Annotated in this window: 51 protein-coding genes and 3 tRNA genes (2 of these 54 running past the window's edge); 28 read left to right on the top strand and 26 right to left on the bottom strand. The window is 62.9% G+C overall.

Going from position 1 to position 55,994, the window contains the following annotated elements:
• Positions 1-1,410 carry the 5' portion of an aldehyde dehydrogenase family protein gene (locus ACQ3C8_RS10395; protein ID WP_428851517.1) on the bottom strand. The gene continues 21 nt to the left of window position 1, outside the view, so 1,410 of the gene's 1,431 nt are visible here — the first part of the coding sequence; it begins with the start codon at positions 1,408-1,410; its stop codon lies off the left edge, out of view.
• A 190-nt stretch (positions 1,411-1,600) separates the two neighbouring features.
• Between ACQ3C8_RS10395 and ppa the strand changes: the two genes are divergently transcribed.
• On the top strand, positions 1,601-2,128 hold the full coding sequence (ppa, locus tag ACQ3C8_RS10390; protein WP_009523121.1) for an inorganic diphosphatase: 528 nt from the start codon (positions 1,601-1,603) through the stop codon (positions 2,126-2,128).
• A 77-nt stretch (positions 2,129-2,205) separates the two neighbouring features.
• Here ppa and ACQ3C8_RS10385 read toward each other — a convergent pair whose 3' ends face one another.
• Positions 2,206-3,513, bottom strand: a complete 1,308-nt coding sequence (locus tag ACQ3C8_RS10385; RefSeq protein WP_428851516.1) for a GNAT family N-acetyltransferase — start codon at positions 3,511-3,513, stop codon at positions 2,206-2,208.
• Between the two features lie 226 nt (positions 3,514-3,739).
• On the opposite strand from ACQ3C8_RS10385, the gene glnK reads away from it, so the two are divergent.
• Positions 3,740-4,078 carry a P-II family nitrogen regulator gene (gene glnK, locus ACQ3C8_RS10380; protein WP_009523119.1) on the top strand — a complete coding sequence of 113 codons (339 nt, stop codon included), beginning with the start codon at positions 3,740-3,742 and terminating at the stop codon, positions 4,076-4,078.
• 128 nt (positions 4,079-4,206) lie between these two features.
• On the opposite strand, the gene ACQ3C8_RS10375 is transcribed toward glnK, so the two are convergent.
• From ACQ3C8_RS10375 to ACQ3C8_RS10355, 5 genes are all read right to left on the bottom strand, one after another.
• Entirely contained in the window at positions 4,207-5,163 is a 957-nt protein-coding gene (locus ACQ3C8_RS10375) for a 2-hydroxyacid dehydrogenase (protein WP_428851515.1), read from the bottom strand.
• A 75-nt stretch (positions 5,164-5,238) separates the two neighbouring features.
• Positions 5,239-5,700, bottom strand: coding sequence for a type II 3-dehydroquinate dehydratase (locus ACQ3C8_RS10370; protein WP_009523117.1), 462 nt, complete (start codon positions 5,698-5,700; stop codon positions 5,239-5,241).
• Between the two features lie 60 nt (positions 5,701-5,760).
• Positions 5,761-6,378 (bottom strand): glutathione S-transferase, encoded by a 618-nt coding sequence (locus ACQ3C8_RS10365; protein WP_428851514.1) that lies wholly within the window; start codon positions 6,376-6,378, stop codon positions 5,761-5,763.
• 13 nt (positions 6,379-6,391) lie between these two features.
• Positions 6,392-7,390 (bottom strand): NAD(P)H-quinone oxidoreductase, encoded by a 999-nt coding sequence (locus ACQ3C8_RS10360; RefSeq protein WP_428851513.1) that lies wholly within the window; start codon positions 7,388-7,390, stop codon positions 6,392-6,394.
• 14 nt (positions 7,391-7,404) lie between these two features.
• Positions 7,405-8,565, bottom strand: a complete 1,161-nt coding sequence (locus ACQ3C8_RS10355) for an ABC transporter ATP-binding protein (RefSeq protein ID WP_428851512.1) — start codon at positions 8,563-8,565, stop codon at positions 7,405-7,407.
• A gap of 405 nt (positions 8,566-8,970) precedes the next feature.
• Here ACQ3C8_RS10355 and ACQ3C8_RS10350 point away from each other — a divergent pair, with 405 nt between their 5' ends.
• Together ACQ3C8_RS10350 and ACQ3C8_RS10345 are read left to right on the top strand one after the other, a co-directional pair.
• The gene (locus ACQ3C8_RS10350) at positions 8,971-10,224 is read left to right on the top strand and encodes a flavin-containing monooxygenase (protein WP_428851511.1); all 1,254 of its coding nucleotides are present in this window, start codon (positions 8,971-8,973) and stop codon (positions 10,222-10,224) included.
• A gap of 110 nt (positions 10,225-10,334) precedes the next feature.
• Entirely contained in the window at positions 10,335-11,480 is a 1,146-nt protein-coding gene (locus tag ACQ3C8_RS10345) for an alpha-hydroxy acid oxidase (protein WP_428851510.1), read from the top strand.
• 64 nt (positions 11,481-11,544) lie between these two features.
• Here the strand turns inward: ACQ3C8_RS10345 and argE are convergent, their stop codons facing one another.
• The 4 genes from argE to ACQ3C8_RS10325 all read right to left on the bottom strand — a co-directional run bounded on the left by argE (position 11,545) and on the right by ACQ3C8_RS10325 (position 14,970).
• Positions 11,545-12,720, bottom strand: coding sequence for an acetylornithine deacetylase (gene argE / locus ACQ3C8_RS10340; protein WP_009523111.1), 1,176 nt, complete (start codon positions 12,718-12,720; stop codon positions 11,545-11,547).
• A gap of 69 nt (positions 12,721-12,789) precedes the next feature.
• Positions 12,790-13,755, bottom strand: a complete 966-nt coding sequence (locus ACQ3C8_RS10335; protein WP_009523110.1) for a LysR family transcriptional regulator — start codon at positions 13,753-13,755, stop codon at positions 12,790-12,792.
• A gap of 110 nt (positions 13,756-13,865) precedes the next feature.
• Positions 13,866-14,537 (bottom strand): DUF1028 domain-containing protein, encoded by a 672-nt coding sequence (locus ACQ3C8_RS10330; protein ID WP_009523109.1) that lies wholly within the window; start codon positions 14,535-14,537, stop codon positions 13,866-13,868.
• A 19-nt stretch (positions 14,538-14,556) separates the two neighbouring features.
• A complete protein-coding gene (locus ACQ3C8_RS10325; RefSeq protein WP_009523108.1) occupies positions 14,557-14,970 on the bottom strand; it encodes a RidA family protein in 414 nt (137 codons plus the stop codon).
• 477 nt (positions 14,971-15,447) lie between these two features.
• On the opposite strand from ACQ3C8_RS10325, the gene ACQ3C8_RS10320 reads away from it, so the two are divergent.
• The 3 genes from ACQ3C8_RS10320 (at position 15,448) to ACQ3C8_RS10310 (ending at position 18,295) form a co-directional block, all read left to right on the top strand.
• Positions 15,448-16,473, top strand: coding sequence for an ABC transporter substrate-binding protein (locus ACQ3C8_RS10320; protein ID WP_009523106.1), 1,026 nt, complete (start codon positions 15,448-15,450; stop codon positions 16,471-16,473).
• Between the two features lie 144 nt (positions 16,474-16,617).
• Positions 16,618-17,472, top strand: a complete 855-nt coding sequence (locus ACQ3C8_RS10315; protein ID WP_009523105.1) for an ABC transporter permease — start codon at positions 16,618-16,620, stop codon at positions 17,470-17,472.
• Position 17,473: 1 nt separating this feature from the next.
• Complete coding sequence (locus ACQ3C8_RS10310; protein ID WP_009523104.1) at positions 17,474-18,295, top strand: ABC transporter permease; 822 nt, start codon at positions 17,474-17,476, stop codon at positions 18,293-18,295.
• Positions 18,296-18,350: 55 nt separating this feature from the next.
• On the opposite strand, the gene ACQ3C8_RS10305 is transcribed toward ACQ3C8_RS10310, so the two are convergent.
• From ACQ3C8_RS10305 to trxB, 3 genes are read right to left on the bottom strand one after another with little or no spacing between them, the layout of a single operon-like run.
• Positions 18,351-18,968 (bottom strand): trimeric intracellular cation channel family protein, encoded by a 618-nt coding sequence (locus tag ACQ3C8_RS10305; RefSeq protein WP_009523103.1) that lies wholly within the window; start codon positions 18,966-18,968, stop codon positions 18,351-18,353.
• Positions 18,969-18,971: 3 nt separating this feature from the next.
• Positions 18,972-19,637 (bottom strand): Smr/MutS family protein, encoded by a 666-nt coding sequence (locus ACQ3C8_RS10300; RefSeq protein ID WP_009523102.1) that lies wholly within the window; start codon positions 19,635-19,637, stop codon positions 18,972-18,974.
• A 45-nt stretch (positions 19,638-19,682) separates the two neighbouring features.
• Complete coding sequence (trxB, locus tag ACQ3C8_RS10295) at positions 19,683-20,630, bottom strand: thioredoxin-disulfide reductase (protein ID WP_009523101.1); 948 nt, start codon at positions 20,628-20,630, stop codon at positions 19,683-19,685.
• Between the two features lie 164 nt (positions 20,631-20,794).
• On the opposite strand from trxB, the gene ACQ3C8_RS10290 reads away from it, so the two are divergent.
• From ACQ3C8_RS10290 to ACQ3C8_RS10280, 3 genes are all read left to right on the top strand, one after another.
• On the top strand, positions 20,795-23,113 hold the full coding sequence (locus tag ACQ3C8_RS10290; RefSeq protein ID WP_009523100.1) for a DNA translocase FtsK: 2,319 nt from the start codon (positions 20,795-20,797) through the stop codon (positions 23,111-23,113).
• 125 nt (positions 23,114-23,238) lie between these two features.
• A complete protein-coding gene (gene lolA / locus ACQ3C8_RS10285; protein ID WP_428851509.1) occupies positions 23,239-23,868 on the top strand; it encodes an outer membrane lipoprotein chaperone LolA in 630 nt (209 codons plus the stop codon).
• Positions 23,869-24,456: 588 nt separating this feature from the next.
• Entirely contained in the window at positions 24,457-25,329 is an 873-nt protein-coding gene (locus tag ACQ3C8_RS10280; protein ID WP_428851508.1) for a DMT family transporter, read from the top strand.
• Here ACQ3C8_RS10280 and ACQ3C8_RS10275 read toward each other — a convergent pair.
• Positions 25,310-25,993, bottom strand: coding sequence for a class I SAM-dependent methyltransferase (locus ACQ3C8_RS10275; protein WP_428851507.1), 684 nt, complete (start codon positions 25,991-25,993; stop codon positions 25,310-25,312). The genes ACQ3C8_RS10280 and ACQ3C8_RS10275 overlap by 20 nt on opposite strands.
• 287 nt (positions 25,994-26,280) lie before the next feature.
• Here ACQ3C8_RS10275 and ACQ3C8_RS10270 point away from each other — a divergent pair, with 287 nt between their 5' ends.
• From ACQ3C8_RS10270 to ACQ3C8_RS10255, 4 genes are all read left to right on the top strand, one after another.
• A complete protein-coding gene (locus ACQ3C8_RS10270; protein ID WP_428851506.1) occupies positions 26,281-27,606 on the top strand; it encodes a replication-associated recombination protein A in 1,326 nt (441 codons plus the stop codon).
• A gap of 274 nt (positions 27,607-27,880) precedes the next feature.
• Complete coding sequence (locus ACQ3C8_RS10265) at positions 27,881-29,767, top strand: CotH kinase family protein (RefSeq protein ID WP_428851505.1); 1,887 nt, start codon at positions 27,881-27,883, stop codon at positions 29,765-29,767.
• A gap of 374 nt (positions 29,768-30,141) precedes the next feature.
• Positions 30,142-31,446: a serine--tRNA ligase gene (gene serS / locus ACQ3C8_RS10260; RefSeq protein ID WP_428851504.1), complete on the top strand. Its 1,305-nt coding sequence runs from the start codon at positions 30,142-30,144 to the stop codon at positions 31,444-31,446.
• 78 nt (positions 31,447-31,524) lie between these two features.
• Positions 31,525-31,615 (top strand) — tRNA-Ser (locus ACQ3C8_RS10255).
• Between the two features lie 344 nt (positions 31,616-31,959).
• Here the strand turns inward: ACQ3C8_RS10255 and ACQ3C8_RS10250 are convergent.
• A complete protein-coding gene (locus ACQ3C8_RS10250) occupies positions 31,960-32,610 on the bottom strand; it encodes a PQQ-binding-like beta-propeller repeat protein (protein ID WP_428851503.1) in 651 nt (216 codons plus the stop codon).
• A 9-nt stretch (positions 32,611-32,619) separates the two neighbouring features.
• A complete protein-coding gene (locus tag ACQ3C8_RS10245) occupies positions 32,620-33,840 on the bottom strand; it encodes a helix-turn-helix domain-containing protein (protein ID WP_428851502.1) in 1,221 nt (406 codons plus the stop codon).
• Between the two features lie 107 nt (positions 33,841-33,947).
• On the opposite strand from ACQ3C8_RS10245, the gene ACQ3C8_RS10240 reads away from it, so the two are divergent.
• On the top strand, positions 33,948-34,238 hold the full coding sequence (locus ACQ3C8_RS10240) for a hypothetical protein (protein WP_428851501.1): 291 nt from the start codon (positions 33,948-33,950) through the stop codon (positions 34,236-34,238).
• Between the two features lie 2 nt (positions 34,239-34,240).
• Positions 34,241-34,999 carry a DUF899 domain-containing protein gene (locus ACQ3C8_RS10235; RefSeq protein ID WP_428851500.1) on the top strand — a complete coding sequence of 253 codons (759 nt, stop codon included), beginning with the start codon at positions 34,241-34,243 and terminating at the stop codon, positions 34,997-34,999.
• Positions 35,000-35,134: 135 nt separating this feature from the next.
• On the opposite strand, the gene ACQ3C8_RS10230 is transcribed toward ACQ3C8_RS10235, so the two are convergent.
• Positions 35,135-35,581, bottom strand: coding sequence for a hypothetical protein (locus ACQ3C8_RS10230; RefSeq protein ID WP_428851499.1), 447 nt, complete (start codon positions 35,579-35,581; stop codon positions 35,135-35,137).
• 129 nt (positions 35,582-35,710) lie between these two features.
• On the opposite strand from ACQ3C8_RS10230, the gene ACQ3C8_RS10225 reads away from it, so the two are divergent.
• The 11 genes from ACQ3C8_RS10225 (at position 35,711) to ACQ3C8_RS10175 (ending at position 50,265) form a co-directional block, all read left to right on the top strand.
• Positions 35,711-39,589 carry a DUF748 domain-containing protein gene (locus ACQ3C8_RS10225; RefSeq protein WP_428851498.1) on the top strand — a complete coding sequence of 1,293 codons (3,879 nt, stop codon included), beginning with the start codon at positions 35,711-35,713 and terminating at the stop codon, positions 39,587-39,589.
• 491 nt (positions 39,590-40,080) lie between these two features.
• Positions 40,081-41,091, top strand: coding sequence for an ABC transporter substrate-binding protein (locus ACQ3C8_RS10220; protein WP_009523767.1), 1,011 nt, complete (start codon positions 40,081-40,083; stop codon positions 41,089-41,091).
• Entirely contained in the window at positions 41,088-41,888 is an 801-nt protein-coding gene (locus tag ACQ3C8_RS10215) for an ABC transporter ATP-binding protein (protein WP_428851497.1), read from the top strand. The genes ACQ3C8_RS10220 and ACQ3C8_RS10215 overlap by 4 nt, the downstream gene beginning before the upstream one ends.
• Entirely contained in the window at positions 41,885-42,691 is an 807-nt protein-coding gene (locus ACQ3C8_RS10210) for an ABC transporter permease (RefSeq protein WP_428851496.1), read from the top strand. Before ACQ3C8_RS10215 ends, ACQ3C8_RS10210 begins: the two co-directional genes overlap by 4 nt.
• A gap of 1 nt (position 42,692) precedes the next feature.
• Entirely contained in the window at positions 42,693-43,445 is a 753-nt protein-coding gene (locus ACQ3C8_RS10205) for a TetR/AcrR family transcriptional regulator (RefSeq protein ID WP_428851495.1), read from the top strand.
• A 222-nt stretch (positions 43,446-43,667) separates the two neighbouring features.
• A complete protein-coding gene (locus tag ACQ3C8_RS10200; RefSeq protein WP_428851494.1) occupies positions 43,668-44,846 on the top strand; it encodes a thiolase family protein in 1,179 nt (392 codons plus the stop codon).
• Between the two features lie 2 nt (positions 44,847-44,848).
• Complete coding sequence (locus ACQ3C8_RS10195) at positions 44,849-46,318, top strand: hypothetical protein (protein ID WP_428851493.1); 1,470 nt, start codon at positions 44,849-44,851, stop codon at positions 46,316-46,318.
• Positions 46,319-46,332: 14 nt separating this feature from the next.
• Positions 46,333-46,854 (top strand): acetyl-CoA carboxylase biotin carboxyl carrier protein, encoded by a 522-nt coding sequence (locus ACQ3C8_RS10190; RefSeq protein ID WP_428851492.1) that lies wholly within the window; start codon positions 46,333-46,335, stop codon positions 46,852-46,854.
• Between the two features lie 17 nt (positions 46,855-46,871).
• On the top strand, positions 46,872-48,251 hold the full coding sequence (accC, locus tag ACQ3C8_RS10185) for an acetyl-CoA carboxylase biotin carboxylase subunit (RefSeq protein WP_428853062.1): 1,380 nt from the start codon (positions 46,872-46,874) through the stop codon (positions 48,249-48,251).
• Positions 48,248-49,798: an AMP-binding protein gene (locus ACQ3C8_RS10180; protein ID WP_428851491.1), complete on the top strand. Its 1,551-nt coding sequence runs from the start codon at positions 48,248-48,250 to the stop codon at positions 49,796-49,798. The genes accC and ACQ3C8_RS10180 overlap by 4 nt, the downstream gene beginning before the upstream one ends.
• Before the next feature lie 11 nt (positions 49,799-49,809).
• Positions 49,810-50,265 carry a PaaI family thioesterase gene (locus ACQ3C8_RS10175; protein WP_009523758.1) on the top strand — a complete coding sequence of 152 codons (456 nt, stop codon included), beginning with the start codon at positions 49,810-49,812 and terminating at the stop codon, positions 50,263-50,265.
• 104 nt (positions 50,266-50,369) lie between these two features.
• Here ACQ3C8_RS10175 and ACQ3C8_RS10170 read toward each other — a convergent pair.
• From ACQ3C8_RS10170 to ACQ3C8_RS10150, 5 genes are all read right to left on the bottom strand, one after another.
• A tRNA-Lys gene (locus ACQ3C8_RS10170) sits at positions 50,370-50,445 on the bottom strand.
• Positions 50,446-50,507: 62 nt separating this feature from the next.
• Entirely contained in the window at positions 50,508-50,756 is a 249-nt protein-coding gene (locus ACQ3C8_RS10165; RefSeq protein ID WP_428851490.1) for an H-NS family nucleoid-associated regulatory protein, read from the bottom strand.
• Between the two features lie 190 nt (positions 50,757-50,946).
• Positions 50,947-51,708, bottom strand: a complete 762-nt coding sequence (locus ACQ3C8_RS10160) for an EAL domain-containing protein (protein WP_428851489.1) — start codon at positions 51,706-51,708, stop codon at positions 50,947-50,949.
• A gap of 93 nt (positions 51,709-51,801) precedes the next feature.
• On the bottom strand, positions 51,802-53,130 hold the full coding sequence (locus ACQ3C8_RS10155) for a hemolysin family protein (RefSeq protein WP_428851488.1): 1,329 nt from the start codon (positions 53,128-53,130) through the stop codon (positions 51,802-51,804).
• Positions 53,131-53,204: 74 nt separating this feature from the next.
• Positions 53,205-54,452, bottom strand: coding sequence for a nucleoside recognition domain-containing protein (locus tag ACQ3C8_RS10150; protein WP_009523754.1), 1,248 nt, complete (start codon positions 54,450-54,452; stop codon positions 53,205-53,207).
• Between the two features lie 155 nt (positions 54,453-54,607).
• Between ACQ3C8_RS10150 and ACQ3C8_RS10145 the strand changes: the two genes are divergently transcribed.
• Positions 54,608-54,973 (top strand): hypothetical protein, encoded by a 366-nt coding sequence (locus ACQ3C8_RS10145; protein ID WP_428851487.1) that lies wholly within the window; start codon positions 54,608-54,610, stop codon positions 54,971-54,973.
• A gap of 18 nt (positions 54,974-54,991) precedes the next feature.
• Here the strand turns inward: ACQ3C8_RS10145 and arsC are convergent, their stop codons facing one another.
• The 3 genes from arsC to ACQ3C8_RS10130 form a co-directional block, all read right to left on the bottom strand.
• Positions 54,992-55,414, bottom strand: a complete 423-nt coding sequence (arsC, locus tag ACQ3C8_RS10140) for an arsenate reductase (glutaredoxin) (RefSeq protein WP_428851486.1) — start codon at positions 55,412-55,414, stop codon at positions 54,992-54,994.
• A 347-nt stretch (positions 55,415-55,761) separates the two neighbouring features.
• Positions 55,762-55,837: transfer RNA gene (locus ACQ3C8_RS10135), tRNA-Thr, on the bottom strand.
• 113 nt (positions 55,838-55,950) lie between these two features.
• On the bottom strand, positions 55,951-55,994 hold the 3' portion of the coding sequence (locus ACQ3C8_RS10130; RefSeq protein ID WP_009523751.1) for a class 1 fructose-bisphosphatase. It continues 970 nt past the right edge of the window; only the last 44 of its 1,014 coding nucleotides appear in the window; its start codon lies off the right edge, out of view; its stop codon occupies positions 55,951-55,953.

Genomic DNA, 55,994 nt, shown 5'->3' with positions numbered 1-55,994 from the left:
CGTTTTCAGGGTCGTGAATCCGGTCAGCGCTTCCATGCCTTTCTCGCGGCCATAGCCTGACTGGCCCATGCCGCCGAAAGGCAGTTCCACGCCGCCGCCGTAGTGGTTGACGAACACCTGTCCCGCGCGCACAGTGCGCGCGAGCCGCAGTTGTCGTGCGCCGTCGCGCGTCCAGATACCGGCCGCCAGGCCATAGGGCGTGCCATTGGCCAGTTGCAGCGCTTCGGCTTCGGTGTCGAACGGCATGGCCGACAGCACCGGGCCGAAGATCTCCTCCTGTGCGACGCGATGCGCAGGCGGCACGTCGCGCAACAGGATCGGCGCCTGATAGTAACCTGACTCGGGCGCATCGGCCACGATTTCGCCCTGCGCCATCACTGCAATGCCCGCATGCTGGGCATCCGAGAGGAAATCCCAGACGCGCTGCTGCTGCTTGCGGTTGATGAGCGGACCGCAGTCCAGGTCCTGTGCCGCAGGACCAACACGCAGGCTCTCGAACACCATGGCAAGACGGTCGAGCAGGGCACCATAGAGCGGCCGTTCCACCAGCAGGCGGCTGCCCGCGGAGCAGGTCTGGCCCGCGCTGGCGACGATACTGTCGACCACCACCGGCACCAGGGCATCGACATCGGCATCGGCGAAGACGATCTGGGGCGACTTGCCGCCGAGTTCGAGCGTCACCGGCATGAAGTGTTCGGCCGCCATCTGCGCAACCACGCGACCCGTTTCCGGCGAGCCCGTGAATGACAGGTGGCCGACACCTGCATGCCGCGCCAGCGCCGCGCCAGCTTCGTGGCCATAACCGGTGACGATGTTCAGCACGCCTTCCGGCAGTTCTGCCTCGGCACAGAGTTCGGCGACGCGCAACAGCGAGAGGCAGGCATCTTCTGCCGGCTTGACGACGCAGCAATTGCCGGCAGCCAGCGCCGCGGCCACGCTGCGACCGAAAATCTGCAAGGGGTAGTTCCACGGCAGGATATGCCCGGTGACGCCATGCGGCTCGCGTACCGTCATCACCGTGCGGCCCGGCGCGCTGGGCAGCGTGTCGCCGTGCAGCTTGTCGACCGCGCCGGCGTAGAACTCGAAATAGCGGATCAACCCGCGCACATCGCGCCGGGCCTGGGCCACGGGTTTGCCGGTGTCGCGCGATTCGAGCGCGGTCAGTTCGGCCTCGTGGGCCGAGAGTACGTGGGCGATGCGCGTCAGCGCCCGTGCACGGGCCAGCGGCGTGAGCGGCGACCACACTGTATCGAACGCCTTGCGGGCCGCATTGACGGCCACATTGATATCCGTGGTGTTGCCGCGGGCGATTTCCGCAAACGGTTGTCCGTCGGACGGATCGAACATTTTGATGCGCAAGCCGGAGTCGGGCGACAGCCACCGGTTGCCAATGAAGTGCTGGGCCTGCATGAGAGCTTCCTGTAAAACGTCCCGCCATTATCGCCCACAATGATGACCGGCCCGCGCGAAGCCGCTACGAAACGACCGGACTGGTCACCAGCCATGTGCGCCGGACGGCGCCCGATGCAGCGATGTCAGCTTCGCGCAAGCCCGAAAAAGCTATAATTCGCCATCCTCAAAACGGCTTCTGGAGAACTGCATGAGCTTCAACCTCGTATCGGCGGGCAAGGACATCCCCAACGACTTCAACGTCATCATCGAAATTTCCGCGCAAAGCGACCCCGTCAAGTACGAAGCCGACAAGGAAACCGGCATGCTGGTGGTGGACCGTTTCATCGGCACCGGCATGCGCTACCCCGCCAACTACGGCTTCATCCCCAAGACCCTGGCCGGTGACGGCGATCCCGTGGATGCGCTGGTGCTCACGCCGTTCCCGCTGATTCCGGGCTGCGTGGTGCGCTGCCGTGCACTCGGCATGCTGAAGATGACCGACGAGGGCGGCGAGGATGCCAAGCTGATCGTCGTGCCGATTAACAAGCTGAGCCCGGCAACCGCGCACATGACCGGCCTGTCGGACGTGTCCCAGAACCTGCTCGACCAGATCAAGCATTTCTTCGAGAACTACAAGGCGCTCGAAGCGGGCAAGTGGGTGAAGGTGGAAGGCTGGGCCGGCATCGAAGAAGCCCACAAGGAAATCGCCGACGGCGTCAAGAACTACAAAGAGTAATTCCCTGCATGCGCCGTCGCCAGCCGGCTCCCCCGGCTGGCGGGCGCAGGCCCATCCACCGGGGCGTGCCCCCGCGTCTAGCTGCGCCGGAACGGCGAGCGCTCGTTTAACTCATCGACATAGGCTGCAACGCCCGGCCGCTCGCGTGCCAGAAAGCGCTCCACCGCATCGGCAAAGTCCGGATGCGCGAGCCAGTGTGCCGAATGGGTCGTCACGGGCAGGAAACCCCGCGCCATCTTGTGCTCGCCCTGCGCGCCGCCTTCGAAGGTGCGGATGCCGGCGGCAATGCAGAATTCCAGTGGCTGGTAGTAGGCCGTTTCAAAATGCAGGCAGGGATGGTGTTCAAGCGCGCCCCAGTAGCGTCCATACAGCGTGCTGCGCTCTGCCGCATGATCGACCACGAGCAGCGAGGCCGCGATGTCGCGGCCCTCACGTTGCGCCACCACCATGTGCAGATGTTCCGGCATGGTCGCGCCGATCTGCTGGAAGAAAGCGAGGTTGAGATAGGGCGTGGAGTGGTGCTCGCGATAGGTCTGCCGATAGCAGCGCTCGAAGAAGATCCAGTCCGTCTCGTTGATCGTTGCGCCCGGCAGGTGGCGGAACGTGATGCCGGCCTCGCGGACCTTGCGGCGTTCGGCGCGGATGTTCTTGCGTTTCTTCTGCTCGAGCGAGGCAAGGAATGCCTCGAAGTCCGCGTACCCAGGATTGGTCCAGTGAAACTGCACCCCTTGGCGCATCAGCATGCCCGCCTGCGCCATGCGCTCGGCTTCCGCAGCTGGCGGATACAGCAGATGCAGCGATGACATGCCACTGCGCTGCGCGGCATCGAGCAGGGTCTCCAGCAAGCTTGACTGCGCAGCCGGATCGGCTGCGATCAAACGGCTGCCTTCCACGGGCGTAAACGGTACCGCTGCCAGCAGCTTGGGGTAGTACGCCAGCCCATGCTCGGCATAGGCATTGGCCCACGCCCAGTCAAACACATACTCGCCGTACGAGTGCATCTTGGCATACAACGGCACCGCCCCGGCGAGCGCCGAGCACGCGGTGTCGTCGGTATTCGCTGCGCGCCAGAGCGTAAGGAACTGCGGGGTCCAGCCGCTGTCTGGCGCCGCACAGCCGGTGGCGTGCAGGGCGTGCAGGAAAGCGTGCTTCAGGAACGGCGTGGGCTGCATGCTGCGGCCGACGAGATCGTCCCAGGCAGCGGCGTCGATTTCGGCGAGGTCCGTGACGATGCGCAGGCGTTCCGTCGGCGGCGCTTCGGTGTCGTTGCTGGTGGCGTTGTCTGCTGTTTCGCCTGCCGTTTTCCCGGCTGTGTAGTCGCCGGTAGTCGCCGATGCATCGGCGGAAGCGGCGGTGGGATGCGGCGACGGTCGGGACTGCTGCATGTGCGGTTGCGAAGTGGAGCGCAGAGGTCAATGACGAGATGCTTCGATGGTACCGGAAAGCCAGTCGCAGCGCCTGTCACACGCGCGAAATGCGGCGTCGATGCTGGCAATTCCATCGGTTACGGGTAGAATCATGGCGTATCCCTGCCGTGTCGTAAGGCGTGTCTGCGCCATGCGGCGCGCCGCCGGCGACGGACATTTCCCAATCTAGACTCCAGGACGCGTTATGAAGCAAATCACCGCCATCATCAAACCCTTCAAGCTGGACGAAGTGCGCGAGGCGCTCGCCGACGTTGGCGTGACGGGCCTCACCGTGACCGAGGTGAAAGGGTTCGGACGCCAGAAGGGTCATACCGAGCTGTACCGCGGCGCGGAGTATGTGGTCGACTTCCTGCCAAAGATCAAGATTGAAGTCGTGGTTGCGGAAAACCAGTGTGAGTCGGTCATCGACGCGGTGGTGAAGGCCGCGCATACCGGCAAGATCGGTGACGGCAAGATCTTCGTCACGGATATCGAACGCGTCATCCGCATTCGTACTGGCGAACAGGACGAAGCCGCCGTCTGAGGCCTGAGCAACAAGCGCCGCAGTGCAGAACGACTGCGGCGCGCCTTCCTCTCACACGACCGGCCTTGCGCCGGTCGCTGCCTGATATCTCACCTTCCGGCTTGATTTCTGCCTGATTCCAGCGCGACTCAATATCCGCGCGCGGGATCGATGATGTTCTCCGGCGCCTGGCCGGCAGAAACGCGCATGATGTTTTCCGCAATCTGCGTTGCCGCCGAGGATGGAATCGCCACCGAGGCCAGGTGGGGTGTGATCAGCACATTCGGCATGCTCCACAGCGGATCCCCTGCGGGCAAGGGCTCGCGTTCGAACACGTCGAGCGTGGCGCCGCCGAGATGGCCGCTCTGGAGCAGTTCCGTGAGCGCCGCCTGATCGACCAGCGCACCGCGTGCCACATTGATGAGCACCGCGCCGCGCGGCAGCTTCTGAAGCCGCGTGCGGTCGAGGATGCCGGCCGTCTGCGGCGTGAGCGGCAGCATCACGACGAGAATGTCGGCCTGTTCCAGCACGGTGTCGAGCGTGTCCAGTCCGGCATGACATTCCACGCCTTCGATCTGCGCCGGGCTGCGCGACCAGCCGAGTACCCGGAATCCCTGGCGTTGCAGTTCATGGGCCGCTTTCGCACCCAGCTGGCCGAGTCCGAGCACGGCGACGCGCGTCTCTTCCGGTGAGCGGGGATGGCGATAGGTCCATTCTCCGCGTCGCTGTGCCTGTTCGAAATACGGGATGTCGCGGGCATGACGCAGCACGGCGAACAGCACATAGCCGGCCATCATGCGCGACATCTGCGGATCGGTGAGGCGCGTGATAGGAATGCCCGGCGGCAGGTCCTGGCGCTTGACCAATGAATCGACACCCGCACCCAGATTAATGATGAGGCGCAGGTTGGTCATGCCGGCAAAGAAATTCTCAGGCGGCTTCCAGGCGAGCACGTAGTGAATATCGGCCGGGTCGGTGATTTCTCTGGAGTGGATGACCTTCAGGTTCGGCAGCTGGGCCTGCAGCGCGCGCTTCCACGTTTCAAAGTCGTCAAAGGCGCTGTAGAAGGCGAGCGTACCGGAGGGGATGGCTTCAGAAATCGGCATCGTGGCAGAGGCTTTGAAAAAAGAGGGCAGGGATGGCAGGGCAGGCGTGGCATGCTGCCACGCCCCATGCGTCGGTCAGGCTGCTGCCTTGCTCTTGCGTACCAGCTGCGCGATGGCTTCGATGGCCAGTTCGTAGCCGTCGCCGCCGAGGCCGGCGATGACGCCATCGGCCACCTTGGAGATATACGAATGGTGGCGGAACGATTCGCGCTTCCAGATGTTGCTCATATGCGTTTCGATGATCTTGCCGGGGAACGACAACAGGGCATCGAGGATGGGCACCGAGGAGTAGGTCAGGCCGGCAGCATTGATGATGATGCCGTCCGCCACGCCGCGCGCTTCCTGGATCCAGTCCACCAGCTGGCCTTCGTAGTTCGACTGCAGGAAGCGGAACTCGGCGTTGATGGAGGCCGCCTTCTGCTCGCAGCGCGATTGCAGCACGGGAAAGCTGTCGCTGCCATACGTCTTGTTGGCGTCCAGGCCATAGAGATTGGCGTTGGGGCCGTTCAGGAACCAGATGGTGATCTTGTCGCTCATGTCTCAACCTTTGTCGTTCGAGCCTGATTGCTCAGGCTTTTGTTGTTCATGCCTCGTCGTTCAAGTTTCATACGGGCGGGTGGCCTGCATCGCCGGCAGGCGCTGGAAAGCTTCGTTCCATCGGGCCGCATTGGCGTGCCCGGCGCGCCAGTCGAACTCGGGGAAACGGAAGTCGAGATACCCCAGTCCGCAGCCAATGGTGATCTCGCCGATGGTTGGCTGTTCGGTCGACAGCTCCGGTGCGATGGCGTCAATCGATGCGAGGCAGGCACTTACCTTGGTCAGTAGTGCTTCGCGCCACGTCGGCCATTGCACTTCCGTGGGCCGTGCCGTCAGTTCGTAGCGTGCGAGCAGCGCTGCGTCGAGCAGGCCGTCGCCAAGGGCCTGGCGTGTCAGGGCTGTCCAGCGTGCCGGACCTGCCGTGGGGAAGATGGACGTACTACCTGCCCGGCTCGCCAGGTATTCGCAGATCACCCGGCTGTCATACAGCGCCTGGCCATCCGCGAGGATCAGTGTCGGCACCTTGGCGAGCGGATTGTGGGCAGCGATGCGCGGATCGCGCCGCACCGGATGGGCCGCGCTGTCCAGCAGTTCGATCTGTTCCACCTGTCCCGTGAGATGGGCACAGGCCATGACCTTGCGCACGAACGGCGAAGTCGGAGCGAAAAGCAGTTTCATTGGCTGGCCGACCTCAGGGAATCAGGACCAGCTTGCCGAACACCTTGCCGCTTTCCAGCGTCACGTGCGAGGCCACCGCTTCCGCCAGCGGGAAGGTGGCGTGAATGCGCGGCTTGATCCGCCCGCTCTTCAGCAGCGGCAGCACATGACGCGTCACGCTTTGGGCCATGCGCGTCTTTTCGTAGTGCGTTTGCGGACGCATGGTCGATGAGTGCAGGCTGATCTGGCGCTGCATCAGCGTGAGCAGTTCGACGGTGACCGCCGAGCCCTGCATGAACGACAGGCTGACATGGCGGCCGCCAAAGGCCATGGCGTCCAGATTGCGGCGCACATAGTCGCCGCCGACGATGTCGATGACCACGTCCACGCCGCGCCCTTCGGTGTACTCCAGGGCAGCCTTGGAGAAATCGGTGGTCGGCCAGCAGATCGTCGCATCGGCGCCCAGGGCGCGCAGTTCGGCAAAACGGGCTTCGTCGTTGTCCGTCACGATGACGGTCGCGCCGGCCGCGCGCGCCATCTGGATGGCGAGCGTGCCGATGCCGCCGGCGGCGCCGTGGATCAGCACGGTTTCGCCCATGGCGAGGCGGCCCAGTTCGAACAGGTTGTGCCACACGGTGAACAGTCCTTCCGGCAGGGCAGCCGCCTCGGCATCGGAAAGATTGTCGGGGGCGATGAACGACTGGTCGACCGGCGCCGTGCACCATGGTGCATAGCCGCCGCCCGGTACCAGGCTCATCAGGCGCTTGCCCATCAGCTGGGTATCCACGCCAGGTCCGCAGGCGACCACGTCGCCGCACACTTCCAGGCCGAGCACATCGGTGATGCCGGGCGCCGGCTTGGCAATGCCCTGCCGCTGCATGATGTCGGGCCGGTTGACGCCGGCGGCGCGTACACGCAGCAGGACTTCGCCGGCCTTGGGTTCGGGCATCGGACGTTCGGCCAGCGTCAGCACGCTGGCGTCGCCGGGTTCACGGGCGATGATGGCTTGCATGGAACGGGGGAGCGTGGTCATGGTGATGTGTTCTCTCAGGCTGCTTTGGCTTCCCGCTTCTGCGGGCTGAAGATGCTGACGCCTTCGGTGGGCAGGACCAGTCCCGCCACGGAGCCGATCGGCCAGCGCTGCATGGCGCCCAGGCCGGCATTGCGGACCGTGACGACCTGGCGGGCCGCCATCGGAATATCCACATCGATGAAGGTATCGATGTGGTCGCCCTGGTAGACGTGATTGATCACCGTTCCGCTCAGGACCGAGCCGGAATGCAGGTTCTCGAGCGTGATGTGTTCCGGGCGCACGTATACGTCGAGCCGTTCCCCGTTGTGCGAGGCATCAGCCAGGCGTGAGCGCGGGAAGCTGACGAGCCCGGAGCCCAGGCGCAGCTGCACCTCGGTTGCCGTCTGGCCGTGGTAGTGCGCGGGCAGGATGTTGACATCGCCGAGGAACGACGCGACGAACGGGTCCTGCGGGCTCTGGTACAGATCCTCGGGCGCAGCGATCTGGCGGATGACACCGCCCGACATCACGGCGATCCGGTCGGACATGGCCAGCGCCTCGCCCTGGTCGTGCGTCACGAACACGGTGGTCAGGCCCAGGCGGCGCTGGATCTCGCGGATCTCGACCTGCATCGAGCCGCGCAGGTTCTTGTCGAGCGCCGAGAACGGCTCGTCCAGCAGCAGCACTTTGGGCTGGATCACCAGTGCGCGCGCCAGCGCGACACGTTGCTGCTGGCCGCCCGATAGTTCGCGGGGCTTGCGGTGGCCGAGCCCGTCGAGTTTCACCATGCCCATTGCCTGCTTCACGCGCTGGGCGATTTCATCCTTGCCCACACCCCGCATGCGCAGGCCATAGCCGATGTTTTTCTCGACGGTCATGTGCGGGAACAGCGCGTAGTTCTGGAACACAATGCCGATCTGCCGCTTGTGCGGCGGCTCGCTGGTAACCGGCTGGCCGTCGATAAAGATCTCGCCGGTATTGGCTTCCGCAAAGCCGGCGATGAGATTCAGGAGGGTCGTCTTGCCGCAGCCGGACGGGCCCAGCAATGTGAGGAATTCCCCGCGACGGATGTTCAGTGAGAGCTCATGCAGCACCGTGAGATCGTGGTACTTCTTGACCACCCGTTGCAGGCTGACGGCAGTATCGGCCTGGGGGTCGTTGTGCTGGGCGGCAGGTGCGGAGTTGGCGACGTTCATGGTTGTACGCTGAAGAAAAAGTAAGCCGTGCGGCAGGCCGCGGCCAAAGGCGTCGGGCGGCCCGGTACTGGCTGGCAGGATACGGCAAACCGCCGGCATCCTGCCTTTGCGGAAACTGATGTGGTCCCTCGGAAAAAACGAAATGCCGGTCGCGGGGCGCAGCCATGGGTCCTCCCACCGCCTGGAATGCCTTGTTACAGGCGGGTATCAGGGAAAACCGCAGGTCTTGGCCGGCGCTTTACTTTTTCCTAAGCCCTGAGTCTGAAAAACGTGATTCTCAAACGATGCGGGCTTCATCAAACTGGCCGCCATCGATCGGACATTTTGCCATGGCGCCAGCGCGCCTCGCCGTCGATGCTTCCGCGCCGCGCGATTGCCCGGGGCGATTATTTCTAGGAAATTCAAATGTCAGTGGAAAAAATCAACACCGTTGTGGTCGGAGCTGGCCAGGCAGGCATCGCCATGAGCGAGCATCTTGCCCAGATGGGCGTGCCCCATGTCGTGCTGGAGCGTAGCCGGATCGCAGAACGCTGGCGTTCGGAACGTTGGGATTCTCTGGTCGCGAACGGGCCGGCCTGGCATGACCGCTTTCCGGGATTGAAATTCGAGGGCATCTCGCCCGAGGCTTTTCCGCCGAAGGAGCGCATGGCGCAGTACTTCGAAGACTACGCCAAGATGCTGAAGGCGCCGGTGCGTACTGGCGTGGAAGTCAAACTGGTGGAACGCCACCAGGGCCGCCCTGGCTTCAAGGTCACGACGTCCGAAGGCGTGATCGAAGCCGCCAACGTAGTGGCTGCGACCGGTCCGTTCCAGATCCCGGCCTATCCGCACATCGTGCCGGAAACCGAAAAGGTTCACCAGCTGCATTCCTCCGCCTACAAGAACCCGGGCCAACTGCCGGAAGGCGCGGTACTGGTGGTGGGCGCTGGCGCGTCGGGCTCGCAGATCGCCGAAGAACTGCGCCAGGCCGGCAAGACCGTGTATCTGTCGGTGGGCGAGCATTATCGGCCGCCGCGCTCGTACCGTGGCCGTGACTACGTATGGTGGCTGGGTGCACTCGGCCTGTGGGACGAGGTGAAGATCCGCCCGAAGAAGGCGCACGTCGCGTTTGCCGTGAGCGGCTACGAAGGCGGCAAGACCGTGGATTTCCGCCGTCTGGCGCATTCGGGTATCAATCTGGTCGGCCTGACCCAGTCCTACAAGGATGGCGTCATCACGTTCGAACCGGGCCTGCCCGAGAACATCGCCGAGGGCGACCGTGCCTACTTCGACGTGCTGCGCGAAGCGGATGAGTACATCGCCGAAAACGGCCTCGACTTCCCGCCGGAACCCGAGGCCTGGAAACTGCTGCCGGATCCGGAATGCCTGACGAACCCGATCCTCAGCCTGAACCTCGCCGAAGCCGGTATCACCACAATTCTGTGGGCCACGGGCTTCAAGTTCGATTTCAAGTGGCTGAACGTGAAGAACGCCTTCGACGAGAATGGCAATCCCTTCCACAAGCGCGGTATCTCGGCGGAGGGCGGCATTTATTTCCTGGGTCTGCCGAACCTGGTCAACCGTGCTTCGTCGTTCATCTACGGCGTGTGGCACGATGCGAAATACATCGCTGACCACATCGTGCTGCAAAACGGCTACTACACTTATGACCGGTCGTAAGGCCGTGTTTAACGCCGCGTGATGACCCGACAGTCGTAACGGGCCGCACGCACGGGCTGCCGGATCGACATGATCCGGCAGCTTTTTGTTTTTTTCAGGGGGAGCGTTCCATGGCCGAAATGACGTGCATTGAAGACCTGCGCCGCGTGGCGAGAAAGCGCGTGCCGCGCATGTTCTACGACTACGTCGATGGCGGCTCTTGGACCGAATATACCTATCGCGCCAACGAGGCGGATTTCCAGCGCCTCGAATTCCGCCAGCGCGTGGCCGTCGACATCACCGAGCGCAGCACTGCGACCACCATGGTGGGCCAGCCGGTCAGCATGCCGGTGGCGATCGCCCCGACCGGGCTGACCGGCATGCAGTACGCCGACGGCGAAATCCTGGCGGCGCGCGCAGCCAAGAAGCATGGCATTCCGTTCACGCTGTCCACCATGAGCATCTGCCCGATCGAGGCGGTAGCCGAGGCAACCGGACGCCATCCGTTCTGGTTCCAGCTGTACGTGCTGCGCGACAAGAGCTTTGTCGAGAACCTGATCGACCGCGCCAAGGCCGCCAATTGCTCGGCGCTGGTCGTGACCATGGATCTGCAGGTATTCGGCCAGCGCCACAAGGACAAGAAGAACGGCCTGTCCACGCCGCCCAAGCCGACGTTGCGTAATCTCCTGAATCTCGCCACCAAGCCGCGCTGGTGCCTGGGCATGCTCGGCACCAAGCACCGCCATTTCGGCAATATCGTCGGCCATGCCAAGGGGGTCGACAACATCGGCTCGCTGGTGGAGTGGACCCGTGAACAGTTCGATCCGCGCCTGTCGTGGCAGGACGTGGAGTGGATCAAGAAGCACTGGGGCGGCAAGCTGATCGTCAAGGGCATCCAGGATCCGGAGGATGCGCGGCTGGCCGTGGAGAGCGGCGCCGACGCCATCATCGTATCGAACCACGGCGGGCGTCAGCTGGACGGCGCCGCATCCTCCATCTCCACCCTGCCGCGTATCGTGGCAGCGGTCGGCGATCGTGTGGAAGTGCACATGGACGGCGGGATTCGTTCGGGCCAGGACGTGCTGCGCGCCATCGCGCTTGGGGCGCGGGGCACCTATATTGGCCGCGCCATGATGTATGGCCTGGGTGCGTTCGGCGAGCGGGGCGTGACAACCGCACTGGAGATCATCCGCAACGAGCTGGATCTCTCCATGGCATTCTGTGGCAAGACCGACATCCGCGAAGTCAATCGCGGCATCCTGCTGAATCCCTACTGAACTTGCGGGGCAGGCATGGCGGCACGTCGGTGCCATGCACCGGACATGCCGCCCCCGGTTCAGTTCACTTGCAGAGGAAGTCGACGAGGCCGGCCAGCATACGGTCGCAGGCTTCAATCTGCGTCAGTTCCACATACTCGTCCGCCTTGTGCGCGACCTCGATGCTGCCAGGGCCGCAGATCAGTACCGGGGTCTCGTTCCAGCTTTGCTTGAACAGGCCGCCTTCGCTACCGTAATCCACCTTGGTGCATGGCGTACCAGGCGGAAGCAGGGAGACGAGCAGGTCGACGGCGGGCGAATCCTCCCGCGTGTTCAGGCTCGGGTAGCTGTTGGTCATCTGGATTTCCGGCAGGGGGGCCGCGGGGTCCAGGGCCTCGTTCTGCACGCGCGCGGTCAGCCGCTCCAGGATGCGCTGCAGGATCGCCTCGGGCTTGTCTTCCGACACATTGCGGATCTCGAAACTCACCTCGCATTCGCTCGGCACGATATTCAGCGCGCGGCCGCCCTTGATCACGCCCGCATGGACCGTGGTGTAAGGCACACCGTAGCCTTCCTCGCGCGGGCCGCTCTCCGCCAGTTCGCGCTGCACGTCGCGCATCGAGGCCACCAGGTCGCTGGCCATGTGAATGGCATTGAAGAAGCGCGGAGCGAGGCCCGAGTGACCAGCCTGGCCGCAGCATACCGCGCGGTATGCCGCCTTGCCCTTGTGACCCGTGCCGATGCGCATCAGGGTCGGTTCGCCGACGATGCACAAGTATGGTGCGGGCAGCGAACCCTCCAGGCGGCGCAGCAGGTGGCGCACGCCCACGCAACCGATTTCCTCGTCGAAGGACAGTGCCAGCTGCAAGGGGCGCTTCAGGGGGCGCTTGGCGGCTGCCACCATGGCCATGATGGCGCAGGCGACGAATCCTTTCATGTCGGACGTGCCGCGGCCATAGATGCGCCCATCCCGGTGCGTTGCCTCAAAAGGGGGCGAAGTCCACGGCTGGCCTTCGACCGGCACCACATCGGTGTGGCCGGAGAGCAGGACGCCGGGCACGCCTTCTGGCCCCACCGTGGCGAACAGGTTGGAGCGGGTAGGGTCCTCTGGATCGGGAGCCAGCGTCGACGCGATGCCGGCTTCCGCCAGGATTTCCTGGACCTTGTGAATGAGTCCAATGTTCGGTGTCAGGGACACCGAGGCAAAGGAAACGAGGGTTTCCAGTAGTGAGACGCTTGTGGAGGGAGTCTTATTTTCCATGTTTGGCCTTTGGGGAGGGCGGCGCCGGATGCGGTGCTCAATACGGCATCGCACGGTGTGGCTGGCGCTTCAGGGCGCTGGCCCTAATAAATGTGGATCGAAGAAGCTCGGTGCGCTCATGCCCGGGATGTACTGGTCGGAGATGTAGGCACGGCAGCGCTCCATGAACATCCGCGTCAGCTTCGACTGCTTCATCGGCTTGTACGTCGCCAGGCCGAGTAGCATGGGCCTGTGGTTGCCGACCAGGCGGACGCGCACCATGCGCTTGCCGTCGAGCGATTGGTTGGACTTGGGGCGCACGTTGAAAAGCGTGTAGCCGATCCCGTTGGCGACCATTGAGCGGACCGTTTCCGCGGACTGCGAACGCGCCACGATGTTCGGCGTCACGCCGGCCTGTTCGAATAGCGAAGCGAAATAGTCGCGGCTCATCGGCAGGTCGAGCAGGACGTACGGCTGGGGTGCCAGTTCCTCGAAGGAGACGACTTTCTGCTGCGCCAGCGGGTGGACCTCGCTCACTAGCACATAGGGTGGCAGCGTGGCCAGGCTCTCGAACTCGATGTCATCGCTCAGGTGTAGGTCGTACGTGAGCGCCACATCGATCTCGAGCGCATGGAGCTTGTTCATGAGGACTTCCTGGTCGCCCTCGACCATCTGCAGGTCGATTTTCTCGAAGGCGCGGGAAAAGCCGAAGATGATTTCCGGTGCGATCATGGCTGTGAGCGAATGAAAGCTGCCCACCCGCAGGCTACCCTGAACCACATCGCTCGAATCCGAGGCGATTTCGTAGAGTTGCGACGACCGCTCGAGCACATCTTCACAATGCTGCAGGACTTGCATGCCGATGGTGGTCAGGCCGAGGCCCTTGGACGGATGGCGCACGAATAGCTGCACGCCGAGTTCCGCCTCGATGTGGGCAATGGCCGCGGAGATCGAGGGGGACGAGATATGGATCTGGGTCGACGCGGCGGCGATGCTGCCATGTTTCGCCGTCGCGACGAAATATTCCATCTGGCGCAGGGAAATGCGATTGAGCATGTCGGGGTCAAGAAAAGGTCAACGATCCAGTGTACTGGAGAACGTTGGCCCTTTCGAGCGCCGACGGTCCGGCCGGCGCCGCCGCAATACCGTGCGACGCGTCGGTCCGCTCAGAGATTTCCGGGCACACCGAAGCTGGGCGCAGCGCGCGGATCGAGCGCTCGCGTGATGTAGGCCTGCTGTTGCGGGGCGTACACCTGCCAGGTGGCGTAGAGCGCCTGGACCGGGTCGTTTTCCACCCAATCAAGGCGCAGGTCAACGACAGGCCAGTTCTGCGCATCGTAGACCAGCAGGCCGGCCGAATGCACCGGACCTTCCTCGCCACCGGCAGCCTGGCCGGCCAGCATCGCCTGCATCAGTCGTTCCGCCAGCGCGCCTTCGGCTTGCTCGAAGGCTGTCAGCATGGCTTGCGGTACGTCGCGCGTGGCCAGCATGTTGCCAGCACAGGCAGCGTGCGTGCCGGTGGCGCTGGCCAGGGTGCCCAGGCACTGCGCGCCGGTGAAGATCACTGGCGGGTTGTGTGCGTCGATGGCCATGAGCTGGCGGTATTCGACGAAGGGACGTTTCTGCAGCTCGGCGATGGCCTGTTCCGGCGTCAGGCCGCTGGCCATCAGGTCGAGGGCGAGCGGACCCAGATCCGGATCGGTGATGTTCTGGCTGGCGGCTGCGCCGACGCCCTTGCGGCCGCGGATGCAGCGCGAGGCGACCGCCGGCGAGGAGGACGCCACGGCGGCACCAAACTGGCCGGTGGCCGGGCAGCGTGCGATGATGGAAAAGGTCATGGCAGCTCGGTCAGGAATCTCAGTCGGGAATCACAGCGGTGGCATCGATCTCGACCAGCCATTCGGGGCGAGCCAGGGCCGATACCACGATGCCGGTCGATACCGGGAACACGCCCTTCAGCCAGCGACCGACGACGCGATACACGGCCTCGCGGTAGCGCGGGTCGATGATATAGATGGTGATCTTGCAGATGTCCTCGAGTTCACCGCCGGCTTCCTTGAGCAGCATGGCGATGTTGGCCATGGCCTGTTCCGCCTGACCGGCGACATCGCCGATGCATACGCTTTCCGAGGTGTCGAGGTTCTGGCCGATCTGTCCGCGCAGGAAAACCGTGCGGCCCCGTGCGACAACAGCCTGGCACAGATCATTGTCCAGTTTCTGTTCGGGATAGGTATCTTTCGTATTGAAGGTGCGGATGCGGGTATGCTTCATGATCGCTTCAGGTCGATTAAACAGATGGCGGGACGTGTTGGCGGGCGATGTGCCCCGCATGCATGGTCATCTGCACCGCCTGATGGCGCCATTTGTTTTTTCTGGCTGGCGGTTTAGGAATTTCCGAATCCTGCTTTGCCACAGTCGGCGGATCGGGGTTTGCCCTCATATGCCATGCGGCGGGGTGGGGTACTCTGGCATTCGATCCCCGGTGGGTTCCGGCCTGCGGGGCCCTCAGGCAACCCCATCAGGAAATGTGAGGCACCCGTAAGAAAAAGCCGACTTTCCCGCATGGCACGGCTTTCACATCATAGGCTCCGTAATTCAGCGGAATTGCATCGGGTCGTTGCGCGAAATTGCCGTGGTTGTGGCGTGATTCTTGCGTCGCATCAGCGGGCACTGCATGATGCGTTGCATGGCACGTTCCCACGTATTCCAGTTCTGCCAGAATGTTTATCTTTCGATTGGGGGTAGTAAATGACGATTCGCAAGCTTTTGACACTTTGCGCACTCTCCGCCACGCTCACCAGCACGGCGGCATGGGCTCAGGAAGCCTTGGTGGTCAGCACCTGGGGTGGCAGTTTCCGTGACCTGATCGATGAGAGCATCGGCAAGGAATTCACGCGCCAGACCGGCGTACCGGTCCGCTACGTGACGGGCGGCACCATCGACCGCCTGAACAAGGCGAAGCTCGCCTCCAAGCCTGAGAGCGACGTGACCTTCACGACGTCGCACGTCGGCTGGCTCTATGTCAACGGCAATCTCTTCGAGAAGCTGGACACGAGCAAGCTCCCGAACTACAAGCATCTGGTCGAGCGCGCCAAGATCAGCCCGTACCACATCGGTAGCTGGGCCTACGTTTACACAATCGGTTATCGCGCTGACATGGTGCCGCCGAGCATCAAGTTCGACAGCTGGAACGATTTGTGGAATCCGGCGCTCAAGGGCAAGCTGGGTGCACCCGATTTCGATCCGAGCCACCTGGTTGCGGTCTCGGCACTGCTCTCGGGCGGTGATGCCAAGTCTTGGGAAAAAGGTCAGGAAAAGCTGAAATCGCTGAAGCCGAACTTCAAGGCTTTCTACACCAATGACGCCAACTCGCAGCAGCTCATCTCCTCGGGCGAAACGCCGGTGCAGGTGGTCCTGTCCATCAACGCGTATCACATGGTGAGCCAGGGCGTGCCCATCAAGCTGGTGACGCCGAAGGAAGGCGCGGTGCTTGGTATCGATACCATGGCCATCACCAAGGGCTCGACCAAGGCCGACCTCGCGTACAAGTTCATGAACATCGCGTTGTCGCCGGAAGTCCAGTCGAAGATCGTGGCGCTGAAGAAGGCCAGCCCGGTGGTCGACGATGCCAAGGTCTCGGCGGAAGATGCCAAGCTGCCGGGCGTGTTTACCACGAAGGAGCAGTGGGACAAGGCCATCCTCATTGACCACAAGCTGCGCGCCGAGAAGACGGCCGAATGGCGCAAGTGGTTCACCGAAAACATGATGAACTGATGCGGTATAGAGCGTGTCAGGCCTGCTTCCCGTGCTCGCGGGCACGTAACAGGGCCTGACGCGCCGCAGGATATCGAGGGAGGATCGATGTGGCTGTCGCCGCGCCGATCCTCCCTCGCCGATTGAGCCTCTGGAATAAGTCATATGAGAAAGCGCTCCGACCTACGGGCCTGGCTGGTCTCCCCGTCAGTGCTTGTCGCGCTGTGCATCGTGGTGTCGCTGTTTGCGGTGCTGCAGTTCAGCTTCCGGGCATATGTGCCCGGCTCCCTCGATGTGGGCGGCTTCACGTTCGCCAACTTCACCGGCTTGACCAAGCCGATCTATCTCGATGCGTTCGCGAACACGCTGTTGCTGAGCGTGGAGACGACGATCTTCTCGCTGCTGGCCGCCTATCCGCTGGCCTACGCCCTGGTGCGCGTGAAGAACCGCGCACTCAAGTCCTTCATCCTCGTGGTGTCCATCACGCCGCTGTTCCTGGGCGAAATCGTCCGGACGTATTCGTGGATCTCGGTGCTGGGTAGCAATGGCTTCATCAATGGCCTGCTGCGCAAGCTCGGCCTGATCGAATGGCCGCTGGAGCTGATGTTCACCCACCTGGGCGTGCTGATCGCGCTGGTGCACGTGACGATTCCGGTGGTGGTGCTGATGCTTGCCACGGCCATCTCGCACATCGATCGCGATTACGAAAAAGCGGCGCAGAGCCTGGGCGCCGGCCCGGTCCGGACCTTCCTTACGGTGACGCTGCCGCTGTCCATGCCCGGCATCCTGGCCGGCATGACTACGGCATTTGCCTGGACCTTCAGCGCATTTGCCACGCCGCAGATGATTGGCGGCGGCCGCGTGCCGACGGTGTCGACACTGGTGTACCAGCTCGGTTTCGCCTCCATGAATTTCCCGCTGGCCGCCAGCCTGAGCGTCATGGGCTTGCTGCTGACCGCTGCATCGCTCTTTGCCCTGGGACTCTTTACCAAGCGGCTGAAGACCGTGGGAGGACACTGACATGAGAATCAAAAACGCTTTGCCCTTGCCCCTGCGTATCGCCGGCCCTGTGCTGGTGGGGTTGCTGCTGGCCTTCGTGCTGCTGCCGGTCGTGGTGGTGACCATTGCCTCTTTCAACGAAAAGGCAATCATCTCCTTTCCGCCGGAGTCGTATTCGCTGACGTGGTTTGCGCGCGTGTTCAGCTATCCGGACTTTCGGGACGGTTTCCGTGCGAGTCTCATCGTCACCGGCTGGTCGTCGTTCATCGCACTGGTGATCGGTACCTGCCTGTCGATTGCGGTCAAACGCCTCGAGTTCTGGGGCAAGCAGACCCTGCTCGCCATCCTGCATTCGCCGCTGGTGGTGCCGCACTTCACGCTGGGCCTGGGCTTGCTGATCCTGGTATCGCAGGCGTCCATCAACCGCTCCTATGACGTCGTCATCCTGTGTCACGTCATGTTGGTGCTGCCGTTTGTGCTGAAGAGCGTGTACGTGTCGATGGAAAACCTGGATGCGCGGTTTGAGCAGGCCGCGGCCAGCCTGGGCGCATCGCCGCTGAAGGTGCTGTTCACGATCACGATTCCTCTGCTCGCGCCGGGCCTGTTCGGTGGCTGGCTGTTCGCGGCGATCATGTCGTTCAGCGAATTCACCGCTTCGCTGTTCGTGACCACGCAGGCAACGCAGACGCTGCCGGTCGCCATGTACAACTATGTGCGGGAGTTTGCCGATCCGACGCTGGCGGCGCTGTCGGTGGTCTACATCGCCGTGACCGCGACCGTGCTCGCCTTTGCCAATTACTTCCTGGGCCTGGGCAAGATCCTCAATATCGAGGAAGGGCACTGAGCAGTCTCAGGCGCGCTTGATACCGCGCTGGCGGCGCGTCCCCGAGGGTGCGTCGCTAGCGCGGCAGCTGCCACTGCAGGCGCAGCGAGACCAGTCGCACGCCCACCACCGTGGCGGTGGCGCCTAGCAGTTTCCAGGCTGCCGCCACGTCCAGCCACTGCATGCCGATATAGACCCAGCAGCCGATAAAGGCGCAGGTCGCATACAGCTCCGTGCCACGCATGATCATCGGCACTTCGTTGCTGATCACATCGCGCAACACCCCCCCAAATACGCCGGTGACCACGCCCATGATGACGGAGGTCACGACGGGCAGGTCCATCTCCAGCGCCAGCGACGTCCCGAGCACGCTGAACAGCCCCAGGCCGATGGCATCGGCAATGATCAGGACGCGGTGCGAGACGACGCGGTTGACCACGCGCAGCACGTACGTGGCGAACAGGCACATGACGAACAGTACGACGACGTACTCCTCATGCTCGACCCAGTAGAAGGGGCGCCGGTCGAGCAGGATGTCGCGCAGGGTGCCGCCGCCGAAGGCAGTGAGAAAGGCGAGGATGAAGGCGCCGACTGCGTCGAGCCGCTGCTTGCGTGCCTCGGCTAGCCCTGAGATGGCAAAGGCCAGCACGGCGAGGATCTCCATGCTCTGGAGCAGGGTATTGAGCTGGTTCATCGGTCAGGCCGGCATGGGCCGCAGCAGCACAACCAGTGCGCCTGCACCGCCATCGACCGGGCGCGGTTCGGCAAAGGCGATGACTTCTTCCTTCTGCACCAGCCAGGCACGTACCTTTCCTTTGAGCACCGGCTCGCGGCCCGGTGAGCCGAGGCCCTTGCCGTGGATCACGCGCACGCAGCGGATGCCCTGGCGGACCGATTGCCGCAGGAATTCGGCCAGGGCGTCACGCGCTTCGTCCCGGCGCAGGCCGTGCAGGTCGATCTGCCGCTGCACCACCCAGTGCCCGCGGCGCAGTTTGCGCACCACATCGGGGCCGATGCCGGGGCGGCGGAAGGACAGGCTGTCGTCGGTGTCGAGCAGGCTGTCGGCATCGAATTCGTCCGAGAGCGAGGCCTTGAGCACGGCCTGTTCATCCTGTCGGGTCTGGAGCGGGTGTGGCGACGGGCGGGGGCGCTCGATGCCCGTGCGTCGTGTGCTGGCCAGGGGCGTGACCGCTCCCAGACTGCTGCGAAACAGGTTCGCTTCCTCGGCTGCCTGGCGTGCCTCGGCCTCGGCGCGCTGGCGCTCGGCCTGCCGGGCTTCGTCCTGTGCTTTCAGGGTGGCGCGTAAACTGGCAAGGCCCGACAGATCGAGCTTGCCGTTCGATCGGGTCGGGCCTTGTGCCATGTATCGCTCCGGAAACGGTGGAACGATTATACGAAAGACCGGGGCTTACTCCAGGCTTTCGATGTAGCGCTGCGCATCCAGCGCGGCCATGCAGCCCGTGCCGGCGCTGGTGATGGCCTGGCGGTACACGTGGTCCTGCACGTCACCCGCGGCGAACACGCCAGGGATGCTAGTGGCCGTGGCGTTGCCTTCAGTGCCGCTCTTCGTCTTGATGTAGCCGTTGTGCATCTCCAGCTGGCCTTCGAAGATGTCCGTATTCGGCTTGTGGCCAATCGCCACGAAGATGCCGGTGAGCGGGATGTCCTCGGTCTTGCTGCCATCGGTGCTGCGGATGCGGATGCCGGTCACGCCCGAGTCGTCGCCGAGCGCTTCTTCCAGCACGCTGTTCCACTTGACCTCGACATTGCCGTTCTTGACCTTTTCCATCAGGCGGTCGATCAGGATCGGCTCGGCGCGGAACTTGTCGCGACGATGCACGACCGTGACCTTGCGGGCGATGCCGGACAGGTAGAGCGCTTCTTCCACGGCCGTATTGCCGCCGCCGATCACGCACACATCCTGGTTCTTGTAGAAGAAACCGTCGCAGGTGGCGCATGCCGAGACGCCACGGCCCATGAATTTCTCTTCCGACGGCAATCCCAGATACTGGGCCGAGGCGCCGGTCGAGATGATGAGCGCATCGCAGGTGTATTCGCCGCTATCGCCTTCCAGGCGGATCGGCTTTTCCTTGAGATGCGCGGTATGGATATGGTCGAACACGATCTCGGTATTGAACCGCTCCGCATGTTCGAGGAAGCGCTGCATCAGGTCCGGACCCTGCAGGTGCGGCACATCGGCAGGCCAGTTCTCCACATCGGTGGTCGTCATCAGCTGGCCGCCCTGTGCCATGCCGGTGACCAGCACGGGGTTCAGGTTGGCACGGGCCGCATAGATGGCTGCGGTATAGCCGGCGGGGCCGGAGCCGAGAATGAGCACTTTGGCGTGTTTTGTCATTGGTTTTCCAGGCGACTTGCGCACAACATCGTGAAGGTGAAGTGCCCATTATATGTGCGTTGGCGCAACAGCGTAGTTGGACCTCTCAATCGCGCCGATAGGTGTCGAAGGGGGGTGACGGAGTACAATCGACGCATTCCATTGCCTGATATCGACGCTCCCGCATGGCTCGTGCTTCTACTACTACCCGTACCGATCCCGCAGCGCTGCCCTCGCGCATCGGCGGCCTGTTCGGCGAGGTGCGCTGGTTCCTGCTGCTGGCGGTCACGCTGGCCTTCTTCTGCATACTGCTCAGCTACGACAAGGGCGATCCCGGCTGGTCCCATGCCAGCCAGGTGGCCGACATCCACAATCTCGGCGGCCGGGTGGGCGCCTGGGTCGCGGATGTGCTGCTGTTCGTCTTCGGCCTGTCCGCCTACTGGTGGGCGGTGTTTCTGCTGCGCAAGGTGTGGCGCGGCTGGCGCCAGCTGACCACCGAAGTCGTCATCGAACGGGCCGAGGCGCCGCCCGGGCCGGGCGTCACCTGGTTCGGGTTCGTGCTGTTGCTGGGCAGCAGCATGGGGCTCGAGGCCATCCGCATGTACGGCATGTCGATGGCGCTGCCGCGTGCGCCGGGCGGCGTGCTGGGCGACCTGATCGGGTTCTCGCTGCAGCATGCGCTGGGCTTCACTGGCGCGACATTGCTGCTGCTGCTGATCTTTGCCATCGGCCTGTCGCTGTTCTTCCACTTTTCGTGGCTGGCGGTGGCCGAAGGCGTGGGCGGGCTGGTCGAGAGCCTGTTCGTGGGCTTTCGCCTGCGCCGCGAGCGCAAGCAAGACCAGCGGATTGGCGAAGTCGCCAAGGTCGAGCGCGAAGGCACGGTCGAGGTGCAGCGCGTGCGTATCGAGGAGGCACCGCCGGTGCAGATCGTGCGCCCGGCCGCCGTTGCCAAGCACGAGCGCGTCGAGCGCGAAAAGCAGCAGCCGCTCTTTACCGAGATCGTCGACTCCGACCTGCCGCCGCTATCGTTGCTCGATGGCGTGCCGCCGGCACAGGAAACCGTGAGTGCCGAGACGCTTGAATTCACCTCTCGCCTGATCGAGAAAAAGCTCAAGGATTTCGGTGTAGAAGTCGCGGTGGTGGCAGCCTATCCGGGGCCGGTGATCACGCGCTACGAGATCGAGCCGGCCACGGGCGTGAAGGGCAGCCAGATCGTCAATCTCGCCAAGGACCTGGCGCGCTCGCTGTCGCTGGTGTCGATCCGCGTGGTCGAGACGATTCCGGGCAAGAACTACATGGGGCTCGAACTGCCGAATCCCAAGCGCCAGGCCGTGCGCCTGACGGAAATCCTCGGTTCGCAGGTCTACAACGAAAGCGCCTCGCTGCTCACCATGGCGCTCGGCAAGGACATCGCGGGCAAGCCGGTGGTGGCCGACCTCGCCAAGATGCCGCACTGCATGGTGGCGGGCACCACGGGCTCGGGCAAGTCGGTCGGTATCAATGCCATGATCATTTCGCTGCTGTACAAGGCGAAGGCCGACCAGGTACGCCTGATCCTGATCGATCCGAAGATGCTCGAAATGAGCGTGTACGAAGGCATTCCGCACCTGCTGTGCCCGGTGGTGACCGACATGCGCCACGCCGGCAATGCGCTCAACTGGGCGGTGGGCGAGATGGAGCGCCGCTACAAGCTGATGAGCAAGATGGGCGTGCGCAACGTCGCCGGCTTCAACAAGAAGATCGACGAAGCGGCCGAGCGCGAGGAAAAGATTCCCAACCCGTTCAGCCTGACGCCCGATGCGCCAGAGCCGCTCGAGCGCCTGCCCCTGATCGTGATCGTCATCGACGAGTTGGCTGACCTCATGATGGTCGTTGGCAAGAAGGTGGAAGAACTGATTGCGCGGATCGCGCAGAAGGCACGTGCCGCCGGCATCCACCTCGTGCTGGCCACCCAGCGTCCGTCGGTCGACGTCATCACCGGCCTGATCAAGGCCAACATTCCGACGCGCCTGTCGTTCCAGGTCAGCAGCAAGATCGATTCGCGCACCATCCTTGACCAGCAGGGCGCGGAAACGCTGCTCGGCATGGGCGACATGCTTTATCTGCCACCCGGCACCGGATTGCCCAACCGCGTACACGGTGCGTTCGTGTCGGATGACGAAGTGCATCGCGTCGTCGAGCACCTCAAGGAGCAGGGCGAGCCGAACTATATCGAGGGCATTCTCGAAGGCGGCCTGGCAGAGGGCGACATCGGCGTGGATGGTATGGGCGGCGGCGCCGGTTTCGGTGGCGCGGCCGAGGCCGATCCGCTCTATGACCAGGCGGTCGAAGTGGTACTGAAGAACCGCCGTGCCTCCATCTCGCTGGTGCAGCGCCATCTGCGCATCGGCTACAACCGCGCGGCGCGCCTGCTGGAAGACATGGAAAAAGCCGGCATGGTGTCGGCGATGTCCGGCAGCGGCAACCGCGAAATCCTGGTGCCGAACCGCGGCGACGAACAGTGAGTGGTGCGGGTGCAGGGTTATCGGAAGATTTACATTCCGTTACGCCGTGACTGCGCCCGCGGGGAATTTCCCGGCGGGCGCATGTTCTGAGAAGAACAGGCATACGGACTCACAAGGATCTTTGCATGCGATACAAACTCGTGGCTGCCCTGCTGGGCAGCATGCTGCTGGTGGCAGGTGTGCAGGCCGCCGCGCTGGACCAGCTCAAGACCTTCGTTACCACGGTGAAGTCAGCCAAGGGCGAGTTCGTGCAGCGCCAGGTCAAGACCGGGCAGGATGGGGCCACACGCGTCACCGGCACGTCCAGCGGCACGTTTATCTTCGCCCGTCCGGGCAAGTTCTCCTGGCACTACACCAAGCCCTATGAACAACTGCTGCAGGCCGATGGGCAGACCCTGGTGGTCTATGACAAGGACCTCAACCAGGTTACCGAGCGCAAGCTCGACAACGCGCTCGGCTCGAGCCCCGCTGCCATCCTGTTTGGCAGCAACGACCTCGAGAAAAACTTCACCCTGAAGGAAGGCGCGGTCAAGGATGGCATCGAGTGGCTGGAACTGACGCCCAAGTCGAAGGACACGCAGTTCGAGCGCATCGCCATCGGCTTCAAGGGTGGCGGCCTCGAGGGCATGGAGTTGCGCGACACCTTCGGCAATGTGACGCTGCTGACCTTCAGCGCGATCCAGAAGAATCCGTCTTTGTCGGCCAACCAGTTCCGCTTCCAGGTGCCCAAGGGGGCGGACGTGTTGAAGCAGTAGCAGGTGCCTGCCGCTGCACGTGCAGCGGTTCGGCTGCGCCGATCAGGGTCCCGGAGCACCCGGCGTCAAAGCAGCACTGTATGCCGGGTGCGACACAGCGCATTCGCCGCAGGCGAGCAGCATTGACGCCCGCGGGCGATTCCCTTAACCTCGACGCACTTGGCAGGTTGACCTTGCCAACCCCCTGAACCGAATCCAACACGCCGTCCCACGCCATGCCGATGTCTGCGCGCTTCCCGTCTGCCATTGCCCCGCATTTCGCGGACGGTCGGCGTGCGTGCGCATCGCGCCGTATCTCAGCGCGTAGCTCGGCACATACCTCTCCTCCTGTCGTCGCAGTGGTGCGCGCAGTCGCCGCTGCCGCAGTCGTTGCCGTGGTAGCCGCAGTGGCTGCCGTGGCAGACAGCCCGCCGCGACACGTCGTCGCACTCGGCTAAGCCTACTGCGTCTCCGCAGTCGTTCCCCGTTTGATACCTGATGCCTGCAGCACGCGGGCATGCGTGACATTGCGCTTGCGCATGCTGCACGCTGCCGGGTCACGCGGACACATCTGCCGGAGCCTCTTGATACGTACGACAGGATATTGTCATGACAAGGATGTTTTCCGCGTTGACCGCGCACGGGTCAACCGCGTTGTTTGTGCTGCTCTGGAGCGGCGGTGCGATTTTCTCGAAGATCGGCCTGGCATCCGCCACGCCGTTCGCTTTCCTGCTGATGCGCTTTGGCCTGGCGCTGATCGCCCTGGCGGCGTTGGCCGGCTGGCGCCGGCGCTGGCTGCCGCAGCCGGGTACACGCCGGCAGGTCGCGTTTACGGGCTTGCTGCTGACGGGTGGCTACACCATTTGTTATCTGTTGGCGCTCGAGTATGGCGTGACGCCTGGCGTTCTCGCCACGGTGCTCGGCGTGCAGCCGATCCTCACCTTGCTGATAATCGAGCGGCGCCTGTCGCCGGCCCGGTTAGGCGGTCTCGGGTTGGCGCTCGCGGGTCTGGCGCTGGTCGTCATGCAGAACGGATTCGCTGGCTTCGCCGCACCCGGCATGGCGTACGCGCTAGTCGCGCTGGGGTGCGTGACGCTGGGCACGATCCTGCAGAAGCGTGTGCCGCAGGATCCCGCCGACGTTCTGCCGCTGCAGTACGTCATCGGCTTTGTGCTGTGCCTGGCCATTGCGCCGTCTCAATCATGGCGTGTCGAGGTCACGGCCGGTCTGGTGATGGCGCTGCTGTGGATGGGCCTGATCATTTCGGTCGGCGCCACGCTGCTGCTGTATCGCTTGATCCAGCGCGGCGATCTGGTGAATGTCACCAGTCTGTTCTACCTCGTGCCCATCGTCACCGTCATTCTCGATGCGCTGATCCTGGGCAATTGGCCGAATGTGCACAGCATTGCTGGCATGGCGCTGATTCTCGGCGGACTGGCGCTGGTGTTTCGTGGGCCGGGTGTCAAGAGGCCGGGGGCTTGAACGCCGCGACGTTGACCAGTGTCTCCCGCCGCTGGCCCGGTGGCGGGGGCTGCTTGATACCCCAACGTTCCAGCAGGCCGAAATCGCCAGCGCGGCTCCACCATAAATAGGGATACGACACGTTGGCGTCGTCGAACGCAAAACCGGCGGCGCGCACCATCTGCAGATAGCCCGCGGCACTGCGCTGCACGTGCATCGGATGACGGAACAGCAGGCGGATGACCCATGAGCAGATATAGGCATCGGTCGATTCCGCCAGCAGCAGCCGGCCGCCCGGCTTGAGCACGCGGTGGAATTCGGCGAGCGTGGCTTCCTGCTCGACGATGTGATGCAGCGTCTGGTGGCAGAACACCAGATCGACCGAGGCATCGGGCAGGGCGACCCTGGCACAGTCCGACTCGAGCAACTGGACTGGTGTGCGCAGGCGCTGTGCCACGCTGCGCGCGAGGGCGAGCGACGGGTGATGCAGATCGACACCGATCAGTGTGGCTGGCGCGAAGGCGGCTTCGAGCAGGGCCAGCGAGATGCCCTGCCCGCATCCTGCATCGAGAATGACAGGCGATGCGGGCAGTGGCGCGCCAACCAGGTTTTGCAGGTCGTCGATGGCGACGCGCAGGACGTGTTTTTCCCACACCCGCGTACGCAGAAACCAGTGGCCGAACATGGTTTCCGGCACCAACGGGTGTGCCGTGGCCGTCGTCGCATGAGCGGGCGCTGCGGCAAGCGGATGGGTCGGTGACCATGCGGAAGCCGGTGACCGCGGCCTCGATGGCAGGGGAGCTGACGGTTGCGCTGCTGGCGGCTGGGGCGGAAGCGATGGCTGCGGCATGAGGGTCCAGGAAGACGGAAGCGCTCATTATCCCGGCAAGCCATCGCGTTCGGTAAGTCGCGGACAGGGCGTATGCGCCCGTTCTGCCGGATTTTCGGGTCATCTTCTGCGACAATGCAGGCATGAACGACGATCTGTTTGAGGATGCAGTCCCTCAGGCTGCCAACATGCCGTTGGCCGAGCGCCTGCGTCCGCGCACCATCGATGAGGTGATCGGCCAGCAGCATCTGCTGGGCGAAGGGAAGCCGCTGCGTGTCGCCTTCGCCTCCGGCCAGCCGCATTCGATGATCCTCTGGGGCCCGCCCGGGGTTGGCAAGACTACCCTCGCGCGCCTGATGGCCGACGCCTTCGATGCCGAGTTCATTGCGCTCTCCGCCGTGCTCTCGGGCGTCAAGGATATCCGCGCGGCCGTGGAGCAGGCGGAGCAGTACCGGGCGCTCGGCAAGCCGACGCTGGTCTTTGTCGACGAAGTGCATCGCTTCAACAAGAGCCAGCAGGATGCTTTCTTGCCGCATGTGGAAAGCGGCCTGTTCACCTTTATTGGCGCCACCACCGAAAACCCCTCGTTCGAAGTCAACGGCGCATTGTTGTCGCGGGCTGCCGTCTATGTGCTCAAGACCTTGTCGGACGACGAGCTGGGCGAACTGCTGCAGCGCGCCAGCACCGTGCTCGGCGGCGTGACATGGACCGACGGCGCGCGCCAGTCGATCATCGCCGCGGCCGATGGCGATGGCCGCAAGCTGCTCAACAATATCGAGATCGTCGTGCGCGCCGCGCGGCATGCCCAGCAGAGCGACACCCCGCATGTCGACGAGGCGTTGCTGGCGAGCGCCCTGGCCGAGAACCTGCGGCGCTTCGACAAGGGTGGCGATGCGTTCTACGACCAGATCAGTGCCTTGCACAAATCTGTTCGTGGTTCCCATCCGGATGCTGCGCTCTACTGGCTGACGAGAATGCTGGATGGCGGTGCCGATCCACGGTATCTGGCACGACGCATTGTCCGTATGGCGTGGGAAGACATTGGCCTGGCCGATCCAAGAGCCATGCAGATCGCCAATGATGCCGCCTTGACCTATGAACGGCTGGGCAGCCCGGAAGGGGAGTTGGCCCTTGGTCAGGCGGTCATCTATCTTGCCGTCGCGGCCAAGAGCAATGCGGGTTACAACGCCTACAACCAGGCAAGAGCCTTTGTGCAGCAAGACAAGAGCCGCGAGGTGCCTGTTCATCTGCGCAATGCTCCAACAAAGCTAATGAAGGAACTGGGTTATGGGCATGAGTATCGATATGCTCATGACGAACCCAACGCCTATGCTGCGGGAGAATCCTACCTTCCAGAAGGCTTGCCGGAACCTGGCTGGTACCAGCCAGTACCCAGGGGGCTGGAAATTAAGATTGGAGAGAAGCTTGCCCAGCTGCGGAAATGGGATGACGAGGCACGCAAAGACTGAGCACGTCATCAGTGCGGCAAACCTGACGCGCGGCCTGGTGCAGGGGCATCGTTCGACACTGTCTTGTTGAGGAAAGAAGATCGGCTGCAGACCCAGCAGCGAAGCTGCTTCACCGTTGTCCGAGCCAACGGACATGCCCGGTAGCAGGAAATTCCGCGAGCCCCAGGGCGTGATACCCCCCTTTCGGGTGGGTTAAAAGTGACCTCTACGTTATACTTCCCCTTCGAGCTATTGGGAAATAGCCGATATCCAAATCAAATACATGGGGGTTGTGATGATCAACAAGGGTCTATGCTCGACTGTGCTAACCGCCGCACTATTTGTGTCAGCCTGCGGCGGAGGGGGCGAGGATGGTGACGTTCCACCAAATGCCGGGCCCCCGGGCGGGCACACGCCAATCATTCCTGGTGTACCACCTACTTCGACAACAGTATTTACGCCTGCCTCGGATGACCTGCCAACGGCAATCCAGGTTGACTACCCTGACCAGGCCACGGCGTTGCGTATCGCCGCAAACTATGAGTTATCCAACGCTCCCGGCTCTGGCCCATATCTGAACTATTCGACCGGCCAATGCTCTGATGCCACCCCGGGAGCTCAAGCCTATCCATCCGGTCGAGTTACCCTCAAAACACTGAATCGCACCAGGAGAGCTACCGGTGACGATTGCCTGCCTGAGCAGAAAATTACGGTGTCATCCACGTCAGCGCAGTTCACCGGTGGGAACGCCGATATGCGTGTGCGCGGATCGAGCACCAGAGACGCGGCGCAAAAATCTTTCCGTATCCGCACCAAACGAGATTCTGTGACCGGCGTGCGCCCCGCCATGTGGTACGGCGAAGATACGCTCCAGCTCAACAAGCATCCGTATGACCTGACCCGCGTGCGTAACAAGCTGGCATTCGATCTGATGAAGCAGATTCCGCATCATCAGTCCATGCGGACGCAATTCGTCGAAGTGGTCTATTCCGACATCGTGAATGCGCCTGCAGACGCTGGCCCCACGGGCAGCCTGGGCCTGTTCACCCACATTGAAAAATTCAGCGAGCATTATGTTGCCCTGCGTGGGTGGCAAGTGGCTAACGCTCAGGTTTACAAAGCGGCATCCTTCAACTTCAACCGCAAGAGCGCTTACGCCTGTAATCCGGACGGGACGGCCAATGCCGCGCTGGAAGCCGCGTTGGAACAGGAGGTCGGTGATGGAAAAAATTGCCCATCGATCATCGCAATGCTGGATGCGCTGGGAAACACGGCGATTCCTTTTTCCGACACGTTTGATCAGTACTTCAACCGGAATAACTACCTGACATGGCTCTCGAGTGTCATTCTGCTGGGCAACTACGATACAACCACGCAGAATTTCGCGCTCTATCAGAATCCCGCCAATGGCAAATTCTACTTCCTGCCCTGGGATTATGATGCCGCACTCGATTACTCCCGTCAGATCAATGCCACCGGCTATGCGGATTGGGCATATGGGCTGGGTAACTGGTGGGATAGTCCGCTGCACCGCCGTTTCATCATGGAACCGGGTAATGTCGAATTATTGAAGGCAGCAGTGACGGAGATTTACAGCAGACATCTCACCAAGGAAGCGGTCCGCACCCTGCTGGATACCTATAAGCCGACCGTACAAGGTTTCGTGACGGGTTCTCCGGACAAGGATAACCTTCCGGGCACGGCGATCCAATGGGAGGCCGAGTACAACCGCCTGGTGGATACCATCGAGAAAAACTACCATGCGTTTCTCGATAGCCTGAAACGTCCCATGCCGTTCTGGTTTACCGTGGTAGGCAACCCGGGAGATCCGATCACCGAACTGCGGTGGAGCTGGCCGCGCGCTTTTCATCCGCAAGGCCACGCCATCACCTATGAGGCTGAATTTCTGCCTTTTGATCCCGCCGACACGACATTGCCCGCCGGGCAGACAGCATTCGACGCGCCGGGCGTACGCACCGTCGTGCGCCATTCGACCGGGGCATCGCCATCATTGCTGGCCGCGCAATTTCCGGCTGGTGCGCACTGGGTGCGAGTACTGGCCAAGGACCTGACAAACAATACGAGTACGTATGCGTTCGATGATGTTTATGACACGCGCACGCGTCATGGCGTCATCTGTAAAGTGCTACCGCTCAATACCAATTGTCCGGGCGTGCAGTAAGTGCCATAGATCCCGGATCTGGGCGTGTCTTCACGAATCGCATCCTGCCATGTGGGGCAAGGCGAGCGTCGGCGCCCAGGCCTGGGGAGCGATGAGCTTGAGCGAAAGGTAACTGGGGGCGCCTTGACGCTCAAGGGCGCCGGAGCGTGCTGGTCGATCTGGTCGCAGGCCGATGCCCGTGTCTTCGGGTGTGGGCCCGCCTGCCGACAAGGATGTTTCTCGCACGCGGCGAGTGGCTCGATCCATGTCTGAGGGTGCGATTGTCGTCTTTTTTGCCGCGCCAGCCGAACGTCTTCGGCAAGGCGTCCGCTCTAAGCTAAAATACCCGGTTCCAGCTGCGCTTCCGTGGCTGGCCCGTGACCTCATTTGCCGCCATGCTAGACATCCAACTGCTCCGCAAAGACATCGACGCCGTTGCCGCGCGCCTTGCCACCCGTCAATTCACCCTCGATGTGGCTGGTTTCCAGAGCCTGGAGTCCGAGCGCAAGCAGCTGCAGACCCAGACCGAGGAACTGCAGGCCAAGCGCAACAGCCTGTCCAAGCAGATCGGCATCCTCAAGGGCAAGGGTGAAGACGCCAGTGCCGTGATGGCCGAAGTGGCCGGCATTGGCGACACCATGAAAGCCTCGGCCGCCCGCCTCGAGCAGATCCAGGCGCAACTGTCGGACCTGATGCTGTCGATTCCCAATCTGCCGGATGCAAGCGTGCCGGTGGGCCGCGACGAGACCGGCAATGTGGAAGTGCGCCGTGTGGGCACGCCGCGCGTCTTCGATTTCGAGATCCGCGACCACGTGGACCTGGGTGCCGGGCTCGGTCTCGACTTCGATACCGCCGCCAAGCTGAGCGGCGCGCGCTTCACGCTGATGCGCGGCGGCATCGCGCGCCTGCATCGTGCCCTCGCGCAGTTCATGATCAATCTGCACACGCTGCAGCACGGCTATACCGAAGTGTATGTACCGTACATGGTCAATGCCGCGTCGATGCGCGGCACGGGCCAGTTGCCCAAGTTCGAGGAAGACCTGTTCCGCATCCCGCGTACCTTCGGCGGCGAGGCGGGCGAGCGCACGGAGAACTTCTACCTGATTCCGACCGCCGAGGTACCGCTGACCAACATCGTGCGTGACGAGATCGTCAAGCCCGAGGCGCTGCCGATGAAGTTCGTGGCGCATTCGCCGTGCTTCCGCTCGGAAGCCGGGTCCTATGGTCGCGACACACGCGGCATGATCCGCCAGCACCAGTTCGACAAGGTCGAGATGGTGCATATCGTGCCGGCCGACCAGTCGTTCGCCGCACTCGAGGAAATGGTCGAGCATGCCGAGGCCGTGCTCAAGGCGCTCGAACTGCCGTTCCGTACCATCGTGCTGTGCACGGGCGACATGGGCTTTGGCAGCATGAAGACCTACGACCTCGAGGTGTGGGTGCCGGCGCAGAATACCTACCGCGAGATCAGCTCGTGCTCCAACATGGGCGATTTCCAGGCGCGTCGCATGCAGGCACGCGTGCGCAACGCCCAGGGCAAGCCCGAGTATGTGCACACGCTCAATGGCTCTGGCCTGGCCGTCGGCCGTACGCTGGTGGCTGTGCTGGAGAACTACCAGAATGCCGATGGCTCGGTGACGATCCCTGAGGTGCTGCGTCCGTATATGGGCGGGATCGACAAGCTGGAACCGGCCGCCTAAAAAAGCGGTCGTCGCGCTTGAATGTGGGGCTGGAACTACGCTATAATCGCAGCTTCGTCAAAACGACGACCACGATCCGGAGAGGTGGCAGAGTGGTCGAATGCGCCAGACTCGAAATCTGGTTTACGGTTCTTCCGTAACGTGGGTTCGAATCCCACCCTCTCCGCCAAACACCCCGATTGCCGCACGCCACCGTGGCATGATCGTAAAGCCGCAGCCGATTCTACGCTGCCGCCCGATATGGATCAGCAGGGGCAGCTTACGGCCCCAAGTCGGCCATTCAGCGTACCGCTCCACTATTCCCCAAATTTGCCCTTCGTTCGCTACCGCGAAACGGGGCCGCCGCAGCCCGGAATGGACTGTCCGCCATCCGGAAAGTTAGCGTAGATAGCTGCCTTCGCTGGCTATTTCCTTCGGGTTGACTCCACAAAGCGACAACGACTTCCAGCGAGGCCGAAGGTTACGAGACGACCAACGGGCAGGATTGCATAAATCGCCGAGTTGTTTCTTGTCTCACTCCGCGGCGTCAGATCGCTTCGGTCTGCGTATCGCGCGCACTTTGGGGCTATCTCCCGCCCCGCAGAAAAAGCGGTCGTGTCCGTCGGATTCCAGCCCCGACACCGCCATTCCTGGCGGCATGTCCAGTCGTTCCAGCACTTCACCCGTTGCAGGATCGATGCGGCGAACATCGCTTTCATCGTTTTCCCAGGTGCCATGCCAGAGTTCATCGTCGACCCACGTGACGCCGGTGACGAAGCGATCGGTTTCGATTGTGCGCAGCACTGTTCCCGTCTCGGGATCCACCTGATAGATCTTGCGGCCGCGGTGCTGTCCGATCCAGAGCGTGCCTTCGGCCCAGGCAAGGCCTGAATCGTCGCGATCGCCGGGCGCCGGAATCGTGGCGAGGACTTCTCCTGTCTGGGGATCAATCTTCCGGATTACCGCGTCTGCGATCTGGAACAAGTGCTGGCCATCGAACGCCGTGCCTGCGTCGGCAGCAACATCGAGCGAATTCAGCATCTCCCCACTCTCGGGGTCCAGCGCGCTCAGCGTGGTGCCTGTCGCGAACCAGACCCGGCGGCCATCAAAGCTGACGCCATGGACGTGTTCCACTCCGGGAAGCGGGCCATATTCACGAATGATCTCGGCGGCTGTATGTTTCATGTCTGCATCCTAGCCTACAATGCCGCCGGCAGGGAGTAACAAGCTTGTCGGGAAACCCGGCACGCCTGTAGCGATCCAACGACGTGCGCGGCCCTGGCCGAACCATTCCGCCTTGCCATCTTCCGCAAGGCTATCGAGCGCCCGCTGCACGGTACGCGGGCTGACGTCGAGCGCGAGCGCCAGGGCAGAACTGGACCAGGCCTCTCCATCGGCGAGAAGCGCCAGCACTTCACCATGCTCATCTTCGATGGGCGGCGCAAGGATTGCGATTTTGTCGGCTTGATGTGCTTCCAGTACGAATCCTCGTTCAGTGGCGTGGATCTCGGCCAATGAACTGATTGCTTCGCGCAGACGCCCGATCTCGACCCGCAGCCGGGCGCGATGCGATTCATCTGCTGCGCGTGCCCGGAAGACCCGGGCGAGCAGCGCTTCCCGCGAGACGTCTTCCGGCCAGGCCTCGCCGAGCACGCGCATGAGTGCGAACAGGACCGGACGACTGGTCAGGCAGGCGACGGTTTTATCGGCGCGTACTACGTTCCGGCACGCATCGATGATGAGCGTATGCGAGGCCAACAGCGACTCGACCTCCTCGAGCCGCAGGAGCCGTTCTCCAGTGCGCGTGACCAGCCGCGCGGCGGGCGCGTCGAGCGCCTGTACGGCGCGATCGACTTCGACATTCAACGCAGGGATTCCGATGCCGGCAGCGGCAATCCTGGCGCGGTCCAGTGCATCCCGTGCCGGTTTCGCGCGTATGCGGCGTATGGCAATACCCGCGGCCACCAACGCGTGGCCCACCCGCGATGTCACCGGCAATGCGCCAACGTCAAGGCTGCCCAGAACCTGCTCCGCCTCGTCGAGGCGACCGATGAGCAGCAAGCCTCGTGCTTCGAGATAACCGGCATGCGCTGCGTTCGCGAGGTCTCCGAATGCCTCCAGTGTCGCTTTGGCGGCGCCCAGCCGCTCCATCGGCCGGCCAAGATCGCGTGACACCAGTGCGATCTCCGCTTCGGCGAGGCTGCATCGGGCATGTGCCACGGGCTCTTTATTGCCGAACGCGCGCGCCGCGCTACCCAGCAGCGCTTTCGCGCGCGCAAGGTCGCCAAGCTGCGCCATGGCGATGCCGCGCAGGGCAAGCGCCGGAGCATCGTCGCGCAATGAGACGCGCTTGAGTGCTGCAAGCGGATCACCCGCGGCGAGCGCGTTCGCCGCGGCAGTCATCAGAGAGTCCATTTGATTCCCGTCACACTTGTTACTCACGCTGACCAGTCCTGCGGTCGTACATTGTTCTCAGGTTTGACGCCGGGAAGCAACGGCAAGGCCCAACTGGAAGTTCAAAAATGACGATACCCATGGTAGCAAGAAAACGCTCTCCCGATACCCCGCAGTCTCGCCATGTCACGAGTTGGCTTGGTCTTGCAGCATCGCCAACTTTGGCATTGATGGCCTGGGTCTCGGCGAACGACATGCAAAGCATGCTGTGTGCGTCCGCTCCCGGCGTTCTGCCCATCGGCGGCATGGCCTTCATGTACTTCCTGATGAGCTTTTTCCACCTGTCGCCCTGGCTGAAGCTCGTGCCTGTCCTCTCGCGAGAACGCACGCAACCACCATCCCAAGACCAAGGAGACTGACCATGCATCCGCCCATCGTTTCACGTGAAGACTGGCTTATCGCGCGCAAAGCGCTTCTGGCCAAAGAGCTCGAGGTAACTCACGCGCTCGACGCCTTGCGCGCCGAACGCCGGCAGATGCCGTGGGTCAGGATCGAGAAGAATTATGTCTTCGACGGTTCCGACGGCGAGCGCACCTTGCCCGACCTGTTCGGCGATCGCAGCCAGCTCGCCGTCTACCACTTCATGCTGACGCCGGGCTCGGGGCACCTCTGCCCGGGTTGCGCCTATACGATGGACCATGTCGACTCGGCGCGGCAGCATTTCGAGCAGGCTGACCTCGCTTTCGCCGCCATATCACGCGCGCCCGTCACACGGATCGAGCAGGTAAAGGCTCGAATGGGCTGGACGTTTCCCTGGGTTTCATCCGGAGATGACGACTTCAGCTACGACTTCGGCGTGGCTTTCAGCGAAGCGGACCGTGTCGCCGGCCGTGCGCTCTACAACTACGACAAGACCAGGATCCAGAAGTCCTCTGACATGTTCGGCGTCAGCGTCTTCGTCAAAGATGGGAGCGACATTCTCCATACCTACTCGACCTATCACCGGGGTACCGAACTGCTGATGGGCGCCTTTAACTGGCTCGACCTCACGCCCAAAGGCCGAAACGAGACCGGCGGCATCATGAGTTGGGTTCGCTGCATGACGAGTACCCACGATCGGAATAGACGCACGCGGTTAGCCGTCGTCTTGCTCGCCTCGGGGCATCCCGACCGCATTTGAACCTGCAACACGCAGGCTCCCGTCGATAGCACTGGTCTTGCAAAGAGGCCGCTCGATTCGAGCGGCTTGTTCTTTGGGTGCCGTGTTCTTGCGGTGGCGTGTCCGTGGGCAACGAATGGGTATTCCTGCCCGTGTTCAGCGACACCCCATACGCATCCGATCATCGCGCAGCATGCGCCGTTCCTGCCGGAGCCGGTCCGCCGCCAGGGCATCGCCGGATGGCAGGCGTGACTGGGCGGCAAGATGGCTGGCGCGGGCGTCGAGTGCGCCGCACTGCCGTTGTGCCCGATCGGCTGCGGCCTGTTGCTCGCGTTGCGCGCGTAGGCGTTGATTGGCGGCCTCGCGCTGTTCGGCGGCGCGTTGTTGCAGCAACCGGGTTTGCTGGTCGCGCAATGGATCGGTGCCCGTGGCGCTGGCTGACGCGCCGGGCCGGGCTGCGGTCTGGGCCACCAGCACTGGACCAACTGCGCTGTACTCCCCACCGTGGCGGGGCGCGGCGGATGCTCCAGCGCCATGGCTGCTGGTGCCGACGGCCAGCAAACCGGCCAGCAGGGTGGCTCGAAGCAATCGTAGGATGGTCATGCGCACCCTCCTGATGTTTGGTGCTCTTCCATCATAGCTGCGATCCGCGAAGGTGCCGTGGTGCTGCCGAATCACGTGCGCCGAAGCCATCCGGCCGTGCCGGGGCGGGCGGTTTGCTGCCGTGCCGCCATGACACCGACCGCCAGCGGACGCTGGCTTATTGCTAGAATCGTCACATTGCCAGATATTTCCTGCCATTCCATGCCCAAGATCGCGTTGCCGAATATCCCGGTCAAGCACAAGCGTCGCATTCTGACCACCGGAAAAGTGCTGCTGGCCACGGCGGTGGTCTTGAGTGTCGCAGCCTGGCTCGGCGGACCGCCGCTGATCCGATCGGTGGTGACCGACAAGCTCAGTACACAGTTGGGGCGGAAGGTGACGTTTGGCGAAGTCAATGTCAATCCGCTCAGGCTGGCTGCCCGGATCCACGATATCGCCATCTATGAGCCGGACCAGAAGGCCAAGATGGTGTCCGTGGGCGAGCTGGCGGTGAACCTGTCGTTTACCAGCCTGTTGCGCCTGGCGCCGGTGCTCGATGAGTTGACGGTGGATCAGCCGGTGGTGAACGTGGCCTACCTGGGTGACGACCGCTTCAGCTTTTCCGATATCGTCGATCGCCTGGCAGCCGAGCCGAAGGATCCGGCTGCCAAGCCGGCGCGGTTTTCGCTGAACAACATCCGCGTCATGCGCGGGGAGTTCCGGTACGACGACCGCGTGCATCAAAGCCAGCATACGGTCACCGATCTCAATGTGGCGCTGCCATTCCTGTCGAACCTGCCATATGCGGCCGATATCTATACGGAGCCCTCGTTCCGCGCCAATATCGACGGTTCGCCGATCTTCGTGGATGGCGAGGTGTTGCCGTTTGCATCGAGCCACAAGGCTTCCATCCAGGTCAACCTCGACGGTCTTCAATTGCCGCGTTTCATGCCGTTCGTGGCGACGACGATGCGCGGCAAGGTCGAGTCGGGATTGCTGGATACCCGGTTGCATGTCCAGTTCGAGCAGAAGGAGAGCAAGCAGAGCGTCGTCGTCAGTGGAACCGCAGGCGTGCGCGACATGAAGCTCGTTGACGGTGCACGTGCGCCCGTCCTGCAATGGCGGGCCCTGCAGGTGACGTTCGATGACAGCGAGCCGTTGAGCCAGCGCGTGGGCATACACGAAGTCAAGCTGGATGCTCCCGAAATCTGGGTCGACCGGGCAGCGGATGGGACCTTGAACCTGCAACGGCTGTTTGTCAGCCCTGCCGCGCCAGCAGCGTCCGCCGGGCAGGTGAAGCCGGTCGCCATGCCGGCTTCCGGTACACCCGTCGTTCAGGCCCAGCCCGCTCAATCATCGCCATCCGCCCAGGCGTCCAAGCCTGCGGCTCCGGCTACGGCTCCACAGGCCAAGGCCGAAGCCCGGATTTTCGATCTCGACAAGTTGCTGGTGCAGGGCGGTACCGTGCACGTGCGGGATGCCGGTTTCAGAGGTGCCAACGGCCAGCCGGCCACCGTCGATCTGAACGATGTCGCGATCAGCGTGGCGCAGTTCTCGACGGCCGGCGATACGCCTGCGCCGCTCAGCGTGGCAGCCACCATTCAGGATGGCGGCCGGGTGAAGACGGATGGCACGTTGCGCTTCGCCGGGCAGGCCGTGGAAGGCAAGCTGGCGCTCGAGGCAATCAAGCCGCATCGCTTCGCACCGTTCTATGCGAGTGCATTTGCCGGGCAACTGGGCGATACGGAAATCCATGGCGATCTGAACTATCGCGTCGCTTGGCCGGCGAGCGGCGTGCAGGCCGTGCTGAGCGACTCGTCCGCCAGCCTGCGCAATCTGCAGGTAACCCTGCCGAAGGCCAAGACGCCAGCCATCAGCGCGCGCGAGATTGACCTGAGCGGCGTGCAGTTCGATCTTGCCAAGCAGACGGTTGCACTGGCCGGGGTGGCCATCGATGGCGCCAAGGTGGCCGCGACCCGCGCCGCAAATGGCGATATCGATCTCGCCGCCCTGGGCGGGTCGGGTGCATCGTCGCCGGCGTCCGCCGCAAAGGCTCCGTCCAGGGCGACAGCACCGTGGCGCGTGGCGCTTGGCAAGCTGACGCTGGCGGACAGTGAGGTCGCGTGGGAAGACAAGGCCGTGGCGGCTGCCAATGGCGGCAAACCGGCCAGCCTGAAGTGGCGCAATTTCAAGGGGCAGGTTGAGAATATCCAGTATCCGTTCGTCCGTGGCGAGCAGGGCCGCTGGCCAATGACGCTGGCCTTCAGCGATGCCCGCAAGGGAACCGCCAGCGTGAGCGGCCAGCTCGCGCCGGAACCGTTTGCCGCCGATCTCAAGCTGGATCTGCGTGCGCTCGATATTGCCGCGTTCCAGCCCTACGCTGCCGAGTACAGCAACGCAGTGATCGCCGGCGGTGCGCTGACGGCGGCAGGGCGTCTGGTGACGCGTACCGAGCCCGGCAAGGCGGCGCGCACCAGTTACACAGGTAACCTGCGCCTGGCGAACCTGCGCGCGGTCGACAAGGTCAGTGGCGACAGCTTCCTGCGTTGGCGTGCGCTTGACGTTTCGCGGATCGACGCGCAGTTGAACACCCGGCAGAATCCCGTGGATATTACGCTGGGCGATGTGTCGCTGGCGGACTTCTATGCGCGGGTGATTCTCAATGCCGACGGTCGCTTGAACCTTGCTGACATCCGGGCGCGCCCCGAGGCCGGGACGGTCGGCAAGAGCCTGACGGAAGCGTCGGCCGTGCCAGCCCCGAACGTGCAGACGGGCAATCAGACAGCGACCGCGCCGGTGCCAACCACACCCAAGGATGGCCCGCCGCCGATGGTACGCGTGGGGCGTGTGAGCTTGCAGAAAGGCAACATCAATTTCTCGGATTTCTTTGTCAAGCCGAACTACACCACCAACCTGACCGGGCTGGAAGGTACGATCTCGCGCGTGGCCTCGGATGATCCCAAGCCGGCCGATGTGTCGATCAAGGGGCGTGTGGATGGCGACGCGCCGATTAGCATCACGGGCCAGGTCAATCCGTTCTCGACACAACTGTTCCTCGATCTGCAGGCGCAGGCCAAGGGGATTGAACTCACGCGGCTGACGCCGTATGCCGCCAAGTACGCGGGTTATCCGATCACCAAGGGCAAGCTCAATGTCGATGTGACATACCACATCGAGAACGGCCAGCTGCAGGCGAGCAACAAGCTGTTCCTCGACCAGCTGACCTTCGGCGAACGTGTCGACAGCCCGGATGCCACCAAGTTACCGGTGCTGCTGGCCGTCGCGCTGCTGAAGAACAGCCGCGGCGAGATCGACGTCAACCTGCCGGTGTCCGGCTCATTGTCCGATCCACAGTTCAGCGTTGGCGGGGTGATCATCCGGGTCATCATCAACCTGCTCACCAAGGCGATTACGTCGCCGTTCTCGCTGATTGCTTCGGCGTTCGGAGATGGTGGTGGTGGAGAAGGGCTGGGCTATATCGAGTTCGATCCGGGTACGTCGCGCCTGACCGATGCGCAGGAGAAGAAGCTGGGCACGATCGCCAAGGCGCTAACCGACCGGCCGGCGCTCAAGCTGGAAATCATCGGCCGCGTTGATCCGGATACCGATCGCGATGGCGCCAAGCGTGAGTACATGATGCGCCGGGTGCGCGCACAGAAACGCCAGGACCTCGTATCGCAAGGCGGCGGCGCCAATCCGGAAGAGGTCGAAGTGCAGCCGCAGGAGTACGCCAAGTATCTGGAGCGCGCCTACAAGAACGAATCGTTCAAGAAGCCACGCAACATGATTGGCCTGACGAAATCGCTGCCCGTGGCCGAGATGGAAAAGCTGATGATGGAAAACGCACCCGTCGGCGAAGCGGAGCTCAAGGCGCTGGCCGAGCGCCGCGCATCGGCAGTCAAGAGATATCTTGAGGAAGAGGGCAAGGTGCCGAATGAGCGCCTGTTCCTGGTAACACCAAAACTCAACGCGGACGGCATCACCGACAAGGGCAAGCCCAGCCGCGTGGATTTTGCAGTACAGCTTTGACATGCCAGGCCGGTACGGTTGACGTCACGTACCGGCCACCACCAAGCAGTTCGCTGGCACGCATGCATGTGCAGTGGCGCATCCGTGCTGCCAGATCCATACTGATTGCACACCGCACACCGCACACCGCACACCGCACACCGCACACCGCACACCGCACACCGCACACCGCACACCGCACACCGCACACCGCACACCGCTGACGCGCCTCGCGCCTCGCGCCTCGCGCATGCTTTTTCGCAGTCGTCCAATGTACGACTCCTGTCTCCACACCTGCCATCGTCCGTAGTCGCATCCACCGCTTGGATCGAGTGCGCCGCAGTATTTTTTCTCCGTGCGGGTTTCCCCTGATAGTCGCTGCGCGGTCAGGCTCCTATTCTTGAATCCGAATCAGAATTCGAATTTCAATTCTAATTCTTCAGCTTCAAGTACGTGCCAGGCCGCCCGCAGAAATGCGGCTTTCATAGATGACTCGCCCCGAGGAAACCGTCATGACCCCACGCCGTCTTGTGCAGTCCATTTGTGCCGCTCTTACCCTTGTTGCCGCCGTGCCTGCCTATGCGCAGCGGGAGGTGGTGCGTTACCAGGAGTATCCGGGATCGATCATTCACCTCGGCAACTGGGTGATGAAAGAAAAAGGCTTCTGCGAGAAGCAGGGGCTGGACTGCCAGACCGTGCTGCTGGCAAGCGGGCCGCTGGCTCAGCAAGCGGCCGCGGCCAAGAGCGTCGACATGATCGTCAGCTCCATGGACGTGATGCTGCAGGCGGCGTCCAAAGGCAATGACCTGATGGTCGTCGGTTCGATGATGACCAACAACATCTACTCGTTGTCGGTCGGCGCGCATGTGCCGCAGCCCAATGCCGCCGCTGGCTATGGCGGCAACATGAAGGACCTGGCCGACAAGCGGATCGGCGTTAGTGCGCGCGGGTCGGCAACGGAGATGTATGTGAAGTCGCTGTTCGCCGGCGCGGGCGTGCCGAGCGACAAGGTGACTTTCATCGCCGTGGGCGGTCCGCCGTCGGCCTATGCGGCACTCCAGGCCAAGCAGGTGGATGCCATCCTGAGCTGGGATCCGGTGCCGGCGCTGTGCGAGGCGACCAAAAGCTGTACCGTGGCGGTGGACATGCGCAAGGGCCAGGGGCCTGACGATGTGAAAGCCATGAACGGCGGGTTCGTCGTGTGGCAGGCGCGCCGCGAATACGTGGAGAAGGAAGCCGGCAAGATCGAGAAGTTCCTGCGTGCCCAGGACGAAGCCTTTGCCTGGCTGCGTGATCCGAAGAATGCGGCGGAGACGCTGGAGATCGCCAAGAAGTATTTCAAGCTTGGCGATGTGCCGAACCGCGAGCAGGTGATCCAGCAAGTGGTGACCGAGACCGTTGGCCAATATGGCGCGAAGCTCGACCGCAAGGTGATCGACGGTTTCAACCAGTTCCTCGTGAAGAACAAGATGATCGATAAGCCGCTGGATGTGAAGCGCGTCGTCTACTCGAAAGCGCCATGAGCGACGGGGCACGCATGAACCAGAACGTGAACACCACGCTGATCGACATCGACCATGTCAATCACCTGTTTCCGGGTGGCGTCCGTGCCGTCGACGACGCCAACCTGAAGATTCGCGCGGGTGAATTCGTCTCGGTGGTCGGGCCTAGCGGTTGCGGCAAGACCACGCTGCTGAACCTGATCGCCGGTCTCATCACGCTGCATGATGGACGGATCTCCGTGGCGGGCTCCGCACCGCAGGCGGGGCGGCACGACGTGGCCTACATGCTGGCGCGCGACTGCCTGTTTCCGTGGCGGACTGCGCTGGAGAACGTGATGCTCGGCGGCGAGTTTCGTGGCACGCCGCTGGCCGAGCGGCGCGAACGGGCATTGATGCTGCTGGAGCGGGTCGGCCTGCGTGATTTCGTCAACCACTATCCCAAGGCGCTGTCGCATGGCATGCGGCAGCGCGTTGCACTGGCGCGGACCTTCTCGCTCAAGTCGCCGGTGTTGCTGATGGACGAGCCGTTCGGCGCGCTCGATGCGCAGACCAAGCTGCAGCTCGAGGATGTGCTGCTCGACCTGTACAGCGCGGAAAAGCGTACGGTGATGTTCATCACGCACGACCTGAGCGAGGCAGTGACGCTGTCCGATCGCGTCATCGTCATGTCGCCGCGGCCCGGGCGGATTCTTGCCGATATCCCGATTCCGCTGCCCCGTCCGCGTTCCGTGAAGGCGTTGCAGAAGGATCCGGAATTTCACCGGCTGTACGCGGAAGTCTGGGGATGGCTTGAACAGGCACTGGAGCAAAAGGCATGACGACAGCAACCGCGACAGCAATCGAGACAACCGCCGCAAAGGCCAGCAAGCGTGAAAATCTGGTGATTCTCGTGCTCCAGGTGCTGATGCTGGTAATCTTCTTCGTACTGTGGGAAGTGGTGTCGCGTAACAAGTGGATCGATCCCTTGTTCATCGGCCATCCGTCGAAGATCTTCGAGTATCTCTACGAGGCGATGTTCGTCGATCACAAGCTGTTCAAGGAAGCCGGCTGGACACTCTGGTCGACTGCCGCGGCGTTCGTGCTGGGCAGCCTGGGCGGCATGCTGTTCGGCCTGCTGTTCGTGGTGTATCCGCCGCTGGAGAAATTTCTCGAGCCGCTGTTTTCCGCCATGAATTCGCTGCCGCGGATTGCGCTCGCGCCGCTCTTCCTGCTCTGGTTCGGGCTCGGGCCGGCGTCGAAGATCGCTCTTGGATTTTCGCTGACGTTCTTTATCGTGTTGAACAGTACCGTCGCCGGCGCGCGTAGCGTCGATTCTGACTGGGTCACGCTGTCGCGCATGCTGGGTGCGAGCAAGGCCACGATCTTCTTCAAGGTCACGCTCGTGAGCGCAGTCCCGACGATTTTCTCGGGATTGCGCCTCGGCCTGATCTACGCGCTGCTCGGCGTGATCGGCGGCGAGATCATCGCCTCGCAGCATGGCCTGGGCCAGCTGCTGAGCTACCTGGCGGGGACGTTCGACACCAATGGCGTGTTTGGCGTGCTGTTCTTCCTGGCCTTGCTGGGTGTAGCGCTGACGAAGTGCATGAGCCTGTTGGAAAGCTACCTTTTGCGGTGGAAATGATATGAAGGAAATCCGTCAGGTGCGGCGTCGGCGCAATGCCGTGGACGACGCCGAGCACCATGCGGGCAGTGCGGTGCAGGTCGAAGGCGTGATGCCCACCCAGCAGGCGCGCAGCGGGGCCACCATGCTGGCCCTGCTGCGAGCGGGAAGGCAGGCGCTGGAGCAGGGTGGCCTGGACAATATGACCATCAGTGAGATCGCGCGCAGCGCGGGGACCTCGGTCGGGGCGTTCTATGGGCGCTTCGAGAACAAGGAAGCATTTTTTACGGCTGTGCAGGCCATGGTGATCTCGGAGATCGAGGTCGATTTTGACGCGATGTTCGAGGCGCTGGAGCACGATGATGTCGACGTGGTGCAGATGCTGCATGCGATTTCCGTGTTCTGGGTCGGCCTGTTCCGGACCAATCGCGGCCTGTATCAGGCGGCCTTCAAGCATGCCTCGGCCCAGCCCGGTGTGTGGACGCCTTTCAAGCGCCTCGGCTACAAGGCGTCCGGCATGATCGTCGAGCACGTATTGCCGCGTCTGCAGCAGATGGGGCTGGCCACGGAAGAGGTGCAAATCCGCATGGCGATGCAATTCGCAAACGGTTTGCTGATTAATTCGGTGATCAACGATCCCGGACCGGTGAAGCTCGACGATCCTGACATGGAAGTGCATGTCACGCGTTTTCTCTGCACCTTCCTGGGGGTACCGGTAGAGCCTTCTGCCGTACCGGCTGCCACGCCACCTGCGCGGCGTGGCAGAAAGGCATGAGGTCCGCCGAGGCCAGCACGGCGGCAGCAAGATCAACCGCTCCACAGGCGCCTGGGGTGGTCGGTTCCAGGGCAGAACATGCAGTACGGCAGCGGTGCCGCGTCGCGGCGGCGCCTCCGCCGGCAACATTTCGAGAGCGTCGCTAAGGCGCCCCGACTGATCGGCGACCGGCGTGCATGGCGTGCCGGTGAATCATCCTGAAGGCTTGACTGGAGAACAGGCATGCATACCGTCTCAATTGTTGAAGCAATTAGAACGCCATTTGGAAAATTAGGTGGAAAATTAAAACAATATTCCGCCGTGGAACTGGGCGGACTGGCCACGCTCGCCGCGCTGCAGCGTTCCGGCATCCGCCCCGAGGAGATCACGGAATCGATCTTCGGCTCGGCCTTGCTGGCAGCATCGACTTCGGTCGCGGCACGGCAGATCAATTTCAAGGCGGGCATCCCGGCCGATACGCCCTCGCTGACGCTCGATCGGGCCTGCTGCTCGGCCATGACCACAATCGGCCTGGGGGCGACCAAGATCCGCGCTGGCGAGGCGGAGGTGATCCTGGCCGGTGGCATCGAGAGCTGCAGCCAGACGCCGTTCCTGATGCGTGGCGTGCGCGCCGGCCGCCGGCTTGGCGACTTCACGGTGGAAGATCCGCTGCAGCTGCGCAACCCCATCAACCAGATGCCGATCGCCGGTGTTACGGGCACGCAGGCTCTTAAGTTCGGCGTTAGCCGGGAGCAGCAGGATGCCTGGGCATACCGCAGCCACATGACGTACTTTGCGGCGCATGAAAAAGGCGTATATGCGGACGAGATCGTGCCGGTGGATTGCGGCGATGGCACGACGCTGGCGATCGACGAATCGCCGCGTCGTGATGCTTCGCTCGAACGCCTGGCGGCACTGCCGACTGTCTACGGCGGGCCGACGGTTACCGCCGGCAATGCGCCAGGTCTTAACGACGGCGCCGCCGCCGTCCTGCTGATGAGCGGAGAGGCGGCGCGGGCGCGCGGCCTGGAGCCGCTGGGCGAAATCGTGAGTTACGCGCAGTTGTGCGGCGATCTCGATTCCTCGGTCTACATGCCGGGCAAGGCCATCATGACGGCGCTCGCCAAGGCTGGCATTCCGTTGAGCGAGATCAAGCGTATCGAGATCAACGAGGCCTTTGCCGCCATGCCGCTGGTGTCGACGCTGCATATGGCCAATGGCGATGTGCAGCAGGCCGAGAAGCTGCGCACCATCACCAACGTCAACGGCGGCTCGGTCGCGCTGGGGCATCCGACCGGCGCCAGCGGCGCGCGTGTCGTCATGGCGCTGGCGCGCGAGCTGAAGCGGCTGGGCGGCGGTTACGGCGCGGCGGCCATCTGCGGCGGCTATGGCCAGGCCGATGCTCTTATCCTGAAGGTGTGACCATGCTGGAATTCGTGGACGAAACATTGCGCGATGGTCCGCAGTCGCTGTGGGCGACGCGCATGAAGACCGCCAGCATGCTGGGCGCGACCGAGTATCTGAACCGGTCCGGCTACCGCAAGGTGTGCGTGGCCTCGGGCGCCTCGTTCGAGACGGCGGTGAAGTTCCTCAGTGAAGATCCGTGGGAACGGCTGCGTGCCCTCAAGGCCTACCTGCCGGATACCGAGATCGACATCCTGATCCGCAGCCGCAACCTGTTTGGGTGGGAGCGCTATCCCGATGAAGTGATCGAACTGCTGTTCCGCTGCCTGCGCGATGCCGGTACCCAGTCGATCAAGATCTTCGACGGCTTGAACGACATCAACAACATTGCCGCCGGCTTCCGCATCGGCAAGGCGCTCGGCCTGCATACCTCGGGCTACCTGACGTTCTCGCTGAGCCCCGTGCATACCGATGCGCACTTTGCACGCAAAGCCCGGGAGATGATCGATGCCGGTGTTGACGCCATCATCATGGGGGATGCCAGCGGCCTGCTCAGCGGTCCGCGCACCAAGACGCTGATGGCGGCGCTGAATGCCGAGGTCAAGGGCGAGGTGCCGATCGAGTTCCTGGCGCACCACTCGATGGGCCTCGCACTGGAGTCGTATCGCGAAGCGATCCTCGCTGGCGTTCGCCGTGTCACGACCGCGTGTGGTCCGCTCGCCAACGGCGAATCCATGCCGAGTACGCTCGACGTGCTGGACATCGCCAACGAGCTTGGCATTCCGACGTCACTGGATGTGGATGCGATCCGCCGTACCGAAGATTATTTTCACTGGGTGGCCTACAAGGAGAACCACCGTGTCGAGCCGCCGGTGCAGTTCGATCCGGCACGGTACGAAGCCTTTGCCGCGCACCAGATCCCCGGCGGCATGATTTCCAATTTCCGCAACCAGTTGCGCGAACTGGGCCTGATCCACCGCCTCGATGAAGTGCTGGCCGAAGCCGGGCGCGTGCGGACAGAGCTGGGTTATCCCATCATGGTCACGCCATTCTCGCAGTTCGTCGGTGTACAGGCGACTTTTAACGTGATCCAGGGCGAGCGCTACAAGACTGTGCCCAAGGAGCTCTATCTCTATGTGCTTGGGCACTACGGCAAGCCGCCGGGCGAGATCGATCCGAACGTGCTCGACCGCATCCTCAAGGGCCGCAAGATAGACAACCTGCCGCCACCGGTGGATTTCAACGGGCGGGTGCTCGACGCATTTCGCAAGGAAAACGGCCCGTTCCGCTCCGACGAGGATCTGCTGCTGCACCTGTTCTATGGCGCCAAGCATGTGTCCGCCATGCGTGCCAATTGCATCCACGTGACCGGCCGGCCCACCATCCATCAACCGTTGCGCGCCATGCTGGAAGAGCTGGCGCGTGACACCTCGCTCAGCACCATGAAGTTCGAGCAGGGCAATGTGCGCTTCAGTCTCAGCTATCAATGACGGACAACATAATCATGAAAAGCGATCACGAACGCGGTATCCAGTATTCCTTCACTTACCAGGACGCGGTTGAAGTACTGCGCCTGGTGCGCGATTCCGACACCTGCACGTCACTCGATCTGCAAATCGGCGATATCAAGCTCAGCGTGACACGCGCAGGTGGTGCGCCGCATGCTGTAGCGCCGGCCGCTGTGTCGGTTGCATTGCCTGCTGCCACATCTGCCGCGCCGCCGCCCAAGGTGGAAACTGCTCCTGCTGCGCCGACGGCGGCGCTCTCAGCGGCGGAACTGGAAGGGTTGGTGCCGGTTCGCACGCCAACGCTCGGGGTGTTCTACCGCGCGGCCTCGCCGGAGGTGCCGCCGTTCGTCAAGGAGGGCGATCATGTCAAGGCAGAGGACCAGGTGGGGCTGCTCGAAGTCATGAAGCTGTTCTCCCCGGTGACCGCTGGGGTGTCCGGCAAGGTGGTGAAGATTCTCGTGACCGACAACATGCTCGTCGAGCATGGCCAGACGTTGATGCTGATTCAACCGGATTGAGGTGCACCGTGGGAAACATCAGGCGTGTGTTTGTAGCGAATCGCGGCGAGATTGCCGTGCGCGTGATTCGCGCGTGCCGTGATCTGGGCGTGGAAGTGGTGCTGGGGGTGTCGGAGGCGGATCGCGATGCCTTGCCGGCGCGGCTGGCGGATCGTGCGGTCTGCATCGGCCCGGCGCCGTCGCCGAAGAGCTACCTGCGTCCGGAGTTGCTGGTGACGGCAGCGGCTGCGACGGGGTGCGATGCGGTGCATCCGGGGTACGGTTTCCTGTCCGAGCGCGCCGCATTCGCACGTGCCTGCACCGAGATGGATCTGGCCTTCATCGGCCCCTCGGCTGATGCCATCGATGCCATGGGCGACAAGCTCAGTGCCATTCGCCTTGCCAAGCAGGCTGGTGTACCGGTGGTGCCGGGGTCGGACAAGCTGTCATCCCTGGCCGATGTGCAGGCGGCCGCGCAGCGCGTGGGCTATCCCTGTTTGATGAAGGCCAGTGCAGGTGGTGGCGGACGCGGCATGCGCATCGTCCGTGTGCCGGACGAGCTGGCCGGGGCATTCGAAAGTGCACAGGCCGAGGCCGAAGCAGCGTTCGGCGATGCCACGGTGTACCTCGAGAAATTCATTGAGCGCGCCAAGCATATCGAGTTCCAGATCATGGGCGACCAGCACGGCAATCTCGTGCATCTGTTCGAGCGCGATTGCAGCGTGCAGCGCCGGCACCAGAAACTGATCGAGGAGGCGCCGTCACCGATCCTGCCGCCCGCGCGGCGCGCCGAGATGGCCGACGCAGCCCTGGCGCTGGCACGCGCCGTGGGTTACTTCAGCGCGGGTACGGTCGAGTTTGTGTATGACGCGGAAACAGACGAGTTCTATTTCCTTGAGATGAATACGCGGATCCAGGTCGAACACCCGGTCACGGAAATGATCACCGGTGTCGATCTGGTGCAGGAACAGATTCGCGTGGCGGCGGGCGAGCGCCTGTCGTTTCGCCAGCAAGATCTGGCGATCCGCGGCCATGCGATCGAGTGCCGTGTCAACGCCGAGGATCCACGGCATGGTTTCCGTCCGGCGCCGGGCCGGCTGCAAGTGTGGCAGCCGCCATCCTTGCCGGGTGTCCGCCTCGATACGCATTGCTACGAGGGATATCTGATCCCGCCGTTCTACGACTCGATGATCGCCAAGCTGATCGCGCATGGCGAGGACCGCCAGCAGGCCATCGCACTAGCGTTGGGCGCGTTGCAGGGTTTTCGGGTCGAAGGTATCACCACTACCATGCCGTTGCATCAGGACATTCTTTCGAGCCACGCATTCCGCGATGCCGAGGTCACCACGCGCTGGCTGGAAGCATTGTTCCTGCCGGAGTGGCAGCAAGCGGCACTGGCCGCGCAGGAGGTAGCATGAACTTCATCGATTTTTTCGAGAAAAGCGTCATCGCGCATGCGCAGCGGACCGCGGTGGTCTTCGAATCGCGGCGCTGGAGTTATGCGGAAGCGTCAGATCTGGCGGCGCGCATCGCGAATGGCCTGCGTGACATCGATGTGAAACGCGACGTGAAATGCGCGGTGATCAGCAAGAACGATCCGATTGCCTTTCTCTCGATGCTCGGCATCATGCGCGCGGAGGGTGTCTGGGTACCGCTCAACGCCACCAATGCGGAAGATGAGAATGCCTACATCGTCCAGGCCTTCGATGTGGAAGTGCTGTTCTTCCAGAAGGCGCTGGAACCCTTTGCCCAGCGCATCAAGGCGGAGTGCCCGGCGGTCCGGCATTTCTTCTGCGTGGACGGGGACAGCGCACTGGGTCCCAATGTCGAGAACTGGGCTGCGACGCAAAGCCCGGCATTGCGTGCGCTGCCGTGGGCACCGGATGCGCTGTGCTGGCTGCGCGGGACGGGCGGTACCACCGGGCGCCCGAAGGGCGTGATGAATACCAACCGGAACTTCGAGACGATGGTCGCGAATTTCCGCGCCACGCTGCGCTTCGACCAGCCACCGGTGTACCTGGCGAGCGCGCCGCTGAGCCATGCCTCGGGCATTCTGGCCATGGTGACCATGGCCATGGCGGGGACGCTGGTGATCCAGCGGGGCTTCGACGTGCAGGACACCCTCAAGGCGATTCCCGAGCACGCGATCTCCTTCATCTACCTGCCGCCCACGGCGATCTACAAGATGCTTGCGGCGGAGAATGTGCACGACTTCGACTACAGTTCGCTGCGCCATTTCGTCTACGGTGCGGCGCCGATGTCGGCTACCAAGCTGGCGGAGTCGATCGCGGTGTTCGGACCGGTCATGACGCAGGTCTATGGCCAGACTGAAGTACCGACCTCGGTGACGCACATGAGCCCGGTCGAGCACCTGAATCCGGATGGCTCGATCAATGAGAAGCGCCTGCTGAGCTGCGGCCGGCCTGCGCCATTCACGCGCGTGGCGTTGATCGACGATGCCGGGCAACCTGTGCCACCGGGCCAGATCGGCGAGATTGCCGTGCAGGGCGGATTGGTGATGGGCGGCTACTACAAGAATCCGGCAGCCACCGCCGAGACCGGGATGTTCGGCTGGCACCATACAGGCGACATGGCCTATCAGGACGAGGAAGGCTTCATCTACATCTGCGACCGCAAGAAAGAGATGATCATCACCGGTGGCTACAACGTCTATCCGCTCGAAGTCGAGCAGGTGGTGCTGAGCCATCCGGCGGTACAGGATTGCGCGGTGGTCGGCGTACCGGATGCCAAATGGGGCGAGGCCATCAAGGCCGTGATCGAGCTGAAGGCTGGGCAGACATTGGATCCGGACGAGATCATCACCATGTGCAAGGCCAGGATCGGCAGCGTGAAAGCGCCAAAGTCGGTAGACTTCATCGATTCCCTGCCGCGCAGCCCGGTCGGCAAGGTCATGCGCAAGGAAGTGCGCCGACGCTACTGGACGGGGCAGGAACGTAATGTCTGAGGACCGTTGAGATGACCACACAGCCGCTGACCGTTGATGGCGCTGCAACACGTGAGGCGTTCGAGCATGCGCTTGCCACCCACCAGCAGGTGCCGGGGCAGTTCTTCATGGCGCGGCTGCTGGGACTTGACCTGGCCTATACGGAGGATACCTGCACCATCACGTTCGAGGTAAAGGACTTCATGCTCAATCCGCAATCGACCCTGCATGGCGGCATCGTCGCACTCGTGATGGATGTGTCGATGGGGCATCTGCTGAACCAGATCGACGGTCCGTGCGCCACGCTCGAAATGAAGACGCAATACCTCGCGGCAGTCCGTCCCGGCCCGGCCAGGGTCGTCGGCCAGGTGCTGCGCCGCGGGCGCAGCGTCTCGTTCCTGGAGTCGCGTTTCTATGATGCGAACGGGCAGCTGGCGGCCTTTGCCACGTCGACGTGGAAATTGCTGGGAGCGCGCGAGGCGCGATAATCGCCGCCAGCGCACCGCGCGTGCCGGAGCCAGCCAAGCGGGAGGGGCAAGCGCTCAGCAATAAAAAAGCCATCCGGGAGGATGGCTTTTTTATCGGGAAAATCTGGTGGGGCGTGAGTGACTCGAACACTCGACCTACGGATTAAGAGTCCGCTGCTCTACCAACTGAGCTAACGCCCCAACGAAGTCAAAAATTATAACACGGCTTTTTGTCTATTGGGAACAGTTTTTATGGTGGTATGTCAGCCTACCCGGAAATGTTCCGGGGACTGGCCTGCCGCGACGGCCCGGCGCAGCCATTCCGGCATGTCGCCTTCCCCATCCCAGGTCTTGCCGTCGGCGCTGCGGTACAGCGCGGCCGCGTGTACGGGCGTGCCGGGGTTTTCCGGGAGCTGCTCGGGAAAGGGACCAAGGTCATCGAGGGTGAGTGCGTACTCATCGATTTTCTGTCGGATCCACGCAATTGCGGCGGCTCTGTCCGATTGACTCATACTGACGCTGATAACTGTGGGTAACGCGATGGAAGCGGTCCGGCGGGTCCGGTACTGTGGGCCCGGTGGGGAAGTCATGTCTGCTGTGGCGGGCGCTGGGGAAACGCAAGCGCCGGGACTCGACGGTGCCTATTGTACGGGATCCAATCGGATGATGTGCTGGCGCACACGGAAATTTCTTTGCCGGAAATCAGAATTCCGAGGCGTGCAGCGGAGGAGAAAGCAGGAACCCTTGGCCCAGCCGGGCGCCCATTTCGACCAGCAACCCGCGCTGCTCTTCGGTTTCCACCCCTTCGACGACCGCATCCAGTCCGCTTGCCTCGGCGAGCGCCAGGCTCGAGCGCAGGATGGTGCGATGCATTTCACTATGCAGGACCAGGCTGGTAAAGGCGAGGGGGATCTTGATGCCGCTGATCGGCAGGCGGGTGAGGGCGCTCAGTGAGGAATGCCCCGTGCCAAAATCATCGAGAAAGATGCGGATGCCAGCGTCGTGCAGCTGGTGCAGGTTGCGGAAGCTATCGAGTGTTTCGAAGGGCAGCGATTCCGTCAACTCCAGGCACAGTTGGCGGGGCTGCGCACCAGTCTGTTCGAGCATGGCAAAGACTTCTGCGGCATACCCTGGCTCGTCGGTTTCGGCGGCTGAGACGTTGACCGTCACATAGCGGTCGGGGTACGTATCCGCCCAGTCGGCAGCCAGTATAAGTGCTGCAAGGGTTGCATGGCGGCCGAGAGACTGGATTGAGCCGTCACGTTCCGCCCCGGGGACAAAACTGTCTGGTGTCAGGATGACGCCATCGTCAACCGTCCGGCGTACCAGGGTTTCCACCCCGACCATTGCGCCGGTATCCAGCGCCATGATGGGCTGGTACAAATTGAAGAGGCCAGCCCAGCCGCCGCTTACGGTATGCGGGAGGGGTTGGTGCAACGCATCGTCGAGACGGATGGGCAGCATAGTGGGCGCCAAATCGGAAAAATTGAATTTGGCTGAAGATTAGCAACAATTTGGCCAGTGAAAAGTTAAAAAGTGTAGCGATTTTCCCTTTGTTTACTGCGAGGGTCGGGCGGGCGTCGCGTCTTTTGCGGCCAAGCCCATACCCAGCCGGGAAACCAGCAACTGATCGATCTTGTGGCTGTCGATATCAACCACCTCGAATCGGTAGCCAGCGGTCTCGATGAATTCGGATTTCTTGGGGATGCGCTTGAGCGTGTAGATCACCAGCCCGGCAATCGTTTCGGCATGGTCCTGACCTGGCAGGTCGCCGATATCGAGGGCTTTCTTGACGTCGTCGATCGGCGTCAGGCCGTCGATCAGCCAGGAGTATTCGTCGCGTTGCACGATCTGCTCGTCTTCCGAGGAGTAGATGATGTCGCCCATCAGCGCGCTCACGATATCGTCCAGTGTCACCACGCCAACCACCAGGCCATACTCGTTGACCACCGCGGCAAAGCTCTGGTGCATTTCCTTGAAGCGCGTGAGTGCTTCGGAGAGGTTGAGCGTGTCCGGCAGCGTCAGCAGGTTCTTGTCGTAGTACTTGCCAAGCGTACGGATCACGTCCATCGACTCTTCGCTGATGATGCGCTGCAGGATGTCCTTGGACTGGATGAAGCCGATGACGCTGTCGATGTCTTCCCGGCAGACGAGGTACTGCGAGTATGGCTGGTCGATGAGCTTGCGCTTGATCAGGTCGACTGGTTCGCTCACCGTAAAGTAGGCGATCTCGTCGCGCACCGTCATGACCGAGGTGATCGACTTGGATTCCAGTTCAAAGACGTTTTCGATCAGGCGGATTTCGTGGCTGTGCAGCGTGCCGGCTTCCGCGCCGGCGCCCACCATGGCGGCGATATCTTCCGGCGTGATGTGTTCGACGTTACGCGTCGGCAGGTTGAAGATGCGCAGGATGAAATCCGTGCCTTGGGTAAACAGCCACACCAGCGGCCGGAACAGCCGCATCAGCGCCATCATCGGTCCGGCGATGGCCAGGGCGCAGCGCTCGGGGGCGATCATTGCGAGCCGCTTGGGAATCAGGTCGGCAAACTGGATGAATAGGACCGTGATGACGATGAACGAGGTGAGGTTGGCCACCTGTGTGGCGCGGGCGCTGTCGAGATGCGGCGCGACGAGGCTCAGCACCCAGTCCGAAAGATGCTTCTCCCCGAGTACACCGGCCAGGATTGCGACGGTATTTACGCCGATCTGGACCACGGTGAAGAAATTGCCCGGCTCCTCCTTCAGCCGCATGACCTGCAGGGCCCGCCGGTCGCCATGCTCGTAGAGCTGCTGAAGACGGGTGCGCCGCGCGGCCGTGAGTGCGATTTCGGCAACGGAGAAAAAGGCGCTGACCAGCAGCAGGAGAAGAACGATGAGGACCAGCATCTACAAGAAATGGGAAGGGCGATGCTCTGATCATCCGGGATGCCCGGGCGTCTGTCAAACCGCGCTGGCCAGGATCAGTGGAAGAACAGGTAGGCCACCGCGATCGCGCCAATCAGGCCGACGATGTCCGCAAACAGGGCGCATCCCAGGGCATAGCGCGTATTGCGGATGTTGACGCTGCCGAAGTAGACCGCCAGCACGTAGAAGGTGGTTTCCGTCGAACCCTGGATGATGGCGGCCAGCTTGCCCTGGAAAGAATCGACGCCATAAGTGGTCATCACGTCCACCATCAAGCCGCGTGCGCCTGCGCCAGACAGGATCTTCATCAGGCCGACCGGCAGGGCGGGCACGAAATCCGTGTTCAGCCCGGCAGCCGCAAACAGCGCGCCAAGGCCCTGTAGCAGCAGGTCGAGGATACCCGTGGTACGGAACACGCTGATGGCCACCAGCATGGCGATCAGGTACGGGATGATCTGTACCGCCACGCCGAAGCCATCCTTGGCGCCTTCGATGAAGGCCTCGTATACATTGATGCGGCGCAGCGCGCCGACCAGCAGGAACGCGGTGATGATCGTCATGATGAAACCGCTGCCGATCAGTCCAGCCATGCTCGCCATGCGTTCCGGCGGGAAACGGTCGAGCCACAGGAACAACAGCGCCATGACCAGCGCCAGCCCCCCATAGGCCAGCAGCAGCGGCGCGCGCAGCAGGTTCAGGCGCTGGTGCCACGCCACGGCGAGCAGGCCCGCAGTGAAGGAGATGAAGGTCGCGATGAGGGTTGGCAGGAAGATGTCGGCTGCATTGAAACCGGTCAACCCCTGTTGCAGTGCAATTGTCTGCCGGATGGCGATCACCGAGGTCGGGATCAGCGTGACGCCCGCCGTATTGAGCACGATGAACATGATCTGCGCATCGGAAGCTGTATCGCTGCGGGGATTCAAGGTTTGCAGTTCGCGCATTGCCTTGAGGCCGAGCGGCGTAGCGGCGTTGTCGAGGCCGAGCATGTTGGCGGAGACGTTCATCATCATCGCGCCATTGGCCGGATGCCCCTTGGGTACGTCCGCGAACAGGTGGCGCATCACCGGGTCGACGCAGCGTGCAAACAGGTCGATGACGCCAGCACGCTCGCCGATGCGCATGATGCCCAGCCACAAGGTCATGATGCCCGCCAAGCCGAGGGAAATCTCAAAACCGGTCTTGGCGCTGGCAAACATGCCGGTCAGCATGCGCGCGAAAACATCCGGGTCACCCATGAGCAGGCGCACGCATGCCGCGGCGAATGCTGTCAGGAAAAAGCCGAGCCAGACGAGGTTAAGAGCCATGCATCAGAAGAAAAGAAGCCGCTGGCGTATCCGTTGCGGCGCGTGTGCATCATACCTTGGCAGGGGACTGTCTTGGCACGCGCAGGGTCTGGTATATTGGAGAGATACAGTAGCAATCATCCAATCCGTGCGCTGTTCGTGTAAGGAGAACGCTGATGACATCATCTGACCAACGCCGCCCGGCGGCCCATGCTCAAGAGATCACGGCCGACACCATGCAATGGCTGGTGCGTTTGCCTGCCGACCTGCGTCCTACTGCACTGCGTGAATTTCCGCATGTGCTCAACAAGCTGGCCACCCTGTGGGCAGACGACGAGGCCTGCGGCGCCTACCTCGAATCCCTCATGCTGGATGACCGTGGCGGTCGGCAAGGTTTTCCGCCCGCCGCGCTCAGTGAGTTGATCGCGCTGAACCTGCATCACCACGGCTCCATCGGCGGTACCGGCGCCCGGCCAGCCCAGGAGACCGACGCGTCCAAGTACGAGACGGTCCAGTTCACCTGGGACGATACCGAGCGCTGACACTGCCGCGCCGCCGGTTCAGGCGACCCGGCGGCCATTGGCATCCACCAGCAGTTCACCATTTTCCTTGCGGTATTCCCCTTGCTGGGGCGAGGGCAGGATTTCCAGTACCGTTTCTGCCGGACGGCAGACACGGGTTCCCAGCGGCGTGCTGACCACCGGCCGGTTAAGCAGGACCGGATGCGCGGCCAGCGCGTCGAGCAAGGCGCCGTCACTCAATGCGGGATTGTCCAGTCCCAACTCCGTATAGAGCGCTTCCTTGCTGCGCAGCAGGGGCCGCGCACCGCCTGTTTCCTGCGCCAGCGCGGCTAGCGTCGCGCGGTCTGGCGGCGTTTTCAGATAATCGACGATGCGCGGTTCCGCACCGCTGTTGCGGATCAGTCCGAGCGCGGTACGGGAGCTGCCGCAGCGCGGGTTGTGATAGATCGTGATGTCGCTCATGGTTGTGCTTGCAGGTCGGTTGATCAATCGGGTATCCATGTTCATACCAGCCAGGCGCTGTCCTTGCAAGGTGCCGGGAAGGTTGCGCGGGTATATGCTCCCGAGTCACTGACAGGTACGCAGGCTCGACATGCCGTCATGCGTGACGGCAGCCGCATGTCTGATGGTGGCGGGAGCGGTGCGCGGGGGATGCCAGGCCATTGGATCGGCTGGCGTAGCCCGGCACCGTCGGCGCCTGCATGAAAGCGGCGCCGTCGCGGGCCGACAGGTTGGGGAGCTGGCCGCTGCCAGAAAAACAGTGGCCACAATGACAGACGGGCAGCCTGGGCTGCCCGTCTGGAGTGTCTTGGTGCCGGAAAGAGGAATCGAACCCCCGACCTTCTCATTACGAATGAGCTGCTCTACCGACTGAGCTATTCCGGCACATCCCGCGGAAAAAATCCGGGAAACCGCGATTCTAGCAAATTCCGGGGCAGTTCGCCAAGGGGGACGGATAACCGTTGTACGGGACGCTCCCGCGCCCCGCCAGCCGGGCGTCAGGACTGTCCGGCTTCGTGGTGGTAGCGCGTGACGCGTTCGA

Source organism: Imbroritus primus (assembly GCF_964332355.1).
In the GTDB taxonomy this organism is placed as follows: Bacteria; Pseudomonadota; Gammaproteobacteria; order Burkholderiales; family Burkholderiaceae; genus Imbroritus; species Imbroritus primus.
This window is presented reverse-complemented; position numbering and strand designations above follow the sequence as displayed.

Coding starts and splice junctions, on each gene's coding strand:
- ppa (WP_009523121.1), top strand. CDS start 1,601: ATGAGCTTCAACCTCGTATCGGCGGGCAAGGACATCCCCAACGACTTC.
- ACQ3C8_RS10385 (WP_428851516.1), bottom strand. CDS start 3,513: ATGCAGCAGTCCCGACCGTCGCCGCATCCCACCGCCGCTTCCGCCGAT.
- glnK (WP_009523119.1), top strand. CDS start 3,740: ATGAAGCAAATCACCGCCATCATCAAACCCTTCAAGCTGGACGAAGTG.
- ACQ3C8_RS10375 (WP_428851515.1), bottom strand. CDS start 5,163: ATGCCGATTTCTGAAGCCATCCCCTCCGGTACGCTCGCCTTCTACAGC.
- ACQ3C8_RS10370 (WP_009523117.1), bottom strand. CDS start 5,700: ATGAGCGACAAGATCACCATCTGGTTCCTGAACGGCCCCAACGCCAAT.
- ACQ3C8_RS10365 (WP_428851514.1), bottom strand. CDS start 6,378: ATGAAACTGCTTTTCGCTCCGACTTCGCCGTTCGTGCGCAAGGTCATG.
- ACQ3C8_RS10360 (WP_428851513.1), bottom strand. CDS start 7,390: ATGACCACGCTCCCCCGTTCCATGCAAGCCATCATCGCCCGTGAACCC.
- ACQ3C8_RS10355 (WP_428851512.1), bottom strand. CDS start 8,565: ATGAACGTCGCCAACTCCGCACCTGCCGCCCAGCACAACGACCCCCAG.
- ACQ3C8_RS10350 (WP_428851511.1), top strand. CDS start 8,971: ATGTCAGTGGAAAAAATCAACACCGTTGTGGTCGGAGCTGGCCAGGCA.
- ACQ3C8_RS10345 (WP_428851510.1), top strand. CDS start 10,335: ATGGCCGAAATGACGTGCATTGAAGACCTGCGCCGCGTGGCGAGAAAG.
- argE (WP_009523111.1), bottom strand. CDS start 12,720: ATGGAAAATAAGACTCCCTCCACAAGCGTCTCACTACTGGAAACCCTC.
- ACQ3C8_RS10335 (WP_009523110.1), bottom strand. CDS start 13,755: ATGCTCAATCGCATTTCCCTGCGCCAGATGGAATATTTCGTCGCGACG.
- ACQ3C8_RS10330 (WP_009523109.1), bottom strand. CDS start 14,537: ATGACCTTTTCCATCATCGCACGCTGCCCGGCCACCGGCCAGTTTGGT.
- ACQ3C8_RS10325 (WP_009523108.1), bottom strand. CDS start 14,970: ATGAAGCATACCCGCATCCGCACCTTCAATACGAAAGATACCTATCCC.
- ACQ3C8_RS10320 (WP_009523106.1), top strand. CDS start 15,448: ATGACGATTCGCAAGCTTTTGACACTTTGCGCACTCTCCGCCACGCTC.
- ACQ3C8_RS10315 (WP_009523105.1), top strand. CDS start 16,618: ATGAGAAAGCGCTCCGACCTACGGGCCTGGCTGGTCTCCCCGTCAGTG.
- ACQ3C8_RS10310 (WP_009523104.1), top strand. CDS start 17,474: ATGAGAATCAAAAACGCTTTGCCCTTGCCCCTGCGTATCGCCGGCCCT.
- ACQ3C8_RS10305 (WP_009523103.1), bottom strand. CDS start 18,968: ATGAACCAGCTCAATACCCTGCTCCAGAGCATGGAGATCCTCGCCGTG.
- ACQ3C8_RS10300 (WP_009523102.1), bottom strand. CDS start 19,637: ATGGCACAAGGCCCGACCCGATCGAACGGCAAGCTCGATCTGTCGGGC.
- trxB (WP_009523101.1), bottom strand. CDS start 20,630: ATGACAAAACACGCCAAAGTGCTCATTCTCGGCTCCGGCCCCGCCGGC.
- ACQ3C8_RS10290 (WP_009523100.1), top strand. CDS start 20,795: ATGGCTCGTGCTTCTACTACTACCCGTACCGATCCCGCAGCGCTGCCC.
- lolA (WP_428851509.1), top strand. CDS start 23,239: ATGCGATACAAACTCGTGGCTGCCCTGCTGGGCAGCATGCTGCTGGTG.
- ACQ3C8_RS10280 (WP_428851508.1), top strand. CDS start 24,457: ATGACAAGGATGTTTTCCGCGTTGACCGCGCACGGGTCAACCGCGTTG.
- ACQ3C8_RS10275 (WP_428851507.1), bottom strand. CDS start 25,993: ATGTTCGGCCACTGGTTTCTGCGTACGCGGGTGTGGGAAAAACACGTC.
- ACQ3C8_RS10270 (WP_428851506.1), top strand. CDS start 26,281: ATGAACGACGATCTGTTTGAGGATGCAGTCCCTCAGGCTGCCAACATG.
- ACQ3C8_RS10265 (WP_428851505.1), top strand. CDS start 27,881: ATGATCAACAAGGGTCTATGCTCGACTGTGCTAACCGCCGCACTATTT.
- serS (WP_428851504.1), top strand. CDS start 30,142: ATGCTAGACATCCAACTGCTCCGCAAAGACATCGACGCCGTTGCCGCG.
- ACQ3C8_RS10250 (WP_428851503.1), bottom strand. CDS start 32,610: ATGAAACATACAGCCGCCGAGATCATTCGTGAATATGGCCCGCTTCCC.
- ACQ3C8_RS10245 (WP_428851502.1), bottom strand. CDS start 33,840: ATGGACTCTCTGATGACTGCCGCGGCGAACGCGCTCGCCGCGGGTGAT.
- ACQ3C8_RS10240 (WP_428851501.1), top strand. CDS start 33,948: ATGACGATACCCATGGTAGCAAGAAAACGCTCTCCCGATACCCCGCAG.
- ACQ3C8_RS10235 (WP_428851500.1), top strand. CDS start 34,241: ATGCATCCGCCCATCGTTTCACGTGAAGACTGGCTTATCGCGCGCAAA.
- ACQ3C8_RS10230 (WP_428851499.1), bottom strand. CDS start 35,581: ATGACCATCCTACGATTGCTTCGAGCCACCCTGCTGGCCGGTTTGCTG.
- ACQ3C8_RS10225 (WP_428851498.1), top strand. CDS start 35,711: ATGACACCGACCGCCAGCGGACGCTGGCTTATTGCTAGAATCGTCACA.
- ACQ3C8_RS10220 (WP_009523767.1), top strand. CDS start 40,081: ATGACCCCACGCCGTCTTGTGCAGTCCATTTGTGCCGCTCTTACCCTT.
- ACQ3C8_RS10215 (WP_428851497.1), top strand. CDS start 41,088: ATGAGCGACGGGGCACGCATGAACCAGAACGTGAACACCACGCTGATC.
- ACQ3C8_RS10210 (WP_428851496.1), top strand. CDS start 41,885: ATGACGACAGCAACCGCGACAGCAATCGAGACAACCGCCGCAAAGGCC.
- ACQ3C8_RS10205 (WP_428851495.1), top strand. CDS start 42,693: ATGAAGGAAATCCGTCAGGTGCGGCGTCGGCGCAATGCCGTGGACGAC.
- ACQ3C8_RS10200 (WP_428851494.1), top strand. CDS start 43,668: ATGCATACCGTCTCAATTGTTGAAGCAATTAGAACGCCATTTGGAAAA.
- ACQ3C8_RS10195 (WP_428851493.1), top strand. CDS start 44,849: ATGCTGGAATTCGTGGACGAAACATTGCGCGATGGTCCGCAGTCGCTG.
- ACQ3C8_RS10190 (WP_428851492.1), top strand. CDS start 46,333: ATGAAAAGCGATCACGAACGCGGTATCCAGTATTCCTTCACTTACCAG.
- ACQ3C8_RS10180 (WP_428851491.1), top strand. CDS start 48,248: ATGAACTTCATCGATTTTTTCGAGAAAAGCGTCATCGCGCATGCGCAG.
- ACQ3C8_RS10175 (WP_009523758.1), top strand. CDS start 49,810: ATGACCACACAGCCGCTGACCGTTGATGGCGCTGCAACACGTGAGGCG.
- ACQ3C8_RS10165 (WP_428851490.1), bottom strand. CDS start 50,756: ATGAGTCAATCGGACAGAGCCGCCGCAATTGCGTGGATCCGACAGAAA.
- ACQ3C8_RS10160 (WP_428851489.1), bottom strand. CDS start 51,708: ATGCTGCCCATCCGTCTCGACGATGCGTTGCACCAACCCCTCCCGCAT.
- ACQ3C8_RS10155 (WP_428851488.1), bottom strand. CDS start 53,130: ATGCTGGTCCTCATCGTTCTTCTCCTGCTGCTGGTCAGCGCCTTTTTC.
- ACQ3C8_RS10150 (WP_009523754.1), bottom strand. CDS start 54,452: ATGGCTCTTAACCTCGTCTGGCTCGGCTTTTTCCTGACAGCATTCGCC.
- ACQ3C8_RS10145 (WP_428851487.1), top strand. CDS start 54,608: ATGACATCATCTGACCAACGCCGCCCGGCGGCCCATGCTCAAGAGATC.
- arsC (WP_428851486.1), bottom strand. CDS start 55,414: ATGAGCGACATCACGATCTATCACAACCCGCGCTGCGGCAGCTCCCGT.